The sequence below is a fragment of the Winogradskyella epiphytica genome, from assembly GCF_003217215.1.
Classification (GTDB): Bacteria; Bacteroidota; Bacteroidia; order Flavobacteriales; family Flavobacteriaceae; genus Winogradskyella; species Winogradskyella epiphytica.
In genome coordinates this window covers 57,672-115,342 of sequence record NZ_QJTD01000004.1, presented here as the reverse complement: position 1 = coordinate 115,342, position 57,671 = coordinate 57,672, and the positions used below count along the sequence as shown (strand labels likewise).

The window sequence follows — 57,671 nt, the reverse complement described above, 5'->3', positions numbered from 1 at the left end:
TATCTGCGTAGGAATAACAAATCTGTTTATTTAATTATATTATCGAATTTAAGTTGCGGGAAGCAACCTTATTCGAACTTTCTTATTTCCCTTTAAACTCAGGTTTTCTTTTTTCAATAAAAGCAGAAACTCCTTCAGCATAATCTTCTGTTTGTGCCGCTTCAATCTGTAATTTAGATTCTAATGCTAATTGTTGCTCTAAGGTATTTGTCATCGAGCTATTGAATAACTCTTTGATTAAGCCTAAAGCTTTTGTTGGCATATTAGCGAGTTTCAATGCAAGTTTATTTACTTCTTCATCGAAGCTTTCTAAAGGAATCATTTTATAAATCATTCCCATTTTCTCAGCTTCTTCAGCAGAAATCTTATCTCCTAACATAGCTAACGCTTGTGCTTTTTGAAAACCGATTAATCGCGGTAAGAAGAAGGTTCCTGCACTATCAGGAACTAAACCTATTAAGCTAAAAGCTTGAATGAAGCTCACTTTTTCATGAGCCACTACAATATCACAGGCTAATGCAATATTTGCTCCTGCACCAGCTGCCACACCGTTTATAGCGCCTATAATTGGTTTTTTAATATTTCGGATTCTGGTAATTATAGGATTGTAATGTTCTTCGAGGATTTTTTTGAATCCCGGATTTAACTCAGGACTGGTCACTTCTTTTAAATCTTGACCTGCACAAAATGCTTTTCCGTTCCCGGTTAAAACCATGGCTCTAACTTCCGGGTTGTTTTCACAGTCGTCTAAAACACTTTGCAAACGCAAAGCCATTTCGCGATTAAAACTATTGAAAACTTCTGGCCTGTTTAGAGTAATGAAGGCGATTTTGTTTTCGATTTTTAATTCGATTGAATTATTGCTCATACCTTATATTTTGTTTGTCATAAAAAAAAGGGATGGTCTTAAAGAAGATTTTCCCTTCGTTTTAAATAACTTTTATTTTAAACATTTAAAATAGTCGAACGGCTCTTGGCAGTCATCACACTGAAATTGTGCTTTACACGCTGTTGAACCAAACTGACTGACTAATCGTGTGTTTTGCGAACCACAATTGGTACACTTAACAATACGTTTTCCGTGCAGCAATACATCTTTATCGGCTTCCGGCCCAAGAGGTGCTGCAATTCCGTAATCTTCTAATGCTTTTCTACCTCGTGGCGTAATCCAATCGGTGGTCCAAGCTGGATGCAGAATTAATTCTACTTCAGAATCGTAACCTGCGTGTTTTAAAGCCGCTTTAATATCATCACCAATAACGTCCATTGCAGGACAGCCGCTGTAGGTTGGTGTGATTTGCACTTTAACTTTATTATTTTCGATAACTGCAGAACGTACCACACCCATATCCATAATAGATAGGACAGGAATTTCAGGATCTGAAACTTGCTCCAAGATTGGAACTAAGATGTCGTCTATATTTTGTTCTGTTGTTGTCATTTGTTGTTGAAATTGAAATTGAAATTGAATTCGAAGTTAAAAATTCACATCTGGCGTTTCAGCTTCGTGTTCGATTTCGTTATTCTATTTTCTTTGTATCATGAGATTCTTCGCTTTCGCTCTGAATGACATTTCTGTTTTACCATTCCATATTTGGGTAAGCACGTTGCATGTATTGCAGTTCTGCCAACAAATAGCCCATATGTTCTGTATGAATACCTTTTTTACCTCCTTTTTGGAAGTATTTAGATTCTGGTGTTTCTAAAGTCGCTTCGGTTAAAACTTCGTTTACTTTTTCGTAATAGGCGTCTTTTAGCTTGGTAACATCTACACCTATTCCTTCTGCAACCATAGCTTTATCGGCCTTCGTTTGATGGAATAATTCATCGGTATAGGTCCATAAATCGTTTATAGCTTCTTGTATTTTGGCTTTACTTTCTGCTGTACCATCACCTAAACGCTTCATCCAATCTGAAGTAAATCGCTCATGGTAACGCACTTCTTTAATACATTTTTTCGCAATTGCAGAAAGTGTTAAGTCTTTACTTTTCTCTAATTCTGTAAGGAATAATAAGTGGTATACATCAAAAAGAAAGTGACGTGCTATGGTATAAGCAAAGTCTGTATTTGGTTGTTCTACCAATAAGACATTTACATACTCACGCTCTTGACGAAGCATGGCAATATCATCTTCTGTTCTACCATCACCTGCTAATTTTGATGCATATTGAAAATAGCTACGCACCTGCCCGAATAAATCTAATGAGATATTCGTACACGCGATATCGGTTTCTAAACTTGGACCATGGCCACATAGTTCTCCCATGCGCTGACCAAGGATTAAGCTGTTATCTGCTATTCCAAGTATGTAATTATATAAGTTTTGTTTCATGTTGAAATTGAAATTGAAATTGAAATCGAAATCCCTTCAATTTATATTTTTAATTCTTGTGACAATAATTCTAATAAGCTGATCATTTTCATTTTTCAATTTAGCTAAATCAGCTTCAAGTTCGGTTTGCCTTTACATGTGCTTCACTTCGTCTGGTAAATCGTAAAACGTTGGGTGGCGGTATACTTTATCTTGAGCAGGCTCAAACATTTCGCCATTATGCTCTGGGTTTGATGCTGTAATATTTTTTGATTCTACAACCCAAATACTTACGCCTTCATTTCTTCTTGTATATACATCACGTGCATTTTCTAGAGCCATATCTGCATCTGCAGCGTGAAGACTACCAAAATGTCTGTGTTCTAATCCGTTTTTACTTCTTACGAAGACTTCCCAAAGAGGCCAGTTTTTTGTTGACATATTATTTATATATTAAATTGAAATTGAACTCTCACTTGCCTTTCGAAATGTATTCGATTTGCAGTGTAAGATCATTTTCAAGTTCTTTTTTTAGATTACTTGTTTTTTCTTTCTTTCCTGTGATTTTTCTGCATAAGCCATAGCTGCATCACGAACCCATTCTCCGCGCTCCCATGCTCCTACTCTAGCTTTCATACGTTCTTTGTTACATGGTCCGTGGCCTTTAACCACTTGCCAAAACTCGTCCCAGTTAATTTCACCGAAATCGTAGCTTCCGCGTTCTTCGTTCCATTTTAAATCTGGATCTGGAATGGTTAAACCTAAAATATCGGCTTGTGGCACTGTTTGATCTATAAACTGCTGACGCAGATCGTCATTAGATTTTCTTTTCAGTTTCCATTTCATAGATTGTTCTGTGTGAACAGACTCTGCATCTGTAGGTCCAAGCATCATTAATGCTGGCCACCACCAACGGTTTAGGGCATCTTGCGCCATTTCCTTTTGTTCTGGCGTACCATTACTAAGTTTTAGCATGATTTCGAAGCCTTGTCTTTGGTGGAAACTTTCTTCTTTACATACACGAATCATCGCTCTTGCATACGGTCCGTAAGAGGTATTACAAAGTGGCACTTGGTTAATAATGGCTGCACCATCTACCAACCAACCAATGGCTCCCATATCTGCCCAAGTAATTGTTGGGTAGTTAAAAATGGAAGAGTATTTAGCTTTTCCGGTATGGAGTTGCTCGTACATTTCGTCTCGTGAAATCCCAAGAGTTTCTGTTGCCGAATACAAGTAGAGTCCGTGACCAGCCTCATCTTGTACTTTAGCAAGAAGCGCTACTTTACGTCTTAAAGATGGCGCTCTGGTAATCCAGTTACCTTCTGGAAGCATCCCTACAATTTCGGAATGTGCGTGTTGCGACATTTGACGAATATGTGTTTTACGGTATTTTTCTGGCATCCAGTCTTTAGGTTCGATTTTCTCGTCTCTTGCGATACGTTCTTCGAATTGTTTTTCTAGATTTTTTATTTGTTCTTCACTCATAATAGTAGCTTTTCGCTCTGGGCTCATCGCCTTTCGCTTATTGAACTTATTTTTATTTTAATTAGAAACCGGACTTGTAAAAATCACTGATTTCTGATTATGCCTTTTGTAGGCTGATTAGTGCGTTAGGGATTGAGGCTTTGTTGGAGCTCCTCGTAGAGAGCGACTGCCGAAAGCCCGACCCTTTAGGGTAACGCCCAAATGTTTATATTAAACGTCGAAATCGACAACAACTTTTTCTGTAGTTGGTACCGCCTGACAGCTAAGCACCAAGTTTTGTGACACCTCTTTATCGTCTAAAGCGTAATTGATTTTCATCTCTACCGCGCCATCCACGACCTTACATTTACAGGTGCTACACACCCCACCTTTACAGGCAAAAGGTAAATCGGCACCAGCACCTAAGGCAGCATCTAAAATATTGTCGTACTCCTTGGTCATGGTGAATGCGAATTCTTTACCGCCATCGACGATAGTGACTTCTACGCCTTCTACATTTTGTTTGGCTAGACGCTCAGCACGTTTGATATCTTCTTCTGAAAGTCCGGTAACAAACAGCTCGAAATGCACCAATTCTTTAGGCAGACCGGCGTTGATTAAATAATCACTTACATAATGTACCATCTTTTCTGGACCACATAGAAATACTTCGCTAGTGTCTGGAATATCGATGAATGTTTTGGTGAGGACTTGCATTTTTTCATCATCAAAACGTCCGTTAAACAATTCGATATCGCGACGCTCTTTGGTTAAGAAATAATAAATTTCTAATCTTCCAAAATAGGTATTTCTAAGTTGCTCTAATTCTTCCTTAAAGATAATGGATTTTGCTGTCTTATTCACATAAAACAGTTTACAAGTAGAATTTGGCTCGCCTTGTAAATGCGTTTTTATCATAGACAAAACTGGTGTAATACCAGATCCTGCAGCAAAAAACAAATAGTTTTTAGATTTTTCTACGTTGACCTCCACACCGAAAGTTCCGCTAGGTTTCATGACTTCAAGCGTATCATTTGCCTGAAGTTCATTATTTACAAAGCTTGAAAACTTACCGCCAGGAATTAACTTTACAGCTACCCGCCATTGGTTATCTATTGGACTAGAGCATAAGGAATAAGAACGACGAACGTCTTCTCCGTTAATATCTGCTTTTAAGGTTAAGTGTTGCCCCTGTCTAAACTTAAATACATCTTGTAAGTCTGAAGGGATATCGAAAGTGATTACCGAAGTATCATCGGTTTCTTTATAAATGTCTGCAACTTTTAGTTTGTAAAATTCTGCCATTCTATCTTTAATTCGTTTTTCTAAATTTAGCCATATTCGGCCTGTAAAAGAAAAAGAAACTGTTATGTTAAACTTAAATCTTTAACTAACACTTGTTAGTCTAGCAACAAATCTACAAAAATTATCCATAGAGATTTGTTAAAATTTAAGCATCAATACCTTGAATTAAAATTTGACTTAAACTTTTAGACAAACTATTTATATCTAGATTCTCTTTTTTAGGAATCCACAGATACAATGACCGCAAGGTAGTTAGCATGGAGAAGAGAATAATTTCAGGGTTTTCATTAACGATCTCCTTGTTTTCAATGCCTTTTTTAATAATATCTCTAAAGTCGTCTTCGTAACCATTTCTTAAGGTTAGATAGTGTTGCAATTGGTCACCCAGGTGCATCCAATCATTATTTAGAGATGCCATGCCGTAGGTGTTTTCGCTTGCTAATTTAATATGAAGCTCGACAATATCGGTTAGTTTTTGAGCGGTTGGGGAATTAGAATTTTTAATATTACTCATCTCTTCGGTAAACTGCTCGGCTATGGAGAGAATAATACTATTAAGAAGTTCTTGCTTAGAATTAATATGGTTATATAAACTAGCGGCTTTCATTCCCATTTCTTTTGCCAAATCTCGCATGGTTACAGCACTGTAGCCTTTCTTTTTAAAAAGCTTTGCAGCTACTCTTATAATTTCCTCTTGTCGTGTTTCTGATTTCATTGATATTATAAAGACTTCCTTTTAATGATTCCGGAGTTTTGGAATCGGGTAAAATACATATGTATAAAATGTAAATTTAATAAAAAGAAATCGTGCGGCTTTTCAATTCGTTTTAGTTTAATGTAACTTTGGTTACGGACGCTTCATAAGAGTTTTCGGAAATTTGAATAAAAATTACAATTATGGGAATATTAAGTGCTTTATTTGGGAAGTCGGGTAATAAGGTTGCAGAGTATCTTGACAAAGATGCTGTACTATTAGATGTTAGAAGTCATGGCGAATACCAAAGTGGCCATATTAAATCTGCTGTTCATATTCCATTACCAGAATTAAAGAACAGAATTAAAGAAATCGAAAAACTTAACAAACCTGTTATAGCCTATTGTGCAAGTGGTATGCGATCTGGCAGCGCTACTAACATTCTGAAGTCTAATGGTATTGACGCTATAAATGGCGGCGGCATGAATAGCTTACAAGGTAAGTTAGGATAATCTCTAATCTAAAATAGCTTCAAGTTTTTGCAGTTGATCGAAATTCTCTATAGCATTTTCATGATACTGCAATGTCCAGCCTAGCGAATTGGTTAAAATAAAGAATTTTGAAAGCTCACTAATTAATCGGTTTTGGGCATTTGATTTTAAGTCAGACGCTTCAACCTTTTTCATTAAAGACTTTCTTACCGAGTTTTTAATAGTATTATAATCTTTAGCTTCAAATTGATTTAGAAAATCGGCCTGAACATCGTAATATTCGAATTCAGGACTAATTTTTATTTCTTCTTTAGGAATACTTATAATTCTAAGTGTTTTGTTGGCTTCATCAATTTCGTATTCAATCTTACTTAAATCATAAGCAACTGTGACATCTGCATTGACGACGACCAACGCCTTCTTTTCTGCTGAAATAAAATCACCAAAAATGGCTTTAGAGTTTTTATAGCTGAATACTTCAGAAAAATGACCTTCTGTGACGACTAACTTTCCGACATTTTTAATTTGCTCTTGTATGAGCGCGCTATGCTCTTCAATCACAATTCTATCTTCCTTTTTATCTTCACAATACCTAAACGTAAGTACCACTACTAAGGTAATTATGACACCAAATACTATTTTTCGCATAAGCTAATTTAAACATTTTTTAAGTCAACTCCATGAAACTCCAGCCTAATTAAACCCTGTTTTTCCGTATTATATCGGCGCTGAGTGTACATTATCTATAAAAGATGCAAAACATCCTGATTCTTAACAACTTACCTATTTTCACTCTAAATTAGTATCAATATAAGACATAAGAATAGACTAATTATTCTTTTTAAATATAGCCTCTTATTTAAAACGTGAATATTATGATTAAACTTATAGGTACACTACTAGTTCTGGTTTATAGCATCACTTCATTTAGCCAAAATGCTATATTAATTAAAAACACAAATCCAAAAGCAAAAGAATTACAACAGAGTTTAAATCTAACTAAGGACAGCTTATTATTAGCTAGTGAGAATAAGATCTTAAAGGTAGAAATCTTTAATGAAGACTATGAAAGCTTAGTCGAAGTAGAAGATTATGAAACTCGAATTGGTTTAAACGAATTGCCTGCAGGAGAATTTATTGTTGAAGCTAGGTTAGAAGATAAAATCATAGTTTTTGATATAATAAAACCCGCTTTCACACAAGATTATAGTAGTACAGAACTACTCAACCAAAAGAATGAGGTTGCAGAAGGTAAAGGCATGATGCTAGATGAAGAGTTAAAGGTTATAAAAACCCCACCAAATTATAGCTTAGAATCGATATTAACTGGAAAGAAACGACATGAAAAAACGCGCAAACCACAAAAGTTCTACTGGGTGGTTATGCAAATAAACAATGAAAGTGGTTCTTGTAAAACAATGAAGCTAGTAGATCAAGCCACAGTAGACCGCATGATTCTTAAGCACAAACACGAACTTAATAGTAAATCAGGCAAACTCAATAAATTGATGGTATGGGAGGTTTATGATACATCTAAGTTTATGGCTCAACAAATGTCCGATAAGAATTACTTCTACTCCTTAACATCAGACACATTTAACACGACACCTTACTACAAAACTCATAATGAAATAGCTAACCTGTAACACAAGCCTCTTATAGTGAATTACGTATCAAATATCAACTTTAAGAATACTCTATGACTTACAGAGCTCGTAATATGATCATATCTACCAATATTTTCAAATGAAGTTCATCTAAGAATTCTGTGTTATGCCGAAGTTATTTACACATAAACTAAAATAATATAGAGCCTATTTAAAATACAACCTCCCTTTCAGAATAACCTATATATTTGCTTTCAACATTGCGAATCCTTTACAAATTTCCTAATGTTTTAATTGTTTTCCCAAGAACAAAACCTACTTATTATGAAATTGATTCACACGATAGTGTTCTTTCTATTGACCTCGTTTATCTATGGTCAAAAATCAACTTTATTTCAAAACATTAATTTTAGAGCTGATGAGCTTAAGCACTATTTAAATACATCAGAAGATCGCATAATTTTAAGATGTGAACGCGACATATTTGAAGTTGTGATTTACAATGATGATTTTGAACGCGTGATTAATGTTGAAGGCTCAGAAGTACAAATTCCTATATCAGATGTTCCAGTTGGCAGATATGTTGTAGAAGTTGCGCTTAGTGACAAACTTATTGTGATCACTCTAGTCCGCCACGAACCCCTTGAAGCCGCTAAAACTAAGCCGCTGAGTATTAATGCCGACCCTGTTACCACTAGAATATCGCCTAAAAAGGATGTTATTGACAGTGTGATGGCCGCGGAAAGTATAGTTAGAGAGATAAACAAGTCGAATACACAAATGGCTGGTAAAGGAGACTCATCTGAAACTGAAGTCCTAAAATCAGGCAATCAAAGATCAAACCCTAATAATTCCACACTCCTAGACTCACCAAAAGAACTGGTCAAAAAACCTATAAAAGCCTATTGGATTCACTACCAAAGTAACAACGGCACACGTTCTGAAAAAGTTCAGAGATTAGGGGACCAACAACTTGTTGATCGTTTAATTAAAAAGATTGAAATAGACATGAAAACAGAAACAGGTCGATTGAACAAACTTTCCATTTGGGAAGTTTATGACCCACCTGCTTTTATTACACATAAACGTTTTCATAAAAAGAACTATACAGAAATACCTTCCGAAAGTTTTAATATCAAACCTTATTACCAGAAATAAAGACGCTAAGAGCCTATTCTTTCTTAAGCTCTAATTTCTCAGCAAAATAATCGCAAAAATCTTTCATGGTAGCAGCCATCTTTTCATCTTGAGTTGCTCTTAAAAAAGTGTCGCTCATTGTCACTAGAGTTTGATGAAAGAAAAGTTTCATTTCGTCTACCGGCATGTCTTTCGTCCACAAATCAATTTTTAAAGTTTCTTGAGCATTACTATCCCAAACTGACAACATTACCGCTTTAGCTTCTTCATTATTTACCCCACCATCTTCGGCAGACCAATGTAGCTTTTCTGGTACTCTGTTCTCATCAAGCTCAACGTTTAATTCTATTTTCGACTTTATAGTTTTTGACATTATTTTCTTGGTTTAAATTTTGATTTTCTAAATATGACTTCAGGTTCAGTTTGCATAATTTTTAAAATATCCTCACTTGTATTGTCAGCGTAAGCCTTTACAATTTGCCAACCTATATATTGACCTAAGCGTCCAGGCGACTCGTTATCTAATTCTAAATAAAATTTAGAAAAAGGCGCATCTGCAATAAATCGGTTAGACAATTTAGGATCCGTATCGTACAATAATTCTTTTTCAATAAAATAGCTCCATATCTGACTTTCATTAAGTTCAGCCCATTTCAGTTGCTCTTCAGAATAACCGATTCTCTCCGAAACCGACTTAAAAGGAATCATCACATCTTTGAAATAAAGAAGCTTTCCATGATATATCATTTCATCAAGTAAGGTTTTTCGATTTGTTTGAAACACATACTTTTTCGCATAACCTTCCGTAACCTCAGTAATTAACTGGGACTTCTTCATATTTGCGGCGATATACATTGGTATGTTTTGATAAAACTCATGATCTGAACCTAGAAAATTATCCAATGCTATAAGCAGAATTGAATCTGTAACAATCGTTTTTTCTCTATATGCCACATCGTTTGTAAGCGTAATTACGCGAGGTGTTTTAAAAGTTTTATCGTAATATTTTAGATGTTGAAACAGACCATTTAATTCTTCTTTAGAGGAATTGAAATCAGGAAAAGTTTTTTGAACTTCACTAAGTAACTCGTGTTGTAAAGTATCCTTCATCCTACTTATTACTATGGAATCTGGCATCTGTTTAGAAAACAAAAACGGATAGTCTTTTTTTAGCTTTGGTAGGTCTTGTGGTGTAGAATTAAGAAATGCTTGATCAAAGCGTTCCACTTTAAAATCAGTGTCAATTTTCGCAATTTCCTTTTCTGTCTTCGAATCTGAATCACAAGACAAAAGCATTAATCCTAAGAAGAAAATAAAGTAATTTCGTACAAACATTTAGTAAAACATTTTTAATCCTAACTCTTATAGGCTATTTTTGTTGTGCAAAGGTACACTTCTTTGTATTAAAAACTCAAATATTATGCAAACGGAAAAGGTTATAGAACATATCGTAGGTTGGCTTAAAGACTATGCCACCAACGCCGGAGTTAATGGCTTTGTCATTGGTATTTCTGGCGGTATAGATTCAGCAGTGACTTCAACACTTTGCGCAAAAACAGGATTAGACCTTTTGTGTATAGAGATGCCGATTCATCAGGCAGCGAGTCATGTCACCAGAGCTCAAGAACATATTTCGTTCTTAAAATCTAACTTTTCTAATGTTACTGATATTAGAGTTGACCTAACACCTGTCTTTGAAGAATTTAAAACTGAAGTAAGTCTAGACGGGAATCAAGCTACAGTTGATATGGCACTAGCCAATACCAGAGCTCGCTTGAGAATGACCACTCTCTACTATTACGCGGGACTAAAAGGTCTCTTAGTAGCAGGCACGGGAAATAAAGTTGAAGATTTCGGCGTTGGATTTTACACAAAATATGGTGATGGTGGTGTTGACTTGAGTCCAATTGCCGATTTAATGAAGTCTGAAGTATACGAATTAGGTCAATTTTTAAATGTCCCTAATTCGATTATGAAGGCTGCACCGAGCGATGGATTATTCGGAGATTCCCGAAGTGATGAAGATCAAATTGGCGCTTCTTACCCAGAATTAGAATGGGCCATGAAAGTTATAGAAGAAGGTAAAACAATATCCGATTTTGAAGGTAGAAAACGTGAAGTTCTTAAAATTTATAATAGATACAATAATTCAAATAAACATAAAATGGACCCTATACCAATTTGCGAAATTCCTAGTGATTTAAAATAATTATTGAATTTATCAAAATAATAACAACTATTCATTGAATTTATTGTATTTTTGTATGTAGAACCTCACGAAGTATTTCGAATAGATTTTAATTTTCAGCTAGCCTACCCGAGCTAAAAGAAAAAGCACCCCCAAACCCTAACCCAAACCTATTTCTAAATATTATTGCCATGACAAAGATATTAATTGTAGACAGTCATCCCATCGTCCGGAAGGGATTAGAACTATTTTTAAGTAGTAAACCAGACCTTAAAATTGTAGGAAGTTTAAGTAGTGGAATCGAAATTTTCGAATTTATGAGAAACCATGAGGTTGATGTCATAATTTCAGAAGTTGACTTACCAGAACTAAACGGAATCACAGCTCTTAGAGCTATTAAAAATGAAAATAAATCCGTAAATGTGTTGATGTTTAGTCACCAACCAGAAGAGATTTACGCTATCAGCACACTTAAAGCAGGCGCTTCAGGTTACTTGCATAAAACTGCAAGTGTAGAAGAGATCGAAGCAGCTATTAGAAAAATTATCATCGGTGAAATTTCACTCAGTGAAAAAATGGATAAACATTATCGTTACGAAGACACGCGTAAGAGTAGAAGTAGAATGTTTAAGAAATTATCCACTAGAGAAGTTGAAGTTTTAAAATTGCTGTCCATCGGCAGAAAGAATAAAGAAGTCGCTCAAGAGCTAGATATTAATGAAAAGACGGTAAGCACTTATAAAGCAAGACTATTTAAAAAGCTAAATGTCACTAATATTGTTGATTTAATACATCAAGCAAAACATCACAATCTAACATAAATAGAATTTAGCTTACTACTTTACCTAATTTTCGGGATAAAAGCATTTTAAGCCCTAAATACTCTTTAACATCTTCGATAATGATACGTAAATCGGCATCTTCCTTTAAGGTCTCATTCTTATATTCAGCTACCTTTTTATCTATAAGATGACATCTTAAGCTTAAAATAGTTTGACTCACTAACTGTGGTACTGAGTCTTTCTTTTCTTTAGGTACAATTTGATTTCGCTCCCAGTCGTGCAAGTTATAACGCTCATCCTCCATCAAAATACTTGTAATTAAACTTGCAGCGTCTTGATCGAGTTGATTAATGAAGTTTTTAGTTGAAAAATCTTCGTCTTGATTTAACTTATCTATAATTGAATAATAAAGCACTTTAAACTGCGGGTTAGTAAATTCCATTTCATCCTCTTGAAGATCTAAATACACTTTCTCAAATACGCGTGCTTCATGTTTTGTTGGCTCTAAAATTAATTCTCCCGTGGCTTCATCTTCTTGCATGACCAAATCTTCAAACTCTTCTGTTCTGTCACCATAAAGCATTAGAATTTCAATAATTTTACGTTCCAATTGGTACTGAACATCAATTTTTGGTTTGGACTGCTCTTCATTCTTTACAACTTGAAAGGCAGGTTGAGCAGGCTTATACGACTTACTTGCTTCGGCCGTCTCCTTCTTATTGATTTGCGCTAACGTACTAAATAGTACATTTTCACTGATATCCATTATTCTCGCGCATTCCTGAATATAAACTTCACGTTTAATTTGATCGGGAATTTTAGCAATACTATTTACAATTTCTCGAATGGTTTCAGCCTTCTTAATGGGATCATTATTAGCTTCTCTTACTAATAAAGAGGCTTTAAACTGAATAAAGTCAGTCGCATTTTCATTAAGATAAGTTGAAAGTTCTTCTAAGGTATTTGATTTCGCAAAACTATCTGGGTCTTCGCCATCAGGGAATAAGCAAATCTTTACATTAACGCCTTGCTCTAATATTAAATCTATACCACGAATAGACGCTCTAATACCTGCCGCATCACCATCAAACAAGACCGTAATATTATTAGTAAGTCTGTTAATTAAGCGAATTTGATCTGGTGATAAGGCCGTTCCTGAAGACGACACCACATTTGTAATTCCTGTTTGGTGAAACTGAATCACATCCGTATAACCTTCTACCAGATAACAATTATCTTCTTTAGCAATACTTTGTTTGGCATGAAACAGACCATATAAAATTTTACTCTTATGATAGATTTCACTTTCAGGCGAGTTTAGATATTTCGCCGCTTTTTTATTGTTGATTAAAATTCGACCTCCAAAACCTAGAATTCGTCCACTCATACTATGAATTGGAAACATAACTCTGCCTTTAAATCTGTCGAAACGCTTTTCGCCTTTAACAATAGTTAAACCTGTTTGCTCTAAAAACTCTATCTGATAGCCTTTTCCTAAAGCATCGTCTGTAAAGGCTTGCCATTCATCTAAGGAGTAACCTAATTGAAATTTTTTAATGGTTTCCTCAGTAAACCCTCTCTCTTTAAAATAACTTAAACCAATGGCTTTTCCTTGATCTGTATGATGAAGAATTTTTTGAAAATATGTATTCGCATATTCACTTACTAGATACAAACTTTCTCGAGTATCTGCCTGAGCTTTTTCCTCATCAGTTCGTTCAGTTTCCTCTAATTCAATATTATATTTCTTAGCCAGATATCGGATTGCTTCGGGATACGTAAAATGCTCATGTTCCATTAAAAAGGTCACCGCATTTCCACCTTTGCCACTCGAAAAATCTTTCCAAATCTGTTTTACAGGAGACACCATAAAACTAGGGGAACGTTCATCGCTAAATGGACTTAATCCTTTGAAGTTACTTCCCGATTTTTTTAATTGAACAAAATCACCAATAACCTCTTCTACGCGAGCAGTTTCAAACACTTGTGCTATGGAATTTTGTGAAATCATATATCTATTATTTTGCCTGTTTATGGGTAGAATCTAAAGCAAGCATCTTTTTAAATTTATTCGGAAATTATAAAACGTTTTCCACTCTATTGGAATGTGGGTAAATTTAAGATAAAACAATTTGTATTTAAAATTTAAGCCGTAAAGTAATTTGTTAATCTTGATTAAAACACGAACTTCGTTTAGAAATTAATTAAATCTTATGAAATAACAATATCAGGATGAATTGGATATTATTGATAATTGCAGGCTTATTTGAGGTCGCTTTTGCCGCTTGCTTAGGAAAAGCCAAAGAAGCCACTGGAACTGAAGCTAGCTATTGGTATGTTGGCTTTTTGATATGCTTGGCTATAAGTATGCTACTTCTTGTAAAAGTGACACAAGAACTTCCGATTGGAACTGCATATGCCGTATGGACAGGTATCGGAGCGGTTGGCACAGTACTCATTGGCATATTTATATTTAAGGAACCCGCTACGTTTTGGCGGTTATTTTTTATAACGACTCTAATCGTTTCAATCGTTGGACTTAAGTTCGTATCAAATTGAAACATAAAAAGAAGCCTCAATCTAATTTAGACCAAGGCTTTTTTAAGTTTAACACATTGTTTTATTTAATCCATATCGAATCGTAAACCTACAGAAATATTATTCTGGTCTATAGCTTGATTTTTAAATATTGGATTTAAATCGTACTTCACATATAATGCAACATCTCCCAAGGACACATACCCACTTAGTCCATAGATAAAATCACTCGCTTCAAATTCATCCTTTTGTTTTTCTTTCTCTCGGTCTCCATCTTGCTTGTATTTAAGTTTTTGAACATTAGCCAAATTTATTCCTGCATACCCACCTAAACCTATTTTGAGCTTTTTATGGGTTGAATACCTAAAATAATGGTCGCCTTCAATCTTTTCAGATGGTCCAAATTCTATATGCATTGGGAACACCAAATTAGTGGTTCTAAATTTTGCTTTTTTTAAGTTCATAGGAAACTCCTCTAGCTCAATAGTGCCATCGTTATTAACCAAATAGTTATTATTCTTAATATTTAGCTTGTTCCACTGTAACGAAAATCCATATTTCAATCTGAAGAAATTACTGTTTTCTAAGATTCTGGTTTTCCAAGCATATCCTAGTTCTATGAATCCAGATCCGCCTATTTTATATGGAGAATCGTCCAGTTTTTGGCCTTCGATTATAGCATTATTAAATCCTATGGCAAATACAACATCAGTAGATGTTCTTAAATCATACTTTCTTAGCTTATCTTTTGATTTTTCTCCCAGATAGAAAAAACTGTCACCCCTATTATCTTTACTCCCTCCTATTCTAAAAAGATAGCCATCCGTTTCGGTATCTGACTTTACATATAGGCCTGCTTCGTTAGCGTTTCGTTGTAAAAGTGCTATTTGCTTATCTAGTATATCTCTTCTATTTTCAATATTAAGCGCGGCTACTTTTGCCGCTTCTTTCTTTAGATTCTCAGCTTGTTCGGCCGTTATTTCACCCGCGTCTAAACGCTTATTGATGATAGATATTTTAGTTTTTAAACTTTCCTTTTCTTCTTCTTCGATTTTAGATTTTTTTTCTTCCAAAGCACTAATCTTTTGATTGATTTCAGCTTTTCGAATAGAATCTGCAGCCTTTGTTTGAGCTGATAAACTTGTGAATGACAAGCTTAAAACCAAGTACACTACTAATTTTGTAATTGTGTTCATAATTGTTCGTTTTTTGATTGATGATTATTGATGAATTTTAATTATTTCGATCTGCAACTGCGGTCCTAATAGTTTCATAACTTTCTTTTAAGGCCTCAAATACTCTACTTCTGAAAGATTGACCCATTTCGTCTTCTACACTTCTTAATAAAGCATCTGCATCAACGGTTCTTGTTGTTTCAGACTGCAATCTTTCTTTAAACAATTCTTTACTCGCTATTTTTAATAAGGAATCTATCTCTTCATCCGAAACTGCGATATTTTCAGATTTTATCTCTTTAAAAGCATTGGCTATAGCATTATTCATTATAGCTTCTTCTAATAAATCTTGTGTTTCTTTTTCTAGCAATTCTTCTTTAGATAATTGAATTATGTTTGAATCTGAAGCCTTTTGATTGACTAATTTGGTTTCTGCTTTAAACTCTCCCTGAATTTCTTTTTTGTAATCTTTAATTTGAGATTCCTTCTGAATAGATAGCAATTCTTGCTCTTCATTAGTCTTCACCTTTTCCTCCACTAATTGAATTGATTTTTCGGGCAATGAATCCTCAATTTTAATCTCCTTTTGAATTTCCGTTTTCGTATCCTCTACAACTTGAGGTGATACCTGATCACTTTCATCCATGCTAAAAAACTGTACAGCTATAGCCATCATAATCAGTAAACCTGCAGCGACACTCAACCACCAAAATAGTGGCCCTTTCGATGATTTCTCTTCAGCATCCAAGCGCTCAGCCAATTTTGACCAACTATCTGCTGACGGAGATAAGCTACGTTTTTCGAGCTTGTCCTTTATATTTTCTTCAAACTTAATTGGTGACATAACTGTTGCTATTTAATTCTGTTATTCTTTTTTGAAGCATTTGTCTTGCTTTAAACAATTGCGACTTAGATGTACCTTCGGATATATTTAAAAGCACCGCAATCTCATTATGCTTATAACCTTCTATGGCATACATAACAAATACCATCCGGTAGCCTTCAGGCAAACCATCAATGACTTGCTGTATCTCTGCCAACTCGATATTGGTATTAATATTATTGAAAGAATCATGCTCTAAATAATCATCTTCCGTTGCAAATTCAATGGATTTCTTTTGTCTTAAATAGGAAATAGCTTCTCTAACCATGATGCGTCTTATCCAACCTTCAAAACTTCCTTCGTTCTTGAAATTGCTTAAATATTTGAAGACTTTGAAAAAACCATTAAGCATCACCTCTTCTGCCTGTTGTACGTCTTGGATATAATATCTACAAACGCTGAGCATTTTAGGAGAATGAAGCTCATACAAAACATGCTGTGCTTCGCGATTTTGTTTCGCAGCTCTTTGTATAAGTTTAGTTTCGTTTTTATGAAGTTGGATAACTTTCATCGTCTTTTTTAAGTTCTGGTGGCATTCATCGCTTTCAGAAGCCTTTCTATTTATAAAGACGCAATTTTGTTACCAAGGGTTGCTTGAGAAGTTAAAATAATTCAATATTATTTGCAACTAAATGATTTTCAGTCGCTTGAAATTATTTTTTTCTATCTATCACGTAATCAACCATGAGGTTAAGTGACGCTTTATATGGTGAATCTGGGTATTTTGATAAAATAGCTAATGCCTCCTCTTGGAAAGCTTTCATTTTTGAAACTGCATAATCCAATCCACCATTGGCTTTCACAAATTTAATAACTTCCCTAACCCGTTTTTTATCCTTGTTATGATTTTTCACAGAATTGATTAGCCAAGATTTTTCTTTTTTCGTGCAGTTATTTAAGACATAAATTAAAGGCAAGGTCATCTTTTGTTCTTTAATATCTATCCCTGTAGGCTTACCAATAGCCTCGTTGCCATAATCGAATAAGTCGTCTTTAATCTGAAAAGCCATTCCTATCAATTCTCCAAACTTTCGCATGGTTTCTACATCTTGCGAGTCTGGTTTTACTGATGCAGCACCTAAACTACAACAGGCTGCAATTAAAGTAGCCGTTTTTTGTCTTATGATTTCGTAGTATATATCTTCTGTAATATCTAATTGCCTTGCTTTTTCAATTTGAAGCAATTCACCTTCACTCATTTCTCTAACAGCAACCGAGATAATTTTAAGCAAGTCGAAATCATTATTGTCTATAGAAAGTAATAGTCCTTTTGACAATAGGAAGTCACCAATAAGAACGGCGATTTTATTTTTCCAAAGAGCATTAATAGAGAAGAATCCACGTCGTCGGTTGCTATCGTCTACCACATCGTCGTGAACTAAAGTTGCCGTATGAATTAACTCTATAACCGATGCTCCTCTATAAGTGCGTTCACTCACCTCTCCGTTATTCATCATTTTAGCCACCAAGAACACAAACATAGGTCGCATTTGTTTGCCTTTACGGTTAACAATATAATGAGTAATACGATTCAGTAGCGCTACCTTACTTGCCATAGAGAGTTGAAACTTTTGTTCAAAAAGATCCATCTCGTAAGCGATAGGTAATTTTATTTGTTCGGTTATTTTCATTTTAGCTTTAAACCTTGCGAAATTACGAATTCTATTAATATTTATTCTTAAAAAAGGAATTATAGCAATATAAGTTTTCCGATTCAAATTAATTTGTAACTTTAGACCATTAACTAAAAAACCAATACACATGAAAAAAATTACTCTTTTAATCACTTGTTTAGCGGTAAGCTTAACAGCAATTTCACAACAAACTATTTCCTTTGAAGCTTCAGAAGGCTTTTCTTTAGGAGATATTAACACACAAAACGGCTGGGAAACTACTAGTACTGGTCCAGGTACTTTTGTTACTAACCAAGAGATTACAGATGCTCAAGCAACAGACGGTACTTATTCATTTAAGTTCGGTAATGAGCCTGCATTCCCAGGTCAAGAGGGACCTGTAGTTGGGGGATTTTATGATTTCGCAACACCAATACCGCACTCCACATTTACTGTTTCTTTTGATATGCTTGCTACTCAGCAAGATGGTACTGGTGCAGATTTTAGATTTGGCTTGACAGGTACTGATGGTACTGATGGCTATTACGTATTGGTTGTCGATTTTAACTATTTAGGTAATATTAACGTTCTAAATGCAGCAGGTGATGCGTTTCAAATTATTGGGACATGGACTGCTAATACATGGTATAATGTAAGAGCCGAAGTATCAGAAACTAACGTAACTTTTTTTGTAAATGACGTTGAAGCAGGGCAATCTGTTCTAATAAGTAATTATGACATTGAATCACTAAGAGTTGTGCACGACAACTACGGTGGAGATGCCTATGTCGATAACATAAGAATAAATGATGAAGATCTTTCAGTTATTGATTTTTCTAATAATACGTTTACACACAATTATAATAAGTCTATTAAAACACTTAATTTAGAATCTTCTGCTGCAGCAATGACTAGCGTTGAAATTTACTCAGTGTTAGGTCAAAATGTACTTACGAAATCTTTAAATGCTACATCTGAATCTATTGACTTATCGTCTTTAACTGATGGAGTATATTTAGCTAAAGTGAGTGTTGATGGTCACTCTGAAACAATTAAGTTTATGAAAAACTAATTATTTCTCTCAAATAAAAAAGCGGCAATTGCCGCTTTTTTTATGTCTTAATCTAAAATAAACCTTACCCCTTATTAGCCAATTGCCCGCAAGCCGCATCAATATCTTTGCCTCTACTTCTTCTTACCGTTACCGTAATATTATTTGCTTCTAAGACCCTTACATACATATCTATAGCTTCAGATTTCGCTTGTTGAAATTCACCATCATCAATAGGGTTATATTCTATTAAATTGACTTTACTTGGTGCAAATTTGCAAAACTCAACCAGAGCATCTACATCTTTACGTTTATCGTTAATGCCATCCCAAACAACATACTCATAGGTTATTCTGTTTTTTGTAGCCGCATACCAGTATTGAAGTGCTTCTCTTAAATCACTTAAGGGAAACGTCGCATTGAACGGCATAATTGATGTCCGTATTTCGTCTATTGCAGAGTGAAGTGATACTGCTAATTTAAATTTCACATTATCATCCGCCATTTTTTTAATTAATTTTGGCACTCCAGATGTTGACACTACAATACGTTTTGGTGACATACCTAAACCTTCAGGAGAGGTGATTTTATCAATGGCCTTTAATACATTATTATAGTTCATTAACGGCTCTCCCATTCCCATAAAGACAATATTACTTAAGGGTCTGTTATGGTATAGTCGGCTTTCATTATCTATAGCCACAACCTGATCGTAAATTTCATCCGGATTCAAGTTTCGCATACGTTTAAGCCTAGAGGTAGCACAGAACCTACAATCTAAGCTACAGCCCACCTGAGATGACACACAGGCCGTAGTTCTAGTTGCGGTTGGAATAAGTACCGATTCTACAACTAAATCATCATGTAATCTAACGGCATTTTTTATAGTCCCATCGGAGCTACGCTGCATTTGGTCAACCTTTATATGATTAATCACAAAGTTTGCTTCAAGCATTTGCCTAGTTTCCAATGATAAATTTGTCATATCATCGAAACTATAAGCCGATTTCTGCCAAAGCCATTCATAAACCTGGTTACCTCTAAAGGCTTTATCTCCTTGATTTACAAAGAAGTCTCTGAGTTGATCTTTGGTTAACGCGCGTATGTCTTTCTTTTTTGTTTTCATCTGATGCAAAAGTAATGAATTGTATTGTGATAGATCATATTTGAATAAAACTCCTAAAAAGATTAGATTAAAGGATCACTATTTCCTTCATTATTTTACAATACACGTCAATTGGACAGGCTATACAATTAGTAAAACATTAAAAACTGAAAAAGAAAAAAGCCTCACTGAAGAGGCTTTTTTTATTTATTTAATGTTTATCTAAATTAGATGATAAGCATAGCATCACCATAAGAATAGAATTTATACTTTTCTTTAACGGCTTCTTCATAGGCTCTCTTTACAAAATCATAGCCACCAAAAGCTGAAGTCATCATTAGTAATGTCGACTTTGGCGTATGAAAATTTGTAATCATACAGTTCGCAATACTAAACTCGTAAGGAGGAAATATAAATTTGTTAGTCCAACCTTCAAACTCATTTAACCGTCCATTAGAAGATACAGAGCTTTCTACAGTACGCATAGAAGTTGTACCAACAGCACATACTCGTTTTTTATTTTCAATTCCTCTATTTACAATATCGGCAGCTTGTTTTGAAATAACGATTTCTTCACTATCCATTTTATGTTTCGATAAATCTTCAACCTCTACCGGATTGAAAGTACCTAAACCAACATGTAATGTAACATCTGCTGTTTCTACACCTTTAATTTCTAATCTTTTTAAAAGATGTTTAGAAAAATGCAAACCAGCCGTTGGTGCAGCCACTGCGCCTTCATGTTTTGCATAGATAGTTTGATAGCGCTCTTCATCTTCTGGCTCTACCTCTCTCTTAATATATTTTGGTAATGGTGTTTCTCCTAATTCAGTTAGTTTGGTTCTAAAATCACTATAAGATCCATCATAAAGAAAACGTAAAGTTCTACCTCTAGATGTCGTGTTATCGATAACCTCCGCAACTAAAGTTTCATCTTCTCCGAAATATAGTTTATTACCAATTCTAATTTTACGAGCAGGATCTACTAAGACATCCCAAAGACGCTGATCTTGATTAAGCTCACGTAATAAGAAGACTTCGATACGAGCTCCCGTTTTTTCTTTATTTCCAAATAATCTTGCAGGAAACACTTTTGTGTCATTCATAATCATCACATCACCTTCATCAAAGTAATCAATGATATCCTTGAAAAGTTTGTGCTCAATAGTTTGCTTTTCTCTGTTAAGCACCATTAATCTAGCCTCGTCTCTGTGTTCTGCAGGATGTTCAGCTAATAATTCATCTGGAAGGTCAAAATTAAAGTGTGATAATTTCATGTTTCTATTGTATTTTTTGAAGTTGCAAATATACAATCTCAAGATAGGCCTTGTCAAGTAAATAGGCGTTTATTTTTAATTATAAAAAACCAATGAGATTATTGAGTATTAGCGCAATACAAATGATTCAATAGAATTAAAAAAACAGACGTAAATAGCTTTATAAATTAGGTCAGCAATAATGGATTCTCTATGATATTGTATCGTAATCGAAGCCAATGCGTTTTAGGTCTTTCCAAAAATCAGGATATGATTTACTAACCACCTCCGCATTCTTTATCTCAATGGGTACTAATAACCCTAATGGCGCAAAGGCCATTGCCATTCTATGATCGTTATACGTACTTATTGAAACTTCTTGTTTAATATTATCCGAGGCTTTTAAGTGAAGAGAATCGTTGGTAATAGTGACTTGAGCTCCTAATTTTTCTAACTCATTTTTTAGCGCAACCAATCGGTCCGTTTCCTTTATCTTCAAGGTATGTAATCCCGTTAATTGACATTCCTTCCCTAATCCAAATGAGGTTACAGCGATAGTCTGTGCAATATCTGGAGCATCACGTAAGTCGAATTGTTTTAAAGAGTTTTTATCATTGGTCTCCACTTTCTGAAGGCAAATTGAATTATCTAAGAATGTTGTTTTAACTCCAAAGTTTTTGTAAATGCTTACTAAAGCAGAATCTCCCTGTAAGCTTTCGTTTTTATAAGAGGAAATTATGATTTCTGTGCCGACCGCACTTAATGCAATGATGCTGTAGAAGTACGATGCAGAAGACCAGTCAGATTCAACAGTTAAAATTTGCGAAGACACTGTTGAAGAACATGGTTTTACAGAAACAACGTTATTTATAAAATTGGTTTCGATACCTATTTCACGCAACAAACTTAAAGTCATTTGGATATAGGGCATTGAAGTAATTTCGCCTATTAAGGTCAACTCTAAACCATTCTCTAATTTTGAAGCAATTAGCAGCAATGCAGAAATATACTGACTACTCACATTTGCTTCAAGAGTTACCTTATTTTTGGTAATATCTCGTCCAACAATCTTTAGAGGCGGATAACCTTCGTTTTCTAAATAGCGAATATCAGCTCCTAGGCTATTTAAGGCATCTACCAATATTTCAATGGGCCGTTCTTTCATGCGTGAAGAACCCGTAAGAATTACTTCTCGATTCTTCTGAATGGAAAAAAAAGCCGTTAAAAATCGCATAGCCGTTCCGGCATGATGAATATCTACAAGCTTATCTTTTGTCGACACTGCTTTTTGCATCAATACCGAATCGTCTGAGTTTGATAAATTTTGAATTTGAAGCTGCGGATATAATGCTTGCAATAATAACAAGCGATTAGATTCACTCTTCGACCCAGTAATCTGAACCTTTTGATGATTTCGAAGCTTTGATTTTTTTATGTAGACGTTCATTTTTTGAACTAGAGATTTACCTAAGAAAACAAAGCTACTTCAATTTCTCATTATTGTGATGTCTATTGTGATCGCGTTTTGTTTTTTTATCCATTTTTTTATCAAATGCTTCCTGCAAATCAATTCCTGTTTGATTCGCTAAACATAAGACAACGAATAACACATCAGATAATTCTTCACCTAAGTCTTTATCTTTATCGCTTTCTTTTTCACTTTGCTCGCCATAACGCCTAGCAATAATACGAGCAACCTCGCCGACCTCCTCGGTAAGTTGCGCCATATTAGTTAACTCATTAAAGTATCTTACGCCATGCTCTTTAATCCAGTTATCAACTTCTTGTTGTGCGTTTTTAATATCCATATTTAAGCTTTAGTTAATACAATTTGCTCTGCTTGTTTTTCAACAATTTTACTATAAAAGGTTTTGAAGTCTTTATAGTCTTCAGGCAAAATTAATGGATTAACAATATCTAACTGCGCTTTAAGCTGTAAATATTGACCATTTTGTTGAACTAGATAAGTAAACTTAACGTTAGCGTCTTTAAATTGAATAGCTTCAGATTGTGGAATAGACTCAACAACATAGCCTTCTGGCAACATAATATTGACCATATATCTATCCGAATAAGGTATAACGAAATCAATAGGATACTCTCTTTCCTCTAATTTGAACGGGTTTTCTTTTGTTGCCAAGAATAACATCGGCGAAAAATAAAGTTTGTCACCTACCTCATCAATTGCATCTGAAAGTTCATACTCGTATTTCAATTTTATGGGCTGTGTAGCATCTTTTGCATTTTCAACATCAAGCTCCATGATTTCTATATCACCTTTACCTTTTTCTATGGATTTAATTTGTTCTTCGGTTGTGACATTAGAATACCTATCTCTGTAGAAATAAGCCACGTAATCTGTAAGCTGCTTGGCTACATTTCCAGTTAACGAAAAATCATCATTAATTTTCACATTTAACATTGAGGTCTCAGTAGATATTCTTTGTGGTTGAAGATTAACCCAACTCGATTCTTTACTGCTTTCAAGCAAGCGGCCTTGCCAGTTCAACGCACGACGAGGTAAAATATTATTCGTAGTATATTGCTCAGTTGCATCTAATAATAATTGTTCATCTCCTTTTTGAACACTACAAATTACATAATTAAATCCATCTCGAGTTGGAAAAACAGGAATACCATTACTTCTTGTACTAACTAGAACCGGACTAGCATTTACACCTTGAGAACGCAACATTGAAATTAGCATCAAGTTAATGTCTGCATCATTTCCTTCACCTTCTTTGTAAGCCGTTCTTACCCCTTTTTGTGTGTAAATACCGTAAGAACCATTCCACTTTACTTTAGATTTCACCAACTTTTCAACCAGATGTGCTTTTTCAAAATCATCTTCCACACCTTTCAATGCTGCTTCTAAGTCATTTTTATAGATATTGAATCTCTCTAATTGAGCTCCAAAATTAGGACTATCATAGATAGTTTTTGATACTTGCTCCCAAGTTGTAGAGAGTGATTTGCTCACAATCTTGTTACTATTTAAGATAACCGAAAGTTCCATGGCCAATTTACCTCTAAAATTGTTGATGTTCCCAGAATAAGCCTCTTCTCTTAGCGCAGGCACATCTACCTCATTAATTTCTAAGATATTTATTTTATAATCAAAAGGTGTTCTTGTATGAACAGACGACTCACTTATATAAGGCTGATATTTCGCACGGATATTAGACTGCTTATTATAAATATAATACTCAGGAGTTGATATTTTTACATCTAATTTATTCACAGGCACACTGAATTGAAAAACGATATCGTCTATAGTAATTCGAGGAGATGTTACGGTATATTCATATTCGATAACAGTACCTTCTTTTACATTTGGAAGTGTAAATGAACTTATCTTTATAAATTCACTATAATCCTCTGTAAACTTACCATCATTTCTTAATTTATCCTTTTCTATTTTACCATTTTCAAGGTTGTATGAAAATCCTTTTAAAGTAGAAATAGACTCTTTCTGTCCTGAACCTTGGTATAAATATATTTTTTTAGTAGCCCAATCAAAACCATCCTTGTTGTAGATTTTTATTCGTTCATGAACCTTACGACGTTGCATAAATCCTTCATTTGAAGAGAAGAAGAAACTTATATCTTCGTTTCGATATAATATAGCAGCTGGAGTTGCAGAATCTTTCTGGTGAAAAGTTTCTTGTAACTCGGCTTCTGATATTTTTCCGAATCTAAAATCTTGTCCGTTTGATAAATTAAAGGTTAAGGCAAATGCCAAAGTTAATAAGAGGTATTTCATTGCTAACTGGGTTGAAAAGTTGTTTAATTAATATTTTGTTCTTATTAGTAAGCGTGCCCTAAACTTTTGTTAACACCACTTTACTTTTATCATTTTTTACAATTTGTTTTCTAAAATTTCTAAAGGCTTTATAGTCTTCTTTTTGGTAACTTCCTTTTAGCAAAACAAATGTTCTCGTATACTTTAACTTATTACCTTCTATGGCTTCTAACTTAAAACTATAACTTCCGAATTTTGTATTAATTTCTTTAGAGTCCGTCATAGCTTCAACTTTTAAACCTTCTGGGATTTGTATAATAAACTCATCTGTGTCTTTAAAAGAACGATCGATTTTAAATTCTAATTTTCGCTCTGTATATCTAGGAGGAATAGCGGTTAGCTTATTAAACATATTAGGTTGAAAAATAAGTCGATCACCACTTTTTGAAGCATAATTCGTTGTGGACAATTTTATATTCTCTTTATAAACAACCGCTTCTTTATCATTTTCGATGTTTATGTGGTCAATGGAAATATTATTTACATAACTCCAATATTTCTTGTAATATAATTTCTGATCTCGTTCTGTTCTATTTTCAATTCCTTCATGATTATTATATTGAAAACCTGTAGAGGTGATATTAATGTCTGCAGTAAAACTTCCTGAATCATCCATATTGATTATGGCTTTTGTATCCTGAACACTTTCATCTGCCTCGTATACTTTAGTACGAACAATTTCTCCACCATCAGGCTTAACTAACAAAACATTCCTATCATCTGTAAAGCCCGCTGTAAAACCAAAAGGGCTAGTTTGACTTGTACATTCTAAAAAGATATTTTCATCTTCCGTTGGAACACATAGTATAACATGATTTCCTTCAATTGAAGAGAATTCTCTATCAATATCTCTTAAGCTGTTACCACCATAAACAACCGTATAAAAAGACGGAACATCAACAGCTTCTAACAAAGCTTTGGTATAATTTGTTAGCCCTTTACAATCGGCATATCCTAATTTATCTACATCAGTGGCCGACATTGGCTTCCAACCTCCAATTCCTACTTGAATACTGATATATCGCGTTTTATCTTGCATAAATTTGTACACAATCTTTGCGCGCTCAATTGGATCATCAACTCCTGCTGTGAGTTGTCTTACTTGTTCTTTTGTAGCTTCAGGAATTTCGTCTGTACCTGTTAAAAGTTTATCATACATCCATTTTCCAAAGTCATTCCAATTATTATTTACACCTTCAACCCCAACCATTTCGAATTTTTTAAGGGCCACTTTATAACGTGGTACAATACTTAATAATTCGGGAGTGTAGGCTTCATATTTAATCCCTTGGATATTTTCAGCCACAAAATGATGTTCTGAAATTTCTCTAATATTATAATTCTCGAAATTTTCCTTTTTTGTTTTCAATTCAATTCCTACTGAATTGATGAGTTCATATTCCGCATGTTGAATACTCACATAATAATCATGCATAGGAGTCCATCCCGGAAAAAAAGCGGTGCTTTTATAAGTCATGTCTACTACAAACTCGACCGTATATGGATAGTCTAAAGGCACATAGTCTAGGTATTTAACTCGATCATCTTCATAAATAGAAATATCGCTAACCGCACTAGCATCGGTAAAATCTCTTTTTCTTACCTTTTTGATTTCTTCACCCATAGCATCGAAAATTCGCGCTTCCATTTTACCTATCACTCGGTGACTATCATAAAAGGCAACGGCATTCACATGTTTCTTACCATATTCGTTATAAACTGTTGTAATTCTCTTGGTTGAAACTTTGATTTGGTTACTACTTAAAATTTCGACCTGTTCCTTTTCATAACGCACAATTGCGTTTGCTTTTGTCTTAAGATCGGCATCAACTAAATAGGCGTTATACACGTCCTCAGTCTGAGAAAAACCAAAAATTGATATTAATAAAAGTAGGGTAGAAAGGCTAAGTTTGGCGGAATACATTTCTGAATTTGAGAGGTTAAGGATACAATATAAAGAAGAATATTAATTCACCAAATAAATTCTAATCCAGATTTTCGAAACTAGAGAAATTTTCGATTAACAACCTCTCTCTCTATTTCACTAACTTCTTAACAGCTTAAATCGAATGCAGAATTATAGGACAAGCTATCCCAACATATATTAACCCGCTTAAGTTTACATAAATGCCCTATTCTGAAAAGAACTCTTAACTCCATTTGAAAACACCTTAATAAATCTTTTAGAAAAAATATATCGAATCTTCAAAAGGTATAAAAAAACCACCACTTTTCTATTGTGTTTATCAGGTCTAAGATCACACAAGTTATAGAAGATAAAATGAAAATAGTACAACTCTACTATTCTCTATTTTTTGAATCGATAAGTATGGTTACTGGACCGTCATTGACTAAGTGAACTTTCATATCTGCCCCAAACTCACCTGTTTGAACCGTTTTGCCTAAAGTATTTTGAAGAGTAGCTACAAATTGCTCATAAAGTGGAATTGCAATATCTGGTTTTGCTGCTTTTATATAGCTTGGCCTGTTTCCTTTTTTAGTACTAGCATGAAGCGTAAATTGGCTTACTACAATGATATCGCCGTCGCAATCTTTTAATGAAATATTCATCACATCATTCTCATCTGAAAATATGCGAAGGTTTACAATTTTATTACAAAGCCAATCAATATCTTCTTTAGTATCATCAGATTCAACACCTAATAACACTAAAAGGCCATTCTGAATCGAAGCGACTTCAGCCTTATTAATAACTACTGAAGCTTCCGATACACGTTGTATTACTATTCTCATAATATAAAATTCCTAGTGCTCCCATATTCTACAAGGAGTCGTTTCAAATTAATTCTAATATAAAAATTTTAAGGAGTCTGAAATTTATTATTCCAAATAATGAAAGCTTAGTTTATTGAATTTCATCCCAATTATCTGTACGATAATGTTCATCTTCTCCTTCTAAAATTTGAAGATAACTTCGATATCTAGAGTAAGACACTTCGTCCTTCTCTAAGGCATCTTTCACTGCACATTGAGGTTCGTTAAGATGAATACAATTGTTGAATTTACAATCTTGTTTTAAGGCAAAAAATTCAGGAAAATAATCGCCAACTTCTTCTCTTTCTATATCAACCACACCAAATCCTTTTATACCTGGTGTATCAATAATTTTCGCATCGAAACTTAAATCAAACATCTCTGCAAAGGTGGTTGTATGCTGTCCTTGCATATGCTGCTCTGAAATGGCTTTTGTTTTTAAATCTAAAGAAGGTTCTATGGCATTTACTAAAGTTGACTTACCAACGCCTGAGTGTCCGGCAAACATACTAACCTTGCCTACCATTAACTCTTTGACCTTATCAATATTTTTTCCTGTTGCAGCAGAAATACCAATACACTCGTAACCAATGGCTCTGTAAATACTAGCTAAATATTTGACTTCTAAAAGTGTTTCTTCAGAATAAGTATCTACCTTATTAAACAATAGAATTGTTTTAATAGAATAAGCTTCTGCCGTTACTAAAAAACGATCGATAAAAGTGGTAAATGTAGGCGGATTATCGATAGTTACTAGTAAAAACACCTGATCGATATTAGAAGCTATAATATGAGTTTGCTTAGAAAGGTTTACTGATTTACGGACGATATAATTTCGGCGTTCTTCTATTCCGTGAATTACACCAGTTTCGGTATTATTTTTGGTTTCTAATTCGAAATTCACAATATCGCCAACAGCAATTGGATTAGTACTTCTAATTCCATCTAACCTAAAACGACCTTTTATCCTACATTCGTAAAATTTGCCATTTAAGGTTTTTACGGTGTACCAACTACCTGTAGATTTATATACTGTTCCTGTCATTAATGAAATTTATCCTATAATAACAAAGAAACGATTTTTAACTAAAATAACCTTATTAAAAAATCTTAATCCTAAATAGATGCCTTTAAACTAACTTTTACTCGCCTTGACTCCAACTAACTTGTAGACATTACACTATTGTTTAATAAATACATCAATAGCTAATCATTTTTAGTGGTGAACAAAGTTGGAGTAATTGTAAACTGCACCCAAGCCCAATTATTGGTATTATTTTGAGGTCTGCCACCTTTTATTAAACTCATACTTTCTGAAGCAAACATATGAGAGTATCCCACATTTAGCTTTACTGCTGTCATGAGTTGTTGGGTAAATACCAAATCTAACTCTGTACCTAAATAACTGTCGGCATCATTTAACAAATCGGCATTAGCTGCAAAATAATGAACTTTTGCTAACAGATTAGATTTCTCTCCGGTTGTAAAAACCGCCTTAGCATACAAATCGTTTAAGCCAACAGTATTGGCATGGTTTCCCACATAAAAATAATCCATAAATCCATTGAACTTATGATTAGTTCCATAAAGTGGAAAGAATGATTTATTTTTAGATGCGCCGTCTTGATTTGTTCCGCTTAACATTTCAAAACCTAAGGCAAATAAAGTTTTACTTGGCTTGTAATTAGCCTCTAAAGCTAAGTTGTACGCACTAAGATCTGTCGTTCCGTTAGACTTGCCAGTTTGAACATATACCGATCCTAAAAAGTTAATCTTATCGATTGGAAATGTGATATGAGAACCAATGGTTTGTCTATAGAATACGCCATCAGGAATATCATTATTTAGTCCCTTAAAGTCTTGAAATCCTGTGTTTAGCACTAAAAAACTTGCAGAAGTCTTATTCCAATTCTTTTTTAGGTAGGCATACTGCATAGTTTTATAAGTAAATGCACCATGTAAATAATACGCATTTCCATCTGTAGCTTGTCCTTCTTGACTAAAAGCAAATCCTAAATCTGCTTTGAAACTTCCTTTTTTGTAGCGAAGTAATGCCGCATCATGGAATCGCCCCTGCATAGCCCAATCTAATCCGCCAAAAATTCGTTGGTCGTCATAAGAGATAACTTGGCGCCCTAATTTGGTTGACCAATTTTCATGAAATTGATAATCTACCCAAGCTTGGAAAAGTGAGAAGGAATTATTGCTATCTGTAGCATCAACCTGTTTGGTATCTCCCCAAACACTTACATCTTGAAAGCTCATCATCATTGTGAGTTTTTCCATTTGATAATTGAGGTTAAGTCGGGAACGTTGCACAACGAATGCTGCTGGTTCTGCGTCATTTGGAAATAGATTAGCAAATCCGTGACGATATTCAAAACGCGGTCTAATATCTGCATCAATAGTTAATTGTGCATGAGCGTTTACAACATAGAATATTAAACCAATAAGAAGGATGTATTTAAATGACATAGCAGTTAATTTGATTGATAACAAATTTAACTGTTGACATTACTTCAAAAGGTGACAATTGTCATTAACACATAAAAAAGCTCGCATAATTTGCGAGCTTTTTTTAACTATTTATAACTTTTTCCTGATGATTAATTGACTCTTGGTGAATAGCCTTAAACATGCGAAGAATAAACTCTTCACTTAAACCTCTTTCTTCACCTTCTAATACCATTTTTCCTAAAATTTCATTCCATCGTCTATTTTGCAGAACGGCCACATTTTTCTGCTTTTTAAGAGCTCCAATACCGTCGGCAACTTTCATTCGTTTTCCTAATAATTCAATGATTTGATTGTCTACAACATCAATCTGTGCTCTTAGATTATTTAAAGACGTATTATATTCTGCTTCAGGATCAGATTCTTTTCTGATTTTTAAATCCTTCATTATCTGGATTAATCGTTTTGGGGTGACTTGCTGTGCAGCATCACTCCACGCATTATCCGGATCGTAATGGGTTTCTATCATTAAACCATCAAAATTAAGATCTAATGCAGTTTGAGATACATCAAAAATCATATCTCGTTTTCCCGTGATATGAGAAGGGTCATTAATTAAAGGTAAATCAGGAAATCCATTCTGAAATTCGATTGCTAACTGCCACTCTGGAATGTTTCTATATTTCGATTTTTCATAAGTTGAAAACCCTCTATGAATGGCGCCTAAGTTTTTTATTCCTGCAGAATACATTCTTTCAATGCCTCCTAACCACAATGCCAAATCTGGATTCACGGGATTTTTAACTAATACAATTTTATCGGTTCCTTTTAAGGCATCTGCAATTTCCTGCATTATAAATGGACTTACCGTAGAACGTGCTCCAATCCATAATAAATCGATATCGTGTTCTAAAGCTAATTCTACATGAGTTCTATTCGCAACTTCAGTGGCCGTTTTTAAACCAGTTTCAGCTTTTACTTTTTGTAACCAATTTAAGCCTAAAGCACCGACACCTTCAAAATTTCCTGGACGAGTTCTTGGTTTCCAAATTCCTGCTCTATAGTAATTAACATCAGTATCTTTTAGTTCATGAGCAATTTTTAATACTTGCTCTTCCGTTTCTGCACTGCATGGTCCAGCAATCACTAATGGATGATCTAATTTCATATCATCTAACCATGTTCTCATTTCTTTCTTATTTTCCATACTTGATTAAAGTCTTAACTACTATTGTATTCCGTTTAATATCTCTTTAATATGATTTGTTTTTACCATTTCATTAAAAACAGCTTCAAAATCATCATTTTCCATTAGTCGTTTAAAATGAATTAGATTACTAATATACTCGTCTAAAGTTTCAATAACATTGGTTTTGTTTTGCTCAAAAATCGGAGTCCACATGGCAGGTGAACTCTTCGCCAATCGCACTGTACTTGCAAATCCACTCCCTGCCATATCAAAAATATCACGTTCATTTCTCTCTTTATCTATCACAGTTTTTCCTAACATAAACGAACTGATATGTGATAAGTGTGAAACATAAGCGATATGTTTATCGTGTGCTTTTGGATTCATGTATCTTATACGCATTCCTAAGTCTGAAAACAATTTCAATGCTTTTTCTTGAAGTTTGAAGGCCGTTTCTTCAACTTCACAAATAATATTAGTTTTGTTTTTATATAAATTTTGAATCGCCGCCTTCGGCCCTGAAAACTCCGTTCCTGCAATAGGATGGGCTGCTAAATAATTTCTACGTTTCGGATGATCTTTCACCTTCAAACAAATATCTTCTTTTGTAGAACCTGTATCAATGACAATAGCGGTATCAGAAACTTGATCTAAAACTTGTGGTAGAATATTTAAGGTAGCATCTACAGGAATGGCTAAAATGACGAATTCCGCAGAACCTAAATCGTCAAAATTTGCTTTTTTATCAATAAACCCCAACTGAATGGCTTCATCTAAATTCGAATCGTTTTTATCTATTCCGAATATTGTGCTTTTTGGATATAAGGTTTTTATGTCTAAAGCAAAACTCCCTCCAATTAACCCTACTCCTATTATAAATATATTATTCATTTCTTAAAATCTTTTGAGAGGTTTTATTCTAAACCCGTGCTAACGCCTCTTTAATATCCTCTTCAGTAGCACATAAGGAAAACCTAACATACCCTTCTCCATTTGTTCCAAAAACCGTTCCTGGTGCAACGAATATGGAGTGTTCTTTTAGAACCATATCTGAAAACTCCTCAGATTTTACATGTTCAGGTAATTTTGCCCAAACGAAGAGTCCAGTTGCATGTTCATCGTAAGTGCAATTTAATCGCTCGGCCAATTCCCAAATTAAAGCTTGTCTTTCTCTGTACACACTATTCAAGCTTTTAAACCACATATCAGAACATTTTAAAGCCTCTATTGCCCCTTTCTGAATTCCATAAAACATTCCGGAGTCCATATTACTTTTCACTCGTAATACAGCATTTAAAAAATCATAATTACCAACAAGCATCCCTACACGCCATCCTGAAAGATTAAAAGTTTTACTCAATGAATTCAACTCCAAACACACATCTTTCGCTCCTCTATATCTTAAAATACTATTCGGTTTATCATTGAGAATAAAACTATAGGGATTATCGTTAACGATTAAAATACCATGTCGTTTTCCAAAAGCGATAACCTCATCATAGAACTTATTATCGGCATTACTACCAGTTGGCATATGCGGGTAATTTATCCACATAATTTTCACCCGTTTTAAATCTAGTCGTTCTAGAGTCGTAAAATCGGGAAGCCAGTTGTTCTCTTCTTTAAGGTCATAAGGAATTGGTTTTGCTTCCAATAATTTAGTCACAGAAGCATAGGTTGGATAACCAGGATTAGGAATTAACACTTTATCACCTTTGTTTAAAAATGCCATAGAAATATGCATAATACCTTCCTTACTTCCCATTAAAGGTAAGACTTCCGTTTGGGAGCTAATATTAACTTTATAATGTTTTTTATAAAATTTTGAAATTTCATCTCTTAATTCTGGCAAACCCTGATAACTTTGATATGCGTGTGCTCCTTCATCTAACAAACTGTCTTGAAGTTGCATTGATGCTTTAAAAGGAGGCTCTAAATCCGGACTTCCAACCCCTAAATTAATTATTGGTTTACCTTGTGATTTTAAAAATGCAACCTCTTTCAACTTCTTAGAAAAGTAGTATTCTTCAACTTTATTTAACCGATTGGCCACTTTAATCATAATCTGACATTTTTACATTCTACGAATATCCTAATCCTAATGATTTTCAGCATTGAATCTTCGAGTTTATAGCATAAAAAAGGTCCCGATAATATCGAGACCTTTAAAAATTATATTTTAAATAAAACATATTAAGTCCCGTTCCTTTAACTATAAAAGAAATAAAACGAGTAATAATATGCTCTAAATATGTTCATACTGTGAATCCACTTGCGTGGAATATCTTAATTATAAAGCTAAAGTAAGTAATATTTTTACAAATCAAAATTGTGGAAAAGGATTTTTAAAAAGAATCCTCTCCGTTTAAAGATTAAACAATAATAGCTGTTCAATATTTGGAATTACCTATTTTTGAATAAATTTATTTTTCTATGTCTATTGAAGTTCAAAATATCACTAAACTTTATAAAGATCAAAAGGCACTAAACAATGTGTCTTTTAAGGTAAAAGATGCCGAAATTGTGGGTTTCTTAGGTCCAAATGGCGCCGGGAAATCGACTATGATGAAAATCTTAACCACGTATATTGAGGCTTCTGAAGGCTCTGCAAGTGTCAACGGCTTTAATGTGTCTACCGACAAGAAAAACGTTCAGAGTTCTGTGGGCTATTTACCAGAACACAATCCACTTTACACCGATTTGTATGTTAAAGAATATTTGAATTTTAATGCAGGCGTTTATGGTACACCTAAATCACGAATAGACGAAGTGATTCAACTAACAGGCCTAAAGCCTGAAGCGCATAAAAAAATTGGCCAACTTTCAAAAGGTTATAGACAACGTGTTGGTTTGGCAAATGCTTTATTACACAATCCAGAAGTACTTATTTTAGACGAACCAACAACTGGTTTAGACCCAAATCAATTAGTAGATATTAGAAACCTGATTAGAACTATTGGTAAGGAAAAAACTGTTTTTCTTTCCACACATATTATGCAAGAGGTTGAAGCCATGTGTGATCGAGTGATTATTATAAACAAGGGAGAAATAGTTGCCGATAAGTATTTAAAAGACTTAAGAGATGGTCAAGAACAAGTAGTAATTGTTGAATTTGACTATCGTGTTGAAGATGCCTTTTTATTAAAACTTCCAAAGGTTGTGTCTGTAACGAACACCCACGATTTTATATACGAAATCACCTTCTCAACTAAAGAAGACATGCGTTCTCATGTATTTGATTTTGCACATGATAACGAATTAAAAATCCTTCAGTTAAACCAGAAAAATGCAAGTTTAGAAAGTTTGTTTAGAGAATTGACCTCAAACTAAAACCTGTATTTTCTTATTGAAACAATAAACGACCAGTGTAAATTTGCTCTACATCTACTATAGGCGGTTGGTCTACGGATATTAGGTTTCCAGTTCCTCTAAGCTCTCCTGTTAAAGACTGCTGTGGATTTACAATTACATCGTTCGCACCACGATGAGAAACATTAACAATCTGAGCGATTAGATTTTCACCTTCAAAACGTCCGGCACCAGCAAAAAAACCGACATAAAGTCGCTCAACTTCACCATCGATATAAAAGAATGATAAGTTGTTCGCTGTAATATTTAGGGTTTCGGAATTGATGGAAAGTCGAAAGTCCCCTACCGTAAAATCAGTGTTTTCCGCATAATCTTCCGAAAACAGAGTTAAAGAATCATAGTTTAGAGTTCCGTCAGAGACTATTTCATATTGTGAGGACGTTCTTATTTCTGTAAGGTTGGGAGCTTCGACCATAATTTTTGTAATACCATAATCCCGCAAGTAATTACAAGTATTGTTATCTGTTAAAATTAATCGATTTCCAATGACTTCAGCATGAACATCATTCATAAGGTTCTGACCAGTTTCAATCGTCACCTTATAATTAGGCGCTTCTTTAATAGTTAATTGGACGTCTCTATGAACAAGAATTCGTTCAAAATTAGAAACCTGAACTTCACGCTGAATAATATTTCCTGAGGTTTGAAAACAATCGTTAGCGTCTTCACTGTTGCACGCAACTACTAACAAGACATATATATAAATTAGTTTTTTCATAATCTTACACCGACTCCAAATTCTACGGCCTCAGCTTTAGCACCATGTGATTTAAGGGTTATGGCACCGAAAAGTTTATCTCCAAAATAACGTTTTAAACCCACTCTGATATAAGTTCGCCCTTCAAAATCGAATGGATAATAGACATAATACCCGAGTTGTGTGACAACAGACATCTTATTAATAAATAATTCATGACCAGCAAATAATCCTACACGTTTGTAGTCTTCGTCCCCACTTACATTCTCTTCTGGGAAAGACACGGATTGATAATAGATTAATTCTTTTAAAAACTCAGAGAAAAATACGTCTGCACCGAACTGAATGGCACTTGTTGCACTTAAACGTTTATCGGCATAAGCTGAAACGATGTAAAACGGAAATTGCCCACTTCCAATAACATCACTTTGATTAATTCCTGATCTAAATGCTAAGTTATACTTGATATTTTCAGTGAACTTCTCATTATTTTCATCAACTATAAAATCAAGATCTTCTGTGTCTAAATGATAGGTTAGACCAACATTAAGCGCAATTGTATTTACACTAGTATTTGGTGCTTTAACATTAGCGTTTGAATAATGAATTAAAGATAAGCCCGCTTGAAAACCAAAACGATCAAACCACCTATCTTTCTTATAATTAAGCATGAGGTAGGTAGAACTTAAAAGACGAGAACCAAAAGCTACATTTTTCGGATTATCCATCTTATCATAAGGGTTTGTATTATATGACAAGCCCTGTGCTAAACGCAACATGACATTTCTTTTGAAAAAATAGAAATTATAATGGGCGTATAGACCATAATTGTTTCCTAACCGATGGTTTTTTAAATCTTGAAATACGAACGAAGCACCATAATCTGGATAATTAAAGCGCTGCTCCCAAGCGTCATGCCCAAAAGTCTTTTTGTTATAACTAATTATAAATCCTTCTGGATGACCTGTAATTAAGTGTAATATGCTGTTGTTGTGAAGTGCAATATTACCTCCAAAATAATTGAAATCGATGTACGACTTATATCCAGCCTCTTGAGCATAGATAGCCACAGAGGTAAATATTAAAATAGTACTTAGAAATTTTCGCATCCTCAATTATTGAAGCGCAAAAATAATCATTAATTAGTATTAGACTAACTTAAATAGCTACACTAGCAATGTGGCTAATAATGAAACAACGGTCAATGCAATAATTTGCACAACGAACCTAAAATCTGATTTATACTTATTACTTATTTTCATGTTTTATTCTGATTAATGTTCGTTACAAATATCTCACTATCTATCTCTTTAGATGTTATTTAAAGTCTAACAAAAGGTTATCGAATTATGTAGCTAACCACATGATTTATATTAAAATAATCCTTTATTAATTTACTTGGTAACATAACTTAATTCATATATTAAATTTTATTCCATTTAATTTTTCTACTTTTGTAATCTTAATATTTAAGAGGAAAAATTTGTCTGATTGCAACCTCTATGCTTTTCGCTCAAACGATTAGCAGATTCCAATATCGTTTTGGGATTAAAAAAATGCTAAAGCAGTAAGTTTTGTACTTCTCTAGCGACCCGCAATCTCAAATTTTTCATAATAACTATAATCTAAACTATAGGATTTATGCCATATTTATTTACTTCGGAAAGTGTTTCTGAAGGCCATCCGGACAAAGTAGCAGATCAAATTAGTGATGCTTTAATTGATAACTTCCTAGCTTTTGACCCAGAGTCTAAGGTAGCTTGTGAAACATTAGTAACTACAGGGCAGGTTATTCTTGCTGGCGAGGTGAAATCAGATACTTATCTCGATGTTCAAAAGATTGCCAGAGACACTATTAACAAAATAGGCTACACTAAAAGTGCCTATATGTTTGATGGGAATTCTTGTGGTGTCCTTTCAGCTATTCACGAACAATCCGAAGACATTAATCGAGGTGTTGATAAAGCGAGTAAAGAAGAGCAAGGTGCAGGCGATCAAGGAATGATGTTTGGTTATGCGACCAACGAGACTGACAACTATATGCCTTTAGCTTTAGACTTATCACATAGAATTTTAATAGAATTAGCTGATTTACGTCGTGAAAATAAGGAAATAACGTATTTACGTCCAGATTCTAAAAGTCAAGTAACTATTGAATATAGTGACGACAATATACCAGAGCGTATTGAAGCTATTGTAGTTTCCACGCAACACGATGAGTTTGTTCTACCAAAATCGAAATCTCCAGAAGATATTAAAGCTGCTGAAGACGAAATGTTGGCTAAAATTAGAAAGGACATTACTGAAATTCTAATTCCAAGAGTAATTGCTAAATTACCAGAACATATTCAACACTTATTTAGTGATGATATCAAATACCATATTAACCCAACAGGGAAATTTGTGATTGGTGGACCTCATGGCGACACAGGGTTAACTGGTCGTAAGATTATTGTTGATACTTACGGTGGAAAAGGCGCTCATGGCGGAGGTGCATTTTCAGGAAAAGATCCAAGTAAGGTTGATAGAAGTGCGGCTTATGCTACTAGACATATTGCTAAAAATTTAGTTGCTGCTGGCTTATGTGATCAAGTTTTGGTTCAAGTATCTTACGCGATTGGTGTAGCAGAACCAATGGGTATCTTTATTGACACTTATGGTACTTGCCCATTTAACTTAACCGATGGTGAAATAGCTAAAACGGTTGAAAAAATATTCGATATGAAACCTGCGGCTATTGAAAAACGTTTAAAATTACGTCAGCCTATGTATAGCGAAACTGCAGCTTATGGCCATATGGGTAGAAAACATGAAGTTGTTACGAAAACATTTGATAGACCTTATGGTGATCCAATAACTTTAGATGTTGAATTATTCACTTGGGAAGAATTAGATTATGTAGACCAAGTAAAAAAGGAATTTGGAATCTAAGTCTAAATTGACTTCAGAATGAAATATATAAAAGCACCCTAACAATAATCTTGTTAGGGTGTTTTATTTTAAATCATTTCCTATTATTTCTTCAAATAGGTGATAAAAGAAAAAGCATAAGCGTGATTTTCATCAACCTGATGTGTGGATTTATTTACTTCATACCATTTAGAAGAATCTATATCAGGAAAAAAGGTGTCTGCATTATCAAAACTAGCATGAACGCGAGTCATTTCAATTTTATCTGCGATAGCCAAAGATTGTTTATAAATCTCCCCTCCTCCTATAATAAAAGGTTGTTTATCGTGTCTCGCAGCATCTAAAGCATCTGTTAGGGAATGAACCACAATAACGCCATCAGGCGCTTTATAATCGTTTTGTCTTGTAATAACAACATGTGTTCTATTAGGAAGTGGTTTAGGAAAGCTTTCAAAAGTCTTTCTTCCCATTATTATATGATGCCCACTAGTTAACGACTTAAAGCGCTTAAGATCGTCTGTTAAGTGCCAAATTAAGTCGTTATCCTTACCTATAGCATTGTCCTCACCAGCAGCGACAATAATTGTTAACTCTCTAGACTTTTTTTTTTCAGAAGAAGCAGGATTTGCTGCTAATTCTGCCTTAGTTTGAGACTCGGCTATTTTAGTTTCTTCTTTCTGTAGGTTTTGTTTGAGTTTATCAATGCGTTCTTGCTGTTGACTCACTAACTTTTCTAGCTGCTGTTTTTCCCAATCTTTACCCATAAATTTATTAGTGATAAATACACTAACAAAGTGATAAATAAATAGAAATAACCACGCAAAAATAGCGTACACAAACCAATCTATCCCAGCTATTTTAAAGTCTTGAGCAATACCTAAAACAGTATTGGCTACGATTAAGAATACAGCTCCAATTAAAAAGATTACAAAATGAATATATAATCTTTTCTTTTGTTTAATACGTCTTTGAGCATTTTCAATCAGCTCTAATTGGTCCTTATCTATTCCTGTAACTTGTTTTTTCTTCCCGAACATATTGGTAATTTAATAGGATAAAGATACTCGTTTTTTACAATATGTCTAAAGAGATTCTTACAGTTTTCATTTTTTTAGATTTATAAAATTTCTCGGAATAATTAAAAGTGAATTCCTAATTTTATTAGATAAATAAAAAAGCATCTTGCTAAAATTAGATACCTTTCTTTAAAATTATATAATTCAAATATTCCCTAATATGAAAAAATTTAGTTGAGAAATTCTCCATAGTCTATTTGGAAATTCTATGGTGAAATACAATGGGCAAATTAGTTAATGGTATTTTTAAAATTTGAAAAGGTTGGGTTGTTATATAGGTTTCTCTACCCTGTCTTCTTGACTTTATAATACTCACAATAATATTATCCGAATTGTATTCTACTTCCAAATGAATTTTTTGACCTGTGCTATTATATAGATGATCAAATACAGCCACCACTAGAAACTGTTCGAAATTGATATCAGTCTCTGAAAATTGCTGCGTAACGTCTGTAAACAAATCCATTTGATTCATAAGTCCAATCCAGGAACTTGGGTCTTTAATTATAATATTTCCCTCTTGAAACCCCTCCAGTCCAGCGCCATATAAGTTGTCCTGCCCAATGTTGTACGACACATAATCATAACTAAGAACATATGGGACATAATTCGTTGATTCAAAAGAAGTATTCGATTCAACTATATTTTCTGTAGCAAGTCCATCATCATCTAAAGAGCAGCTAAAGGTCAGTAATACAGGTATAAAAAACACCATCCATTTTTTTAGTAATTTGAAATGTGCGAAAGTCGCTTTATTGTTTTCCATAATTTTGAGAGTTTAATTGATTAATAACAGTAGATAAATTGTCTTTTCTACCATCTACAAAGTACTCAAACCATCATAAATACTCTTATACTTTTCATGCTATACCTTGTATATTATAGGCAGAACAGTACAAGATTTAAGCATTGCATAAAACTCTATATCAATGTTTAATTAAAATGAAAAAAGCATCAGATTTATATCGTGATGCTTTTATACTTTTATGTTTATGATCAAGGAAACCATTTTCAAATAAATAGGCAAAATGAGAATAGGAGATTAACATTTTGATTCTTATAGGGTAATTTAATTGCTTGGCTTTTGCCGTATTTACTAATTGTCTAATCATTAACAATACCTACATTTCTAAATACAATTGGTAAACCAGTTGATGGTATTTTTACAATGTTATAAGGTTGCGATTTAACTGTAGAAAAGTGTGCTTCCGGTTGTTTCTTATTAATTTTCACCAAGATAAAATCATCGCTCAACTCGAATTCTAACTCTACACTATGATCGCCTGAGTCTTGAACTTCATCAAAAACAGCTATAACTTCAAACTCATTAAAATCAATATCTGTTTCGGTAAACGATTCAGAAACACTGTTAACTGCATCTAATTGATGTAATAATCTAATCCATGTGTTTTCATCAGTTATTCTAATGTTCTGTTGTTGGATAGCCTCCTGAACAATCCCGTATAAACTACCTTCTGCAATTAAACTTGTTTGAGTATAAAACGATTCAATTGGCAAGAGCGTCTGAGAAGATTGATCGGCTGTGCTTCCGTTATCCTCCGGGCTACAACTAATAATAATCAGTGCTGGCAAAATTATTAATATCAGTTTTTTTAATAATACTAACTGTTTAAATGTTCTTTTAATAGTTTCCATGATTCTATGTATTTATAAGATTAATAGAGTTTGACACTATGTCAATTTCTCTAAGTCCAAAGTACATAAACTAGGAGATTGAACGTTGTTCTAATCACGCCATCACTTGTTTATTTTCAGCAAAACAATGAAGTTTATAAGCCTTACCTATTATTAAATGTCAGTGCAGAAGTAATAGTCAGGAAAAGTTAGATAATTGTATTCTAAAAAAAAAGCACCTAAGATTTTAGATGCTTTTTTATGCTTAGAATAATGATCAAGGAAACCATATTTTCATATTAGGTAAACAAAATAGAAATGATATTTTATAGTTTAAATTCTTTTGGGTTTTAAGTGGGTAAGCCATATGATCTAATCATTATAATCTTGTTGTATGTACATGATCAAATACAATTGGCAAGTTACTTGTTGGAATTTTAATAATTTGAAAAGGTTGAGTTATTACAGATGTAGCATTTCCTTCTGGACCTGTTTTTATAACTCTAACCGAAATATTATCCTCATTCCAAAGTAATTCCATATTAACTCTATGACCTCCGCTATTTTGAATCTCATCAAATACGGCAATGACCTGAAATTCATTGAAATCGATATTTGTTTCGGTAAAAGTACTCGTTACATCATTAACTGTATTTAACTGATGCATCAGTCTTATCCAAGTATCATTAGATGTAATTAAATAATGCTCTTCATTAATACCTTCTTGCCCATTTCCATAAAGGTTATTTTCTGCAATTAAGCTAGACGTTGTGTACAATGATTGAATTGGTAAATAAGTCTGAACCTCATTATTATCTTGAAGTACAGAATCCTCGGGACTACAATTAAGAAAAAATAGTAGTGGTGAGATTATTAATATCAATTTAATGAGTGATACTAATTGAATGAGTGTTGTTATAAATGTTTCCATGATTTAAGTATTTATATGATTAATAACTATTGACATAAAGTCATTTCTATTCACACTAAAGTACTCAAACCATGATATCTAGCCGTGTAGAATATAAGCTATACCTTGCTCATTTTAAGCAGAATCATATACGATTTCAGCATTCAAGTTATTTATATGTTTACTACAACTTTATGCTACGGAAGAATGAAATAATTTCATCTAACATTTTATATTAAAAAAAGCATCCAATTAGATTAGATGCTTTTTTATTCAAATTCATGATCAAGGAAATCATTTTTTAATCTCGGTAAACAAAGCAATTGGGATTTATTGAATAGACTTCTTTACCGTGTGGTTATAAAACCATTTAATTGGTGGTATGTATTTCTTCAAATTGTATAGGTAAACTAGATACTGGTATCTTTATAATTTGAAAAGGTTGTGTAATTACCGAAGATGCAATCCCTTGAGGACCTTGTTTAATAACATTTACTGTAATGTTGTCTTCATTCCAATCTACCTCTAAGTTGACGTGATGACCACTGCTTTCCTGAATGTCATCAAAGACAGCAATCACCTGAAACTCATTGAAATCGATATCGGTTTCTGTAAATGTACTAGTAACATTATTAACTGTATTTAATTGATGCATAAGTCTAACCCATTTGTCATCATTTGTAATCAAATAATTATGATCATTGATCCCTTCTTGACCATTTCCGTAAAGATTATCTTCTGAAATTACAGTTGATACAGTAAATAGTGTTTCATTTTGAAATTGAGCCTCAGTCTCGCTCTCCGAAATTAGATCAGCGTCTTCTGGACTACAACTAAAGATTAATAAAGTTAGTATGATTAAGAATACCTGTTTTCTTAAAGATACTAATTGTGCGAATGTTGTTTTAAATGTTTCCATGATGTTAAGAATTTATATGATTTATAACTATTACCAAATTACTTAAACCATGGTATTTCGACTTGTATAAAACTTGCGTTTCCTAGTTCATGTTCCGCAGACAATTGAAATTATTAAGCATTCCATATTTTTAATCACCCTAATAGCTAGAAGTTTCACGATTAGTTTGAAACTTAAATAAATATTGGAATTATGTTGCTGTTTTAATACCTCTTAATTTATTCTAAGAGAATATAGAACTTACAAAGGAGTAACAATGTCTTCAAAAGTTGGTGTGTAAGGAATAAAGTGATCTTTAAGTAGAGCCTTAAACCTTTCTTCATTTCTATATGGTGCCAAATCCCTACTTGCACATACTGCAATAACTGTCCCGGTGAAAGCAAATTTGGTTTTATCAAGGTAATAGTACATAGAATCCTCTTTCTTTAAGATAGCCTGAACTTCTGCTTTCCATTGATTTTTGTGTTCTCCATAGAAATAAAATAACTTATTTACACTATCTACTTTAGTTATATCTCCGAGCTGTGCATAAGTTTTAGACTGTTCTGAGTATCCAAATAAATCAGGATTATTCTTAATGATTTTTAAAGCTTCATAATAATTGCCTTTGTAGTAGTTATACATCCAACTATAATAAAATTGTTGAGCACTTGGAAGATTTAAAAATTCTTCAGTCTGCATTTGAATTTCCGCCTCCTTAAAAAATTTATTATTTACTAATAGATAAAAATAGTTATGAAAATACTTATGGTCTAATTCATAAGCTTTCTTGGCATGAATAAGGGACTGATTAATATCTTGAGCTATTTGCTCGTAACCTGCAGATGCCCATCTATGTAAAAAAGCATTTTCCGGCTCACGTTTAAGCCTATCTAGGGTCCATGAAAATGCAGTGGCCCAGCTTTCGGTTTTAAGGGACATCAATCTTGTTTTTAAAATAAAATCACTTTGTTCCGACAGGAGAAATCCATAGTCATTCATATAATCCTCTGCATCATCATATTTCTTGTTTAACATCAAAGTCCAAATATATCTTTCTGCAAACACCCCAGAAAATGGACTTAACTTAACTGCAATTGTTGCATGCTGTAATGCTTTTTTAATATCCGGATCATCAGAGCGAAGAGAGTAAAAGGCATACCAATAATGAGTTTCAGCATCATTAGGATTTAGATTTATAGCTTTTTGAAAATACTCTTTTGATTTATCCCAGTCATTCCCTAAAAACATTCTTGCCTTGACGGCATAAGCTCTTGCTGATTTTGGATTAATTTCTAATGCCTTATCTGCATAAGTAATAGCTTCTTTAGCCCATTTATGATTTGCGCTTACATCTCTAGTAATAGCTAACAACATATTTGAAGTTGCCACCTCTGTATAAGCATCAACAAAATTTGAATCTAATAATACTGCACTTTTATTATACTCTATATTCTTTTGTAAATCCTCCCATCTCATACTTTCGTTTATTAAACGCCCTTCCATATGTAAATTGTAGGCTTCCATATTTTCTGTTGGGTAGTGTTTTAATGTTTTTGATTCTTCCGGACTTAAAGTAATCTCTAGCTGCTTCATAATCTCTTGTGCAACATTATTTTGAACATCAATTATGTTTTCAAAATCATCATTATACTCTTTAGACCACACATGTTGGTCGTTAGCGTCAATAAGCTGTGTTAGTATTTTAATTTTACCATCATGCATTACTACACTACCTTCCAAGATATAAGAGACTCCTAATTCTTTAGCAATTTGAGGGATTTGTTTATCTGAATCTCTAAAGGTAGAAGAAGATGTAAATGAAGTGACGGATAGTCCTTTAATTTGGGCAAGAGAATGTAAGATATTCTCTGAAACACCATCACAGAACCACTGAGTGTCAACAGGACTTAAATCTTTAAATGGTAAAACAGCTATAGAATTTTGAAGAGGACTTTTATTGGAAAGGGAGTTAGTGATAACAAAAAACATGACTACTGCCATGAGCATAAGTGCTATACTATAAAATATATTTTTCTTAGACAGTAAGGGGCGAGTTTTGTACGTGACCTCATTAGGCTTAAGGTCACTCAATTTTAGGCTTTTAGTTTTATACTCCCCCGGAGCAATACCGTAATATTTAACAAAAGCTTTATTAAAATATGACGGACTACCAAATCCCACTTTATAAGAAATTTCAGCTATGGTGTCATCCGTTTTTTTTATAAGTTTAGCAGCGTTTTCTAAACGTAATTCCCGGATATATTGGTTAACAGATTTATTTGAAGCCGCTTTTACTTTTCGTAAAGTTTGTGAAGTACTTAACCCTAATTTAGACGCAAGTTCTTTAGCGCCAAATTTATCATTTGATAAATTGTCTAACACAATTGCCCTAACCTGATCTATGAACAATTGACTCATCTAATTTAGTGTTGATTAATGAGTTAAAGGTAGAAATTTTAATCGAACCAATTGATTATTAAATAGTTAATAATTATTTAAAAGATTATTTTTTAGAATTAAAATATGCTCTTTAATTCTTAAATAGAAAAAGAAAGATGTTAGTTATGTCTAACTCAATAGTCGAATGGTCATTAAGACACTAAATTTTGTAGAAGTAGGTTTACCATCTTTAGAACCTGGCACCTTAAACTTAGGCATTCGTTTTATAAGGTTTATGACATCTATCGCAATCGCTTTATGATGTGCCTTAACATTGATTTGTTCTGTTTTACCTTTATCGTTAATTGTAAACTCGACAAGGAACTTCGTAGATATTTCTGTTGGGAAGACCCTTTCCGCTAGCTCATAATCGAAACTAACTCTAATATAATCCATTATCTTTTCTGTAGTACAACTTTTCGTTTCCTGATAACTCAAATCTTTCGAACAACCTCTGTAAACAGGGTAAGTAGTATTGATCAGGTCCAAGTTTTCATTTTCAACAACCGCAACTAGAGGTAGTGAGAAAGGAAACCTTATAGGTTCTCCCTTATAATAACCTGGTGTTAACTTAGGCAGTAAATTTAATACACGAATGGCTTCATTTTCGAAATGTGTATCCGGACCATTGGCTATTCCCTCTACAACTTTGCCCTCTTCATTAACTATAAATGTTACGAATATTCTAATTTTTCCGGATGGAACTTTTGAATCCTTAGGTAGCGTTGTGTCAAAGTTCTTCTTGAAAAAGTCAGCGACTTTTTCATTCATACATTCCTTCTTATTTTTATTTCTGATTTCGTTTTCACAACCTTTGTAAACCGGAACAGATTCAACAATTTCGAAATTCAAACTATCCTTTTCTCTAATCCCTGATGCTTTATCACGTTTAGAATTCTTTGTAGTTATGGAATCTAATTCCGTGAGGGTAAATGTTTCTTGTTGTGCCTTTAAGCTAAAACTTAAGACAACAATAAAAACAAGAAAAGAATATTTCATATAAATTGTTTAGACAGCAACTACGCCTTTAATATGTGGATGCGGATTATAATCAACTAAGGTAAAGTCTTCAAACTTAAAGTCGAAAATATCCTTTACTTCTGGATTCAAAATCATTTTAGGTAATGGTCGAATTTCCCGAGATAGTTGTAATTCTAATTGCTCTTTATGATTGTTATAAATATGCGCATCTCCAAATGTGTGAATAAAATCCCCAGCCTCGTATCCGCAAACTTGAGCCATCATCATCGTAAATAAAGCGTAAGACGCAATATTGAAAGGAACGCCTAAAAAGATATCAGCACTACGCTGGTAAAGCTGGCAAGACAACTTTCCATTAGAAACATAAAATTGAAAGAAAGCATGACATGGTGGTAAAGCCGCTTTACCATTAGCTACATTTTCTGAAAAAGATTTTGAGGTATCCGGTAATATTGAAGGATTCCATGCAGAAACTAACATTCGTCTGCTATTTGGATTATTCTTTAAAGTATCGATGACTTCTTTTATTTGATCGATATCTTCACTTGCCCAGTTTCTCCATTGATGACCATAAACAGGCCCAAGATCGCCATTCTCATCAGCCCACTCATTCCAAATTCTAACACCATTCTCTGTTAAGTAATTAATATTAGTATCACCTTTTAAGAACCACAACAGTTCGTAAATGATGGATTTTAAGTGAACTTTTTTAGTCGTCACCATAGGGAAGCCTTCGCTTAAATCGAAACGCATTTGATAGCCAAAAACACTTTTGGTTCCTGTACCTGTTCTATCTCCTTTATCGTTACCTTGTTCTAAAACGTGCTTTACTAAGTCGTGATACTGCTTCATGTCTACTACCTACAAGCGTAGGAATCTCTTTTAATTAAACTAAAATTACATACTATAAGTCACTTGAAATTAGATGCTAGTGAGCTATAATAAAAATCAGGAACGAATTTAACTAATTGCTATATAATGCTTCAAGAATTCTCGAAACAGATATGAAAAGTTATTAACGTCTATTATTCTGAAATAAAATATTGAGAAAACGAATTCTAAGTATGTTACAGTTTGTGGATCTAAAGGAATCTTTTATCCTATGATCATTCCTGCAATAGTAGCAGAAATTAGAGATGCCAGTGTACCACCTATTAAAGCTTTCATACCAAATTTAGACAATTGTGTACGTTGTCCTGGTGCTAATGACCCTATACCTCCTATTTGAATACCTATAGATGCAAAATTGGCAAAACCACACAACATATACGTTGCCATAATTATAGACTTTTCGTATGTAAGGTGCGTTGCATTTGCGGCATTTTTCAAATCTGCTAATTGAATATACCCAACAAATTCCGATGCGGCTAATTTAATACCTAGAAGTTGTCCCATCATCATAATATCTTCTGTAGCAACTCCAATCAACCACATTAACGGTGCAAATACAGTTCCCAAAATAGCTTCGAGTGAAAAACTTGGATAAGGTGTGTTGGCTGCCATCCATCCATTTAACGTTGTTACCTCACCAATCCATCCAAGCATACCATTAATCATAGCAATGAAAGCAACAAATACAAGAAGCATCGCTCCTACATTTACAGCTAATCTTAAACCTTCTGTAGTACCATTTGCTATCGCATCTAGAATATTTGCTCCTATTTTCTCCTGAGAAACGGTAACATCTGTGTTGACATCCTCGGTTTGCGGAAATAATATTTTTGAAATTACAATTGCTCCTGGAGCTGCCATTACCGATGCCGCTAATAAATGCTTCGCATAGAATAATCGTAATTCAGCATCATCACCTCCTAAAAACCCTATATACGCGGCTAAAACAGCACCTGCAACAGTCGCCATTCCACCAATCATAACAAGGAGAATTTCAGATTTATTCATTTTATCTAAATAGGCCTTAATAAGTAAAGGGGCTTCCGTTTGACCTAAAAATATATTACCTGCCACACTTAGACTTTCGGCTCCTGAAATCTTCAATGACTTTGATAATAACCAAGCCATTGCCTTTACAACTCTCTGAATAATGCCTAAGTAAAACAGCAAAGACGTTAATGCAGAGAAGAAAATAATGGTTGGTAGAACTTGAAATGCAAAAATGAAACCATAAGAGGTGACATCCATTACACCACTAAATAAGAATTCACTTCCTGCTCTAGTAAAATCTAAAATATTAATAAAAACCTGTCCAATTCCTTCGAAGGCATTTTTTATGAATTCTACTCGTAGAACTCCAATAGCTATTATAAGTTGAAAGGCTAATCCAATTCCAACAGTCTTCCAATTTATCCCTTTGCGATTACTGCTGAATAAAAAAGCGATGAATATTAAAGAAACCATCCCAATAGCTCCACGCCATAAACTATTAAAAGTAAAACCTTCACTTGCAATAATAACATCATGAAACTTTTCTTGAACTATAAAGTTTGGGTGATCTTCCGATACAAACGTAAATACGGCATCATTCTTCTTCAGTATTAAAGTAGAATCATCTTGTTTTATCACTTCATAATAAACATCGACAACTGTAGGTGCTTTTTGTTTAAATACTAATAAGTTATTGTTTTGAAGCCAAATTCCCTTACTAAAGCTATTATTAAGAATTGAAGAATACTGGCCATTTCTATTTAGATTAAGAAACTCTTTTCCCTTAACAAAGTCGTTATGCCCTTGTATGCTATCTGGGTAACTTTCGTAAACAATATGTTCCGATAATTGCCAATTATTAATCTTTAAATCCTTTTTCTTTTTGGGCTGTTCTTGTGTAGAAATTTCTTTTACAGCTTCAGCAGGTATAGAATCATTCTGAGGTTTTTCAAGTTCTTGTGCTGTAATTGATGAAAGCGCAATGAAAATAGCAAGAAAAATCTTGATAAACTGATTCATGAAAAGGAGGTGTTAGTTAGCGTTTAGAAATTTCGTCTCTTATTTTGGCAGCTGTTTCGTAGTCTTCATTGTTAACAGCGTCATCTAAAAGCTTATTTAGTTCTTCTATAGTTTTGTCTTTGTAGCCTTCTTGTTCGGTTGTAGCAGCTTCAATTTCATCTACAATAAGGTCATCGACAAGGATGCTATCTTGTTCTTCGTCTTCCTTCTTAGGGTTGACTTTAAGATAGATTCCTGCTTTATCTAATATATTTTTATAAGTAAATATTGGCGCTTTAAAACGGAGCGCTAATGCAATGGCGTCACTAGTTCTGGCATCAATAATTTCTTCTATTTTATCTCGTTCGCAAATTAAGCTCGAGTAAAAAACGCCATCAACTAGTTTATGAATAATCACTTGCTTTACGACAATATCAAATCGATCGGCAAAATTTTTAAATAAATCATGGGTAAGTGGTCGTGGTGGGCGAATTTCTTTTTCTAATGCTATAGCAATAGACTGTGCCTCGAAAGCCCCAATTACAATTGGAAGTTTTCGGTCACCATCTACTTCATTGAGTATTAAAGCATAGGCACCATTTTGTGTTTGGCTATAAGAAATGCCTTTGATATTTAAACGAACTAAACTCATAATTTATAAAACACAAAGAACAACTTAAATTTACAATTTACCAACTGCTTTATTCAGATTTGGCTTATTTCCGCATAGTTTCGATAAAACGCGGGCAACTCATAGAAACTTAAAATAGTTCTTATTTTTTTTAAAGTCTAAAAAGTGACTATAAATAAAAAATGTCGTTATGAGCGCAGTAGAAATGCTACAAAAGCAAAACTAAAGATCTTCAACTGCGCTCAAACTGACATTACTATTACTTTTAAACTATTATAATCGTATTACAAGGTAATAAAATTATGCGTTTTGAGCTTTAAAAGCTTTCAATTTTTCGATTAATTTTGGTACAACCTCGAATGCATCACCTACAACTCCGTAATCGGCTGCCTTGAAAAAAGGAGCTTCAGGATCTGTATTAATGACCACTTTAACTTTAGATGAGTTGATTCCTGCTAAATGTTGAATAGCACCAGAAATACCAATAGCAATATAAAGGTTAGAAGCTACAGGTTTTCCTGTTTGTCCAACGTGCTCACTATGTGGTCTCCAACCTAAATCTGAAACCGGTTTAGAACAAGCTGTTGCTGCACCTAAAACTTCTGCAAGCTCTTCAATCATTCCCCAGTTTTCAGGACCTTTAAGACCTCTACCACCAGACACAACAATTTCCGCATCAGCAATACTTACTTTATCCGTAGCTTTATCAACTGATTCTACAGTTACACCAGAGTCTGGTAACGAAGGAGAAAAGTCTTCAACTGAAGCTGTTCCACCTGATTCTACTAATCCGAATGAGTTATTAGATAAACCAACAACCTTCACATCTGTAGTGATTTCAGTATTAGCGAAAGCTTTATTTGTAAATACCGAACGTTTAACAACGAATGGAGACGTACTAGATGGCGCTTCAACCACGTTAGAAACATAACCTGCTTCTAATCCAACAGCCAATAATGGTGCTAAATATTTACTATCTGCACTTGAGCTTACCACAACTACTTTAGCGCCCTCTTGTTTTGCTGCTTGTTCAATTACAGCCGCATATGCTTTTGCATTAAATTTGTTTAACGCATCGTTTTTTACTGAAAGTACTTTAGCTGCACCATAGTTTCCTAAGCTCTCAGCATTATCTGCGTTAACTGCAACAGCTGTAACCGTTGTTCCCATTTGGTCTGCAATGGCCTTAGCATAAGAGACAACTTCTAGAGCTGTTTTCTTTAACTTTCCTTTTTCTGATTCTGTATATACTAGAATTGACATAAATTTTTATTTATAAATTTTCCTGAGCTCCAGTCAGGAACTTATTAATATTTCCTTTAACTATATGAAATTCCGAAACACCTCCGGAACGATTTAATCGTCAATTAAATCACCTTAGCTTCGTTATGAAGTAGATTCACTAATTCATCAAGATTATCTGCATCTACTAATTTAACCGCACCTTTTGGAGCTGGTTTTTCAAAACTAACCGCTTTCGTTTCAGCAGTAACATCTGTTGGCTCTACAACCTTTAAAGGTTTCTTACGGGCCATCATGATACCTCTCATATTTGGAATTCGAAGATCACTCTCTTCAACTAGACCTTTTTGCCCAGCTATAACTAATGGTAATGACGTAGATACCGTCTCCTTTCCACCATCAATTTCTCTAACGGCTTTTGCATTAGTTCCATCAACTTCTAGGTTTATACAGTTCGCAACAAAATTAGCATCAATCATACTTGCTAACATTCCTGGTACCATTCCTCCATTATAATCAATAGACTCTCTTCCAGCAATCACTAAATCGTATCCACCATCTTTAACAACTTTTGCTAACTGCTTCGCCACTGAAAAACCATCAGTCGCAGGTGTATTTACTCTAATGGCATTATCTGCACCAATCGCTAAAGCTTTTCTTAAAGTTGGTTCTGTTTCTGCACCACCAACATTTACAACATCTACACTTGCTCCTTGTTTTTCTTTGAACCACATGGCACGAGTTAGACCAAATTCATCATTAGGATTAATAACATATTGAACACCATTAGTGTCAAATTTAGAATCTCCTTCTGTAAAATTAATCTTCGATGTTGTATCAGGTACATGACTAATACATACTAATATCTTCATAAAAAATGATTTATTTTAAACGTCTTTTTTCTAAGCACGAATATAAATATAATAATTCAAATTTTACTATGCACGCATAGTATATTTTTGAAAAAATCAGTTTTTCCGTCAATTTTAAAGAATTGCCCCAATATTTTGAAGATATAATATCAATTCTAATGTAAAACCCTTTTAAAACTCAAAAGGAAAAACGGCTTCACTATTTTTTCTTTTTTTCACTTGTCTTTTAATGGTATTATATAGCCGATAATTATTATTTTTGCCTCTCCAATAAAAAGAAGATAATGAAGACAATTCAATTTAGAGAAGCTATTTGCGAAGCCATGAGCGAAGAAATGCGCAGAGATGAAAGTGTTTATCTTATGGGTGAAGAAGTAGCTGAATACAATGGCGCTTACAAAGCATCTAAAGGAATGTTAGATGAATTTGGACCTAAACGTGTAATTGATACTCCAATTTCAGAGCTTGGCTTTGCTGGTGTTGCTATTGGATCAACAATGACAGGAAACCGTCCTATAGTAGAATATATGACGTTCAACTTTTCATTAGTTGGTATTGATCAAATTATTAATAACGCTGCTAAAATAAGACAAATGTCTGGTGGCCAATTCAAATGTCCTATCGTTTTTAGAGGACCAACAGCTTCTGCTGGTCAGTTAGGCGCAACACATTCACAAGCTTTTGAAAATTGGTTCGCTAACACTCCTGGCCTTAAAGTAGTTGTTCCTTCAACGCCATATGACGCTAAAGGCTTATTGAAATCGGCTATTAGAGATGACGATCCTGTTATTTTCATGGAAAGTGAGCAGATGTATGGTGATAAAGGTGAAGTTCCAGAAGGAGAATACACAATTCCTATTGGTGTTGCTGAAATTAAGCGCGAAGGAACCGATGTAACTATCGTTTCATTTGGTAAAATCATTAAAGAGGCTTACAAAGCTGCTGAAGAATTAGAGAAAGAAGGCATCTCATGTGAAATTATAGATTTACGTACGGTTCGCCCTATGGATAGAGCTGCCATTGTAAAATCTGTTAAGAAAACGAACCGATTAGTTGTTTTAGAAGAAGCTTGGCCTTTTGGTAACGTAGCAACAGAAATCACATATTTAGTGCAGTCTGAAGCATTTGATTATTTAGATGCTCCTATTATTAAAATAAATACAGCAGATACACCTGCGCCATATTCACCAGTTTTATTAGAAGAGTGGTTACCTAATAGTAACGACGTTATAAAAGCTGTGAAAAAAGTGATGTATAAATAAATAACTTGCAGATTTCTGCGTTTTATAAACTTCATTGGTAACCCTCAAACTTTTGTTTAGTACGGTTGTGAATGAAGTTTATTTTTTAATATGAAACTACAACTACTCCTTCCATTTCTATTACTTGGATTTTTTTCTGCCTTAGGGCAGACAAAAGTTAGCGGTCATGTTTTTGATGAAAACAATCAACCCATTCCTTTTGCGAACGTCTTATTCAAAGGCTCTACAGAAGGAACCATTACTAATGAAGATGGAAGATTCTATTTAGAATCTAATGAAAAATGGAGTACCTTAATTGTATCGTTCATGGGATTTGAAATGTTAGAAATTCCATTAACTAAAAGCGTTAATTACGATTTAAAGTTCATATTAAAGGAAGAAGCTTCAACTTTAGACGAAGTTCATATTGTTACAGGAAAACAATCCAAAAAAGCCTCCGAAAATCCTGCTATCAGAATTCTTAAGAAGATTTGGGAACGTAAGCATATGAATGGTCTAAGTCAGTTTAAACAATATGAATACGACCAATACGAAAAAGTAGAATTCGACCTCAACACCATTGATAGTGCCTTAATAAAAAGTAAACTTTTTAAAGGTATGGAATTCGTATTTGAAGAAGTTGATACTTCTAAAGTAACCGGAAAGACCTATTTACCAATTTTCTTAAATGAATCTGTCAAGAAAATTTCAGGAGATAATCTCTTAAAAAAAGAACGAGAGGATCTAATAGGAAATAAAAATTCGGGATTTAGCAATAATCAAATCATCATAGACTTTATTGACGATTTGTATTCAGAATACAATGTTTATGACAACTATTTAAAATTCTTCGATAAGAGTTTTGTGAGTCCTTTGAGTAGAACTGGCGTTCAAACCTATAATTATGTTCTATCTGATAGCGCATTTATAGATAATAAATGGTGTTATAATATTATTTACTACCCAAGACGTAAAAACGAGTTGACTTTTAAAGGTGATTTTTGGGTTAATGATTCTACTTATGCCATAAAAGAAATTAATCTTCAAGCCTCGAAAAGCGCGAATATTAACTGGGTTAAGGAAATTTATATCGAACAAGAGTTTGAAGTTCTAAACGACTCCGTTTTCCTTATTAAGCGTGATTATTTTCTTTCAGATTTTGCTTTAAACAAAAAGGAACAATCTCGAGGTGTTTATGGAAAACGTACCACGATTTATGATAATTATAAATTCGATATTCCAAAAGAACCAAAGTTCTATGATAAAGTCATTTATAATTTCGACAAAGATGTTTACAATCGGGAGGATGAATTCTGGGAAAACAACAGGCTCGAAGCTTTAAGTAAAGATGAAAAAGGCGTGTATAAAATGTTAGACACGCTAAAAACTGTTAAGAAGTTCAAACGACTCTATAACGTTGGAAGTATATTAGCATCAGGATATGTGGAGTTTTCTGAAATCAATTTCGATTATGGCCCTATATTTTCAACCTTTGGTTATAACGAAGTTGAAGGTGTTCGTATAAGAACAGGTGGACGAACTTATTTTGGACAGAACGATTTATGGCGACTGGAAGGCTTTTTGGCCTACGGTTTTAAAGATGATAAGTTCAAATACGGTATTTCCGGAAAATGGTTATTAGATAAGCGTAGCCGATTTACCATCTTTGGAGGTCATAGACGCGACGTCGAACAGATTGGTGCAAGCTTAACAAGCTCAACAGACGTTTTAGGACGAAGTTTGGCATCCTCAGCTGTATTTGGCACAGGATCTAACGATAAACTTACCAATATCAATCTAACCAACTTAGGTCTATCCATCGAACCCGCAAGAAATTTCGAAATCCGACTAGATGGAAGTTTTAGAACTCTGCGATCAGCATCTCCAACTTTTAGTTTAGATTATAATGACCCTAGTTCTTTAACAGGAGTTTCATCTGAAGTAGATCAATTTGAAACTCGACTATCTCTTGGTTTTTTCCCAAAACGTGAAATGACAGGATTTGGAGTAGAACGAAAAAATAAAAATGATAATTTCGCCAGACTATTTACGCAAGTAAGTTATGGTGATCGCAATTGGTTTAATAGTGATTTCGATTATACAAAACTTCAGTTCTCCTATATACAACCATGGCAAGTTGGCGGTTTTGGACGCTTAGTCACTTCAGTAGAGCTAGGAAAAACATTTGGAGAAGTACCATTAGGATTACTGAGTGTTGTTCCTGGAAACCAAAGTTATTTCTCTATATACAATACGTTTACACAATTAGATTATTACGAATTTGTAACAGACACTTACAGCTCTGTACACTTAGAGCATAATTTTAATGGTCGTATTTTCTCACGTATTCCTTTCCTAAAGAAATATAACCTTAGAGCCATTTTAGGTTTAAGAGGGGTTTGGGGAGAATTATCTGACGAGAATATTGCATTAAGTACTACTGGCAATCCTTTAGAAATTCCTTTAATGGCACCAGATAGTCGTATGTATTACGAATATAGTTTTGGTGTGGCTAATATTTTTAAAGTGCTTAGGCTCGACTTCAACTTTAGAGGAAATTACTTAGATCAACCGGACGCAAGACGCTTTGGAGTCACAGGTAGTTTTGGGTTTTATTTCTAAAAACAGGATAGAAAATAATTACTTTGGTAAAACCTCAGCATTACACTATCTTTGCACCCGCTAAAAATTTAAAAGATAATATATTAAACGTTCTATCTTATAGAACTTATAAACAAATTGAATATGACAGCAGCTGGAAAACTAACCTTCGATGTTTTAATCGAAATTCCTAAGGGAAGCAGAAACAAATATGAATACGATTTTGAATTGAATAAAATTCGTTTTGATCGTATGTTGTTTTCATCTATGATGTATCCTGCGGATTACGGTTTCGTACCAGAAACTTTAGCATTAGATGGAGATCCATTAGATGTATTAGTATTAGGAGGTGAACCAACATTCCCAATGTGTGTAATGGAAGTAAAGCCAATCGGAGTTTTCCATATGGCCGATGAAAAAGGTCCAGATGAAAAAATTATCTGTGTGCCAATTTCAGATCCAATTTGGAACAATCTAAACGACTTAGTGGACATGAATCCACACCAAATTAAAGAAATCGAACACTTCTTCCAAGTTTATAAAGACTTAGAAAAAAAGAAAGTTGATGTTGGTGGATGGGGCGATGCAAAAGAAGCCTATGAAATTCTAAATAAATGCGTAGAGCGTTACGATAATAGCGAATACAAAGCAACTAGAGCATTTAGCATCTAATATTTCAGAAAAATTATACAATTACAACCCTTTCGTTATCAATGCGAAAGGGTTTTTTTATTTATATCCATTTCCCTACATTTACGAGACTAACCAAAAAATAAAATAAAAACTTATGGAGTCAATGATGATTTACATGCCAGTTGCCATGGCAATTGTAGGCCTAATTTATATGGTCGTTAAAAAATCTTGGGTAATGAAACAAGATGCCGGAGACGGTAAAATGAAAGAAATTTCAGATCATATATATGAAGGCGCTCTCGCCTTTTTAAATGCCGAATACAAACTTCTAGCCATCTTTGTACTTATAGTAAGTATCGCATTGACCGCAGTATCTTTTATAGTACCCACAACACATTGGCTAATTGTAATCTCCTTTATTTTTGGAGCATTCTTCTCTGCTTTCGCGGGAAATATAGGAATGAAAATAGCCACCAAGACCAATGTTAGAACAACTCAAGCTGCTAAAACAAGTTTACCAAATGCTTTAAAAATCTCTTTTGGAGGAGGAACAGTAATGGGACTAGGTGTTGCTGGTTTAGCTGTCTTAGGATTGACACTATTCTTCATATTTTTCTTTTGGTTCTTTATGGGATCTGTGTGGACAAACACAATGGATATGACTATTGTTTTAGAAACCTTAGCTGGTTTTTCACTTGGTGCTGAATCTATAGCCTTATTCGCCAGAGTTGGTGGAGGAATCTACACAAAGGCTGCCGATGTTGGAGCTGACTTAGTTGGTAAAGTTGAAGCAGGAATCCCTGAGGATGATCCAAGAAACCCAGCTACT

Annotated in this window: 54 protein-coding genes (1 of these 54 only partly in view); 13 read left to right on the top strand and 41 right to left on the bottom strand. The window is 34.0% G+C overall.

All coding sequences use genetic code 11. The features are described from left to right. Nucleotides 1-82: 82 nt before the first annotated feature. The 7 genes from DFQ11_RS10670 to DFQ11_RS10640 all read right to left on the bottom strand — a co-directional run bounded on the left by DFQ11_RS10670 (nucleotide 83) and on the right by DFQ11_RS10640 (nucleotide 5,799). On the bottom strand, nucleotides 83-868 hold the full coding sequence (locus tag DFQ11_RS10670; protein WP_092132323.1) for an enoyl-CoA hydratase-related protein: 786 nt from the start codon (nucleotides 866-868) through the stop codon (nucleotides 83-85). A gap of 72 nt (nucleotides 869-940) precedes the next feature. Then, complete coding sequence (gene paaD, locus DFQ11_RS10665; RefSeq protein ID WP_110475874.1) at nucleotides 941-1,441, bottom strand: 1,2-phenylacetyl-CoA epoxidase subunit PaaD; 501 nt, start codon at nucleotides 1,439-1,441, stop codon at nucleotides 941-943. Nucleotides 1,442-1,580: 139 nt separating this feature from the next. Further along, complete coding sequence (gene paaC / locus DFQ11_RS10660) at nucleotides 1,581-2,333, bottom strand: 1,2-phenylacetyl-CoA epoxidase subunit PaaC (protein ID WP_110475873.1); 753 nt, start codon at nucleotides 2,331-2,333, stop codon at nucleotides 1,581-1,583. Nucleotides 2,334-2,465: 132 nt separating this feature from the next. Next, nucleotides 2,466-2,753 carry a 1,2-phenylacetyl-CoA epoxidase subunit PaaB gene (gene paaB, locus DFQ11_RS10655; RefSeq protein ID WP_072348749.1) on the bottom strand — a complete coding sequence of 96 codons (288 nt, stop codon included), beginning with the start codon at nucleotides 2,751-2,753 and terminating at the stop codon, nucleotides 2,466-2,468. 90 nt (nucleotides 2,754-2,843) lie between these two features. Beyond that, complete coding sequence (paaA, locus tag DFQ11_RS10650) at nucleotides 2,844-3,800, bottom strand: 1,2-phenylacetyl-CoA epoxidase subunit PaaA (RefSeq protein ID WP_229791281.1); 957 nt, start codon at nucleotides 3,798-3,800, stop codon at nucleotides 2,844-2,846. Between the two features lie 210 nt (nucleotides 3,801-4,010). Beyond that, the gene (locus tag DFQ11_RS10645) at nucleotides 4,011-5,084 is read right to left on the bottom strand and encodes a 2Fe-2S iron-sulfur cluster-binding protein (RefSeq protein ID WP_110475872.1); all 1,074 of its coding nucleotides are present in this window, start codon (nucleotides 5,082-5,084) and stop codon (nucleotides 4,011-4,013) included. A 145-nt stretch (nucleotides 5,085-5,229) separates the two neighbouring features. Further along, nucleotides 5,230-5,799 carry a TetR/AcrR family transcriptional regulator gene (locus tag DFQ11_RS10640; protein ID WP_110475871.1) on the bottom strand — a complete coding sequence of 190 codons (570 nt, stop codon included), beginning with the start codon at nucleotides 5,797-5,799 and terminating at the stop codon, nucleotides 5,230-5,232. A 182-nt stretch (nucleotides 5,800-5,981) separates the two neighbouring features. On the opposite strand from DFQ11_RS10640, the gene DFQ11_RS10635 reads away from it, so the two are divergent. Then, nucleotides 5,982-6,290 (top strand): rhodanese-like domain-containing protein, encoded by a 309-nt coding sequence (locus DFQ11_RS10635; RefSeq protein ID WP_110475870.1) that lies wholly within the window; start codon nucleotides 5,982-5,984, stop codon nucleotides 6,288-6,290. Nucleotides 6,291-6,293: 3 nt separating this feature from the next. Here DFQ11_RS10635 and DFQ11_RS10630 read toward each other — a convergent pair whose 3' ends face one another. Then, the gene (locus DFQ11_RS10630; RefSeq protein ID WP_110475869.1) at nucleotides 6,294-6,917 is read right to left on the bottom strand and encodes a DUF4230 domain-containing protein; all 624 of its coding nucleotides are present in this window, start codon (nucleotides 6,915-6,917) and stop codon (nucleotides 6,294-6,296) included. Nucleotides 6,918-7,144: 227 nt separating this feature from the next. Between DFQ11_RS10630 and DFQ11_RS10625 the strand changes: the two genes are divergently transcribed. Both DFQ11_RS10625 and DFQ11_RS10620 read left to right on the top strand, forming a co-directional pair. Further along, on the top strand, nucleotides 7,145-7,915 hold the full coding sequence (locus DFQ11_RS10625; RefSeq protein WP_110475868.1) for a hypothetical protein: 771 nt from the start codon (nucleotides 7,145-7,147) through the stop codon (nucleotides 7,913-7,915). A gap of 285 nt (nucleotides 7,916-8,200) precedes the next feature. Beyond that, on the top strand, nucleotides 8,201-9,034 hold the full coding sequence (locus DFQ11_RS10620) for a hypothetical protein (RefSeq protein WP_110475867.1): 834 nt from the start codon (nucleotides 8,201-8,203) through the stop codon (nucleotides 9,032-9,034). Between the two features lie 13 nt (nucleotides 9,035-9,047). Here the strand turns inward: DFQ11_RS10620 and gldC are convergent, their stop codons facing one another. Both gldC and gldB read right to left on the bottom strand, forming a co-directional pair. After that, entirely contained in the window at nucleotides 9,048-9,386 is a 339-nt protein-coding gene (gene gldC, locus DFQ11_RS10615; protein WP_110475866.1) for a gliding motility protein GldC, read from the bottom strand. After that, nucleotides 9,386-10,348, bottom strand: a complete 963-nt coding sequence (gene gldB / locus DFQ11_RS10610) for a gliding motility lipoprotein GldB (RefSeq protein ID WP_110475865.1) — start codon at nucleotides 10,346-10,348, stop codon at nucleotides 9,386-9,388. Before gldB ends, gldC begins: the two co-directional genes overlap by 1 nt. An 85-nt stretch (nucleotides 10,349-10,433) precedes the next feature. Here gldB and nadE point away from each other — a divergent pair, with 85 nt between their 5' ends. Beyond that, the gene (nadE, locus tag DFQ11_RS10605) at nucleotides 10,434-11,222 is read left to right on the top strand and encodes an NAD(+) synthase (protein WP_110475864.1); all 789 of its coding nucleotides are present in this window, start codon (nucleotides 10,434-10,436) and stop codon (nucleotides 11,220-11,222) included. 170 nt (nucleotides 11,223-11,392) lie between these two features. Beyond that, the gene (locus DFQ11_RS10600; RefSeq protein ID WP_110475863.1) at nucleotides 11,393-12,022 is read left to right on the top strand and encodes a response regulator transcription factor; all 630 of its coding nucleotides are present in this window, start codon (nucleotides 11,393-11,395) and stop codon (nucleotides 12,020-12,022) included. A gap of 7 nt (nucleotides 12,023-12,029) precedes the next feature. Here DFQ11_RS10600 and dnaG read toward each other — a convergent pair whose 3' ends face one another. Then, on the bottom strand, nucleotides 12,030-13,994 hold the full coding sequence (dnaG, locus tag DFQ11_RS10595; protein WP_110475862.1) for a DNA primase: 1,965 nt from the start codon (nucleotides 13,992-13,994) through the stop codon (nucleotides 12,030-12,032). 221 nt (nucleotides 13,995-14,215) lie between these two features. Between dnaG and DFQ11_RS10590 the strand changes: the two genes are divergently transcribed. After that, the gene (locus DFQ11_RS10590; protein WP_110475861.1) at nucleotides 14,216-14,542 is read left to right on the top strand and encodes a DMT family transporter; all 327 of its coding nucleotides are present in this window, start codon (nucleotides 14,216-14,218) and stop codon (nucleotides 14,540-14,542) included. A gap of 65 nt (nucleotides 14,543-14,607) precedes the next feature. Here DFQ11_RS10590 and DFQ11_RS10585 read toward each other — a convergent pair whose 3' ends face one another. From DFQ11_RS10585 to DFQ11_RS10570, 4 genes are all read right to left on the bottom strand, one after another. Further along, nucleotides 14,608-15,717: a hypothetical protein gene (locus DFQ11_RS10585; protein ID WP_110475860.1), complete on the bottom strand. Its 1,110-nt coding sequence runs from the start codon at nucleotides 15,715-15,717 to the stop codon at nucleotides 14,608-14,610. A gap of 37 nt (nucleotides 15,718-15,754) precedes the next feature. Continuing rightward, a complete protein-coding gene (locus DFQ11_RS10580) occupies nucleotides 15,755-16,540 on the bottom strand; it encodes a hypothetical protein (RefSeq protein WP_110475859.1) in 786 nt (261 codons plus the stop codon). Continuing rightward, nucleotides 16,527-17,090, bottom strand: a complete 564-nt coding sequence (locus DFQ11_RS10575; protein WP_110475858.1) for an RNA polymerase sigma factor — start codon at nucleotides 17,088-17,090, stop codon at nucleotides 16,527-16,529. Before DFQ11_RS10575 ends, DFQ11_RS10580 begins: the two co-directional genes overlap by 14 nt. A 142-nt stretch (nucleotides 17,091-17,232) precedes the next feature. After that, nucleotides 17,233-18,210 carry a polyprenyl synthetase family protein gene (locus DFQ11_RS10570; protein WP_110475918.1) on the bottom strand — a complete coding sequence of 326 codons (978 nt, stop codon included), beginning with the start codon at nucleotides 18,208-18,210 and terminating at the stop codon, nucleotides 17,233-17,235. Nucleotides 18,211-18,340: 130 nt separating this feature from the next. On the opposite strand from DFQ11_RS10570, the gene DFQ11_RS10565 reads away from it, so the two are divergent. Beyond that, a complete protein-coding gene (locus DFQ11_RS10565; RefSeq protein ID WP_110475857.1) occupies nucleotides 18,341-19,264 on the top strand; it encodes a T9SS type A sorting domain-containing protein in 924 nt (307 codons plus the stop codon). Between the two features lie 64 nt (nucleotides 19,265-19,328). Here the strand turns inward: DFQ11_RS10565 and rlmN are convergent, their stop codons facing one another. The 12 genes from rlmN to DFQ11_RS10505 all read right to left on the bottom strand — a co-directional run bounded on the left by rlmN (nucleotide 19,329) and on the right by DFQ11_RS10505 (nucleotide 33,886). Further along, complete coding sequence (gene rlmN, locus DFQ11_RS10560) at nucleotides 19,329-20,369, bottom strand: 23S rRNA (adenine(2503)-C(2))-methyltransferase RlmN (protein WP_110475856.1); 1,041 nt, start codon at nucleotides 20,367-20,369, stop codon at nucleotides 19,329-19,331. A gap of 206 nt (nucleotides 20,370-20,575) precedes the next feature. Then, nucleotides 20,576-21,625, bottom strand: a complete 1,050-nt coding sequence (queA, locus tag DFQ11_RS10555) for a tRNA preQ1(34) S-adenosylmethionine ribosyltransferase-isomerase QueA (RefSeq protein WP_110475855.1) — start codon at nucleotides 21,623-21,625, stop codon at nucleotides 20,576-20,578. Between the two features lie 190 nt (nucleotides 21,626-21,815). Next, nucleotides 21,816-23,051: a 3-phosphoshikimate 1-carboxyvinyltransferase gene (locus DFQ11_RS10550; RefSeq protein ID WP_110475854.1), complete on the bottom strand. Its 1,236-nt coding sequence runs from the start codon at nucleotides 23,049-23,051 to the stop codon at nucleotides 21,816-21,818. 34 nt (nucleotides 23,052-23,085) lie between these two features. Beyond that, nucleotides 23,086-23,412 (bottom strand): nucleotide pyrophosphohydrolase, encoded by a 327-nt coding sequence (locus tag DFQ11_RS10545; RefSeq protein ID WP_110475853.1) that lies wholly within the window; start codon nucleotides 23,410-23,412, stop codon nucleotides 23,086-23,088. A 2-nt stretch (nucleotides 23,413-23,414) separates the two neighbouring features. Beyond that, the gene (locus DFQ11_RS10540; RefSeq protein ID WP_110475852.1) at nucleotides 23,415-25,367 is read right to left on the bottom strand and encodes a DUF3857 domain-containing protein; all 1,953 of its coding nucleotides are present in this window, start codon (nucleotides 25,365-25,367) and stop codon (nucleotides 23,415-23,417) included. 58 nt (nucleotides 25,368-25,425) lie between these two features. Then, complete coding sequence (locus DFQ11_RS10535; RefSeq protein WP_110475851.1) at nucleotides 25,426-27,330, bottom strand: DUF3857 domain-containing protein; 1,905 nt, start codon at nucleotides 27,328-27,330, stop codon at nucleotides 25,426-25,428. Between the two features lie 377 nt (nucleotides 27,331-27,707). Next, on the bottom strand, nucleotides 27,708-28,160 hold the full coding sequence (dtd, locus tag DFQ11_RS10530; RefSeq protein WP_110475850.1) for a D-aminoacyl-tRNA deacylase: 453 nt from the start codon (nucleotides 28,158-28,160) through the stop codon (nucleotides 27,708-27,710). A gap of 112 nt (nucleotides 28,161-28,272) precedes the next feature. Then, complete coding sequence (gene rsgA / locus DFQ11_RS10525) at nucleotides 28,273-29,226, bottom strand: ribosome small subunit-dependent GTPase A (protein ID WP_110475849.1); 954 nt, start codon at nucleotides 29,224-29,226, stop codon at nucleotides 28,273-28,275. Nucleotides 29,227-29,387: 161 nt separating this feature from the next. Next, nucleotides 29,388-30,656 carry an alginate export family protein gene (locus DFQ11_RS10520; protein ID WP_110475917.1) on the bottom strand — a complete coding sequence of 423 codons (1,269 nt, stop codon included), beginning with the start codon at nucleotides 30,654-30,656 and terminating at the stop codon, nucleotides 29,388-29,390. 103 nt (nucleotides 30,657-30,759) lie between these two features. Continuing rightward, nucleotides 30,760-31,842, bottom strand: a complete 1,083-nt coding sequence (locus DFQ11_RS10515) for a bifunctional 3-deoxy-7-phosphoheptulonate synthase/chorismate mutase type II (RefSeq protein WP_110475848.1) — start codon at nucleotides 31,840-31,842, stop codon at nucleotides 30,760-30,762. A gap of 21 nt (nucleotides 31,843-31,863) precedes the next feature. After that, nucleotides 31,864-32,715: a prephenate dehydrogenase gene (locus DFQ11_RS10510; RefSeq protein ID WP_110475847.1), complete on the bottom strand. Its 852-nt coding sequence runs from the start codon at nucleotides 32,713-32,715 to the stop codon at nucleotides 31,864-31,866. Between the two features lie 28 nt (nucleotides 32,716-32,743). Beyond that, nucleotides 32,744-33,886, bottom strand: a complete 1,143-nt coding sequence (locus DFQ11_RS10505; protein ID WP_110475846.1) for a pyridoxal phosphate-dependent aminotransferase — start codon at nucleotides 33,884-33,886, stop codon at nucleotides 32,744-32,746. A gap of 371 nt (nucleotides 33,887-34,257) precedes the next feature. On the opposite strand from DFQ11_RS10505, the gene gldA reads away from it, so the two are divergent. Beyond that, nucleotides 34,258-35,154 carry a gliding motility-associated ABC transporter ATP-binding subunit GldA gene (gene gldA / locus DFQ11_RS10500; RefSeq protein WP_110475845.1) on the top strand — a complete coding sequence of 299 codons (897 nt, stop codon included), beginning with the start codon at nucleotides 34,258-34,260 and terminating at the stop codon, nucleotides 35,152-35,154. A 13-nt stretch (nucleotides 35,155-35,167) separates the two neighbouring features. On the opposite strand, the gene DFQ11_RS10495 is transcribed toward gldA, so the two are convergent. Together DFQ11_RS10495 and DFQ11_RS10490 are read right to left on the bottom strand one after the other, a co-directional pair. Then, nucleotides 35,168-35,911, bottom strand: coding sequence for a head GIN domain-containing protein (locus tag DFQ11_RS10495; protein WP_110475844.1), 744 nt, complete (start codon nucleotides 35,909-35,911; stop codon nucleotides 35,168-35,170). Beyond that, on the bottom strand, nucleotides 35,908-36,999 hold the full coding sequence (locus DFQ11_RS10490) for an acyloxyacyl hydrolase (RefSeq protein ID WP_110475843.1): 1,092 nt from the start codon (nucleotides 36,997-36,999) through the stop codon (nucleotides 35,908-35,910). Before DFQ11_RS10490 ends, DFQ11_RS10495 begins: the two co-directional genes overlap by 4 nt. A 532-nt stretch (nucleotides 37,000-37,531) precedes the next feature. Here DFQ11_RS10490 and metK point away from each other — a divergent pair. Further along, entirely contained in the window at nucleotides 37,532-38,821 is a 1,290-nt protein-coding gene (gene metK, locus DFQ11_RS10485; RefSeq protein ID WP_110475842.1) for a methionine adenosyltransferase, read from the top strand. Nucleotides 38,822-38,904: 83 nt separating this feature from the next. Here metK and DFQ11_RS10480 read toward each other — a convergent pair whose 3' ends face one another. From DFQ11_RS10480 to DFQ11_RS10420, 12 genes are all read right to left on the bottom strand, one after another. Next, nucleotides 38,905-39,837, bottom strand: coding sequence for a dihydrofolate reductase (locus DFQ11_RS10480; protein ID WP_110475841.1), 933 nt, complete (start codon nucleotides 39,835-39,837; stop codon nucleotides 38,905-38,907). Nucleotides 39,838-40,069: 232 nt separating this feature from the next. Continuing rightward, a complete protein-coding gene (locus DFQ11_RS10475) occupies nucleotides 40,070-40,642 on the bottom strand; it encodes a hypothetical protein (RefSeq protein WP_110475840.1) in 573 nt (190 codons plus the stop codon). Nucleotides 40,643-40,980: 338 nt separating this feature from the next. Further along, the gene (locus DFQ11_RS10465; protein WP_110475838.1) at nucleotides 40,981-41,532 is read right to left on the bottom strand and encodes a protease complex subunit PrcB family protein; all 552 of its coding nucleotides are present in this window, start codon (nucleotides 41,530-41,532) and stop codon (nucleotides 40,981-40,983) included. Between the two features lie 358 nt (nucleotides 41,533-41,890). Beyond that, complete coding sequence (locus DFQ11_RS10460; RefSeq protein WP_110475837.1) at nucleotides 41,891-42,442, bottom strand: protease complex subunit PrcB family protein; 552 nt, start codon at nucleotides 42,440-42,442, stop codon at nucleotides 41,891-41,893. Nucleotides 42,443-42,791: 349 nt separating this feature from the next. After that, on the bottom strand, nucleotides 42,792-43,340 hold the full coding sequence (locus DFQ11_RS10455; protein ID WP_110475836.1) for a protease complex subunit PrcB family protein: 549 nt from the start codon (nucleotides 43,338-43,340) through the stop codon (nucleotides 42,792-42,794). A 240-nt stretch (nucleotides 43,341-43,580) separates the two neighbouring features. Next, a complete protein-coding gene (locus tag DFQ11_RS10450) occupies nucleotides 43,581-45,740 on the bottom strand; it encodes a helix-turn-helix domain-containing protein (RefSeq protein WP_110475835.1) in 2,160 nt (719 codons plus the stop codon). Between the two features lie 150 nt (nucleotides 45,741-45,890). Beyond that, nucleotides 45,891-46,760, bottom strand: a complete 870-nt coding sequence (locus DFQ11_RS10445) for a hypothetical protein (protein WP_110475834.1) — start codon at nucleotides 46,758-46,760, stop codon at nucleotides 45,891-45,893. A 9-nt stretch (nucleotides 46,761-46,769) separates the two neighbouring features. Continuing rightward, nucleotides 46,770-47,594 (bottom strand): thymidylate synthase, encoded by an 825-nt coding sequence (locus tag DFQ11_RS10440; protein WP_110475833.1) that lies wholly within the window; start codon nucleotides 47,592-47,594, stop codon nucleotides 46,770-46,772. Between the two features lie 243 nt (nucleotides 47,595-47,837). After that, on the bottom strand, nucleotides 47,838-49,178 hold the full coding sequence (locus tag DFQ11_RS10435) for a NupC/NupG family nucleoside CNT transporter (protein ID WP_229791285.1): 1,341 nt from the start codon (nucleotides 49,176-49,178) through the stop codon (nucleotides 47,838-47,840). 481 nt (nucleotides 49,179-49,659) lie between these two features. Continuing rightward, the gene (locus DFQ11_RS10430) at nucleotides 49,660-50,274 is read right to left on the bottom strand and encodes a bifunctional nuclease family protein (protein ID WP_110475832.1); all 615 of its coding nucleotides are present in this window, start codon (nucleotides 50,272-50,274) and stop codon (nucleotides 49,660-49,662) included. Nucleotides 50,275-50,553: 279 nt separating this feature from the next. Beyond that, the gene (locus DFQ11_RS10425; RefSeq protein ID WP_110475831.1) at nucleotides 50,554-51,516 is read right to left on the bottom strand and encodes an electron transfer flavoprotein subunit alpha/FixB family protein; all 963 of its coding nucleotides are present in this window, start codon (nucleotides 51,514-51,516) and stop codon (nucleotides 50,554-50,556) included. A 104-nt stretch (nucleotides 51,517-51,620) separates the two neighbouring features. Then, nucleotides 51,621-52,367, bottom strand: coding sequence for an electron transfer flavoprotein subunit beta/FixA family protein (locus DFQ11_RS10420; protein WP_110475830.1), 747 nt, complete (start codon nucleotides 52,365-52,367; stop codon nucleotides 51,621-51,623). A 284-nt stretch (nucleotides 52,368-52,651) separates the two neighbouring features. On the opposite strand from DFQ11_RS10420, the gene DFQ11_RS10415 reads away from it, so the two are divergent. From DFQ11_RS10415 to DFQ11_RS10400, 4 genes are all read left to right on the top strand, one after another. Further along, a complete protein-coding gene (locus DFQ11_RS10415; protein ID WP_110475829.1) occupies nucleotides 52,652-53,629 on the top strand; it encodes a pyruvate dehydrogenase complex E1 component subunit beta in 978 nt (325 codons plus the stop codon). A 90-nt stretch (nucleotides 53,630-53,719) separates the two neighbouring features. Continuing rightward, the gene (locus tag DFQ11_RS10410) at nucleotides 53,720-56,230 is read left to right on the top strand and encodes a DUF5686 and carboxypeptidase-like regulatory domain-containing protein (RefSeq protein WP_110475828.1); all 2,511 of its coding nucleotides are present in this window, start codon (nucleotides 53,720-53,722) and stop codon (nucleotides 56,228-56,230) included. A gap of 123 nt (nucleotides 56,231-56,353) precedes the next feature. Further along, complete coding sequence (locus DFQ11_RS10405) at nucleotides 56,354-56,881, top strand: inorganic diphosphatase (protein ID WP_110475827.1); 528 nt, start codon at nucleotides 56,354-56,356, stop codon at nucleotides 56,879-56,881. A 115-nt stretch (nucleotides 56,882-56,996) separates the two neighbouring features. After that, nucleotides 56,997-57,671, top strand: partial view of a sodium-translocating pyrophosphatase gene (locus DFQ11_RS10400; RefSeq protein WP_110475826.1) — the beginning only. The gene runs 1,746 nt beyond the window's last position; only the first 675 of its 2,421 coding nucleotides appear in the window; it begins with the start codon at nucleotides 56,997-56,999; the stop codon falls past the right edge of the window.

Bases quoted from the DNA above. Each gene is read 5' to 3' on its own strand.
- DFQ11_RS10535 (WP_110475851.1), bottom strand. From the start codon at position 27,330: ATGTATTCCGCCAAACTTAGCCTTTCTACCCTACTTTTATTAATATCA.
- dtd (WP_110475850.1), bottom strand. From the start codon at position 28,160: ATGAGAATAGTAATACAACGTGTATCGGAAGCTTCAGTAGTTATTAAT.
- rsgA (WP_110475849.1), bottom strand. From the start codon at position 29,226: ATGACAGGAACAGTATATAAATCTACAGGTAGTTGGTACACCGTAAAA.
- DFQ11_RS10430 (WP_110475832.1), bottom strand. From the start codon at position 50,274: ATGAGTTTAGTTCGTTTAAATATCAAAGGCATTTCTTATAGCCAAACA.
- DFQ11_RS10575 (WP_110475858.1), bottom strand. From the start codon at position 17,090: ATGAAAGTTATCCAACTTCATAAAAACGAAACTAAACTTATACAAAGA.
- DFQ11_RS10480 (WP_110475841.1), bottom strand. From the start codon at position 39,837: ATGTTCGGGAAGAAAAAACAAGTTACAGGAATAGATAAGGACCAATTA.
- paaC (WP_110475873.1), bottom strand. From the start codon at position 2,333: ATGAAACAAAACTTATATAATTACATACTTGGAATAGCAGATAACAGC.
- DFQ11_RS10505 (WP_110475846.1), bottom strand. From the start codon at position 33,886: ATGATTAAAGTGGCCAATCGGTTAAATAAAGTTGAAGAATACTACTTT.
- DFQ11_RS10475 (WP_110475840.1), bottom strand. From the start codon at position 40,642: ATGGAAAACAATAAAGCGACTTTCGCACATTTCAAATTACTAAAAAAA.
- DFQ11_RS10495 (WP_110475844.1), bottom strand. From the start codon at position 35,911: ATGAAAAAACTAATTTATATATATGTCTTGTTAGTAGTTGCGTGCAAC.
- DFQ11_RS10520 (WP_110475917.1), bottom strand. From the start codon at position 30,656: ATGTCATTTAAATACATCCTTCTTATTGGTTTAATATTCTATGTTGTA.
- DFQ11_RS10620 (WP_110475867.1), top strand. From the start codon at position 8,201: ATGAAATTGATTCACACGATAGTGTTCTTTCTATTGACCTCGTTTATC.
- DFQ11_RS10580 (WP_110475859.1), bottom strand. From the start codon at position 16,540: ATGTCACCAATTAAGTTTGAAGAAAATATAAAGGACAAGCTCGAAAAA.
- DFQ11_RS10640 (WP_110475871.1), bottom strand. From the start codon at position 5,799: ATGAAATCAGAAACACGACAAGAGGAAATTATAAGAGTAGCTGCAAAG.
- gldA (WP_110475845.1), top strand. From the start codon at position 34,258: ATGTCTATTGAAGTTCAAAATATCACTAAACTTTATAAAGATCAAAAG.
- DFQ11_RS10425 (WP_110475831.1), bottom strand. From the start codon at position 51,516: ATGTCAATTCTAGTATATACAGAATCAGAAAAAGGAAAGTTAAAGAAA.
- DFQ11_RS10490 (WP_110475843.1), bottom strand. From the start codon at position 36,999: ATGCGAAAATTTCTAAGTACTATTTTAATATTTACCTCTGTGGCTATC.
- DFQ11_RS10415 (WP_110475829.1), top strand. From the start codon at position 52,652: ATGAAGACAATTCAATTTAGAGAAGCTATTTGCGAAGCCATGAGCGAA.
- gldB (WP_110475865.1), bottom strand. From the start codon at position 10,348: ATGTTTGTACGAAATTACTTTATTTTCTTCTTAGGATTAATGCTTTTG.
- DFQ11_RS10565 (WP_110475857.1), top strand. From the start codon at position 18,341: ATGAAAAAAATTACTCTTTTAATCACTTGTTTAGCGGTAAGCTTAACA.
- metK (WP_110475842.1), top strand. From the start codon at position 37,532: ATGCCATATTTATTTACTTCGGAAAGTGTTTCTGAAGGCCATCCGGAC.
- DFQ11_RS10465 (WP_110475838.1), bottom strand. From the start codon at position 41,532: ATGGAAACTATTAAAAGAACATTTAAACAGTTAGTATTATTAAAAAAA.
- DFQ11_RS10405 (WP_110475827.1), top strand. From the start codon at position 56,354: ATGACAGCAGCTGGAAAACTAACCTTCGATGTTTTAATCGAAATTCCT.
- DFQ11_RS10440 (WP_110475833.1), bottom strand. From the start codon at position 47,594: ATGAAGCAGTATCACGACTTAGTAAAGCACGTTTTAGAACAAGGTAAC.
- DFQ11_RS10590 (WP_110475861.1), top strand. From the start codon at position 14,216: ATGAATTGGATATTATTGATAATTGCAGGCTTATTTGAGGTCGCTTTT.
- DFQ11_RS10645 (WP_110475872.1), bottom strand. From the start codon at position 5,084: ATGGCAGAATTTTACAAACTAAAAGTTGCAGACATTTATAAAGAAACC.
- paaA (WP_229791281.1), bottom strand. From the start codon at position 3,800: ATGAGTGAAGAACAAATAAAAAATCTAGAAAAACAATTCGAAGAACGT.
- paaB (WP_072348749.1), bottom strand. From the start codon at position 2,753: ATGTCAACAAAAAACTGGCCTCTTTGGGAAGTCTTCGTAAGAAGTAAA.
- DFQ11_RS10585 (WP_110475860.1), bottom strand. From the start codon at position 15,717: ATGAACACAATTACAAAATTAGTAGTGTACTTGGTTTTAAGCTTGTCA.
- DFQ11_RS10670 (WP_092132323.1), bottom strand. From the start codon at position 868: ATGAGCAATAATTCAATCGAATTAAAAATCGAAAACAAAATCGCCTTC.
- DFQ11_RS10455 (WP_110475836.1), bottom strand. From the start codon at position 43,340: ATGGAAACATTTAAAACAACATTCGCACAATTAGTATCTTTAAGAAAA.
- paaD (WP_110475874.1), bottom strand. From the start codon at position 1,441: ATGACAACAACAGAACAAAATATAGACGACATCTTAGTTCCAATCTTG.
- nadE (WP_110475864.1), top strand. From the start codon at position 10,434: ATGCAAACGGAAAAGGTTATAGAACATATCGTAGGTTGGCTTAAAGAC.
- DFQ11_RS10570 (WP_110475918.1), bottom strand. From the start codon at position 18,210: ATGAAAATAACCGAACAAATAAAATTACCTATCGCTTACGAGATGGAT.
- DFQ11_RS10630 (WP_110475869.1), bottom strand. From the start codon at position 6,917: ATGCGAAAAATAGTATTTGGTGTCATAATTACCTTAGTAGTGGTACTT.
- DFQ11_RS10600 (WP_110475863.1), top strand. From the start codon at position 11,393: ATGACAAAGATATTAATTGTAGACAGTCATCCCATCGTCCGGAAGGGA.
- dnaG (WP_110475862.1), bottom strand. From the start codon at position 13,994: ATGATTTCACAAAATTCCATAGCACAAGTGTTTGAAACTGCTCGCGTA.
- DFQ11_RS10515 (WP_110475848.1), bottom strand. From the start codon at position 31,842: ATGGAAAATAAGAAAGAAATGAGAACATGGTTAGATGATATGAAATTA.
- DFQ11_RS10460 (WP_110475837.1), bottom strand. From the start codon at position 42,442: ATGGAAACATTTATAACAACACTCATTCAATTAGTATCACTCATTAAA.
- gldC (WP_110475866.1), bottom strand. From the start codon at position 9,386: ATGTCAAAAACTATAAAGTCGAAAATAGAATTAAACGTTGAGCTTGAT.
- DFQ11_RS10545 (WP_110475853.1), bottom strand. From the start codon at position 23,412: ATGGATATTAAAAACGCACAACAAGAAGTTGATAACTGGATTAAAGAG.
- DFQ11_RS10445 (WP_110475834.1), bottom strand. From the start codon at position 46,760: ATGAAATATTCTTTTCTTGTTTTTATTGTTGTCTTAAGTTTTAGCTTA.
- queA (WP_110475855.1), bottom strand. From the start codon at position 21,625: ATGAAATTATCACACTTTAATTTTGACCTTCCAGATGAATTATTAGCT.
- DFQ11_RS10635 (WP_110475870.1), top strand. From the start codon at position 5,982: ATGGGAATATTAAGTGCTTTATTTGGGAAGTCGGGTAATAAGGTTGCA.
- DFQ11_RS10410 (WP_110475828.1), top strand. From the start codon at position 53,720: ATGAAACTACAACTACTCCTTCCATTTCTATTACTTGGATTTTTTTCT.
- DFQ11_RS10450 (WP_110475835.1), bottom strand. From the start codon at position 45,740: ATGAGTCAATTGTTCATAGATCAGGTTAGGGCAATTGTGTTAGACAAT.
- rlmN (WP_110475856.1), bottom strand. From the start codon at position 20,369: ATGAAAACAAAAAAGAAAGACATACGCGCGTTAACCAAAGATCAACTC.
- DFQ11_RS10420 (WP_110475830.1), bottom strand. From the start codon at position 52,367: ATGAAGATATTAGTATGTATTAGTCATGTACCTGATACAACATCGAAG.
- DFQ11_RS10625 (WP_110475868.1), top strand. From the start codon at position 7,145: ATGATTAAACTTATAGGTACACTACTAGTTCTGGTTTATAGCATCACT.
- DFQ11_RS10550 (WP_110475854.1), bottom strand. From the start codon at position 23,051: ATGAACGTCTACATAAAAAAATCAAAGCTTCGAAATCATCAAAAGGTT.
- DFQ11_RS10540 (WP_110475852.1), bottom strand. From the start codon at position 25,367: ATGAAATACCTCTTATTAACTTTGGCATTTGCCTTAACCTTTAATTTA.
- DFQ11_RS10510 (WP_110475847.1), bottom strand. From the start codon at position 32,715: ATGAATAATATATTTATAATAGGAGTAGGGTTAATTGGAGGGAGTTTT.